Origin of the sequence: Rhizobium centroccidentale (assembly GCF_030182565.1) — a bacterium.
Classification (GTDB): domain Bacteria; phylum Pseudomonadota; class Alphaproteobacteria; order Rhizobiales; family Rhizobiaceae; genus Rhizobium.
Map to the genome: position 1 here is coordinate 344,785 of NZ_JAQJCG010000001.1, position 56,957 is coordinate 401,741.

Here is a 56,957-nt window from a genome sequence, read left to right on the forward strand (position 1 = left end):
CTGACTAGCAGACACCATATGCCCGCGACGGTGAGCGAATTCTGCGACGTTGCCCATGGTGGCGCGCCACCGCTCAGGAAATTGCAAGCATTTGCGGTGGAGGCCGCAAAGGCGACCAACAGGCACGCCGCCTCTGCGATACCGGATGTCGAGCGCGTTCTCGCGTCTTCGATGGCTCTCGCAGCGTCCGTATTCGACATGGTTGCGATCAACGGCACCCGAAACAGCAGGTTGGTGCATTCGTCGATCGTGGAGGCGATCGGCTTTTCCGCCAATGTCAGCAGCACGGGCGCGATCAGGAATTTCGCCCAGGCTCCCCAATCCTGCAGGAACAGGCCCGCAAGATAGGCGCCGCCTGTCGAAAGCAGCATCAGGAGCGGCACGACCGCCGTCAATGTCGCAAGCACGAAGGCTCTCCAGCCGCGCTTGCGCATCCCCATCCGCGAGGCCAGCCGGTAAAAGGGGCCTCCATGCATGATGCGGATCCTGCTATCGTCGTCGTCATGGCTCAAGTGTTGCCCTCCGCCTCCGCCACCGATGCCTTGGCCTTCTGCGCGAGCAACGAAGCGTGGCCGGCAGCACTGCTGCCGCTGTCACCCCCGCCAACGTTCACCGTCGGCTGCGCAAATTCGATCCCGTTCTCTTTGAAGGCTTCCCGGATTTTCAAGTAGGCCTTGCGGCGGATATAGGTCTGCATTCCGGGCACGGTCATCATCCCGAAGCTCAGCACCAGGCCGTAGTCGCTGAACTCCTCGACGCCCTTTAGCTTCAGTGGCTCGATGAACAGGGGTCCCAACTCCGGATCCTGCTTTAGATCCGCGCCGATCTGCTTGGTAAGCTTGCGGGCTTTCTCGACATCCGTATCGAAACCGACGGACACACGGAATTTGTCGATCACCCAGTCGCGGCTCATGTTTTCGACGGCGCCGAGCTCGCCAAACGGGACGGTGAAGACCGGACCTCGATGATGGCGCAACCGTACGGAGCGCAGGCTGAACCCTTCGACCGTGCCCTTGTAGTTTTTTGCCTGGATATATTCGCCGACCCGGAAGGCATCATCGAACATATAGAAGACGCCGCTGATGATATCCTTGACCAGCGTTTGCGAGCCGAAACCGAGGGCGACGCCGAATATTCCGGCACCGGCGATCAAGGGGCCGATCTGCACGCCGAATTCGGAGAGAATGATCAGACCCGCCATCACAATGACGGCCACGGCAAGCGCGTTGCGCAGGATTGGCAGCAGGGTGCGGAAACGCGCCTGGCGGGCCGCATCGGCCGGGGCAAGGGCCGATGTATTCGACGACGCGGCCAGCTTGCGATCGATCCAGTTCTTCGCGAGCTGCCAAACCAGATCGGCAAGGAGGAGGATCAGGACGCTTTTCAGGAGCCCGTAAAAGATCGCGGCGACGGCGGGATTGCCGTGGCCCAGCCCTTCCGGGTTCAATTGCCAGACAATGGCAAGCCAGCCCGCAGCTGCCGCGATGACGAGCGCCCGCGCGCCGCGAACGATAAGTACGCGCCTCACTTCCGAGGCGTCGCTGCGGACCATGCTTTCGACGGTACGGCCAATGGCCGACAAAAGGACAGGCAGCGCTACGATATAGAGGCCAAGCCAGAACAGGGTTTTGAGGCCGAATGCCCACAGGCACCACACCACAGCAAGCAGGAGCGTCAAGGCCGCCTTTGAATTTATCGAGCGCTGCCATGACGTCCAGATGGCCTCGGTCGCTACTGCCAATGCGATGATCGAGAAGCAGATCGAGGTCGCATCGGCAACGGGCTCAGCAACGCCGAGCGGACGTGCCAAAGCAGCACTGGCGACGGCGAACGACAGCACCGCGACAAGAATGCGGCCTCGCAGACGAAGCGAGGATTGAGAGACCGCAATGCCGATCAGAGCCGAGCAGAAGCGAAAGACGACGAAGCCCGTCAGATAGGCAAGAAGGACGAGGCGAGCGAGGGGTGGCCACTCAACGGCGAAAAAGACGATGGCAATGCCCAGCGCGAACACGCAGATAGGGGCAAGCCGCGCCGGAAGCCCTTCGTCTGACGAACGGGCTTTCCTGTACAGCCATTCGGCGGCGAGGCCCAGTGCGACAAGGCCGGCGAAGATCAGGAAAACGGGTGCGAAGCCATGTGCGACCGCATCCTGGCGTACCCGTAGGGAGGCAGAGAGAAGTTCCGACGGTACCGAGGGAATGGCGGAGATGATCTCGTTGATATGGGCGCGGGTGGAGGCCTCCCAACTCGCCAGGCCTCCGGCGTGCGGCACCGCGGTAGATTGAAGAGAGGAGGCCGGTGCCGGCTGTGTCGTCAGCCAGCGGCGAATATCCGGGTCTTGAAGGAGCTTGAGGAGATCATCGATCTTCTGTTGCTGGGCCGGGCCTGCAGCGGCTTCCATATTGGCACCGACATCGAGGAATGCGCGGACCGGCAGCCAGCTCATTGCGATGGCTTTCTAATCGGGAACTGGAAATTCAGGCCCGCGAAAATCTGCCAGCGCGGCGCCCCCGCGCCATCGTTCCAAACGGTATATTGCGGCTCGATGAAAGCGTTCATCGTCGCGCCGTTTTGAAGTGGGATGACCTTGCCGGCGCCGAGGCCGACCGGGATATAGCTGCTGCCGTTCTCCAGATTGAAATTCCAGGTCGCGGAGGAACGCAGATACCAGCCGTCTTTCAGATTGAAGTTCACGATCGGCTGGAAGGTCATGAGATTGACGTCCTCACGATCCTCCTTGCCTGCAAATGAGGCTTGATAGGTCACCAGTCCCGCCAGCAGTCCCCAGTCCTGTGGGGCGACCACGATGCCGGCTGCGCCTGCCTGCCATTTGCCGTTGCCGAGTTGCGTATCGGTTGCCGTCGGCAATACCACGAGTGGGCCGCCGCCAAAGGTTATCTCGCCCTTTTTCGGTAGGACGAAGATATCCATCAAGGTGAGATCGCCAAGGCCAGTGACATAGCCGCTCGGTGTATCGGGAGACGTCGCAACGGGCAGCGTGAACCTGAACAATTGCGGAAGCCCGCCGAGATCCGACGGCACTAGTCCTCGCAGCAGGAATTGGTTTGCTTTCGGATCGCCGGGCGTATCGGCAAAGCTCGGTATATAGTAGTCCTGCAAGTTGATCGTAATCTTCGGTGTCAGAGGATTGTTGGCCTCGTTGACATCGGTATGCTCCTGAGCAGCCGCAGCCCCCGCCGAAAGAACACATATGATTGCAATCCAAGCCTTCATCCGAGCAGCCTCCACATAAGCTGCTGCCATGAAGTCATGTTCGCCGCGGGCGCGCGAGTACGCAACGGTAAATCCCCGTGTAAACGATGCCGGTGCGGCACCCATTGCAAGGTATTTACGGTAACGTACTTACGTTTTCCGGCACGAGATCTCATAGTCGATCGAAAACCTCCTTGGGGAAGGTCGTCGTTACGATGGATAAGCGCGGCAGCGAAGCCGGTCATGCGAGCAAAACGGCACAGCGCGGTCTATGGCGGCTCATGCTCAAGCTGCCGGCGTTAAGGGGACGGCTTCAGATACTCGCGGCACAGAGCCGAAGATTGGACGATCTTTTTGAAGCGTACGAGGAAGCAAGCCTTGCGCTAGAGCGATTTCAGCGGGAGGGAAAGGGCAATCGTCTGGTTGTAGAATACGAGGCTGTCTGCCGCGACATCGAAGCAGACATTATCCAGCACATTCTCCAAAGCGGATCAGACGCTTCAGATTGAAACGTTGCCTCTGGGTGGGTTTAGCCCGCATTGGTTTTGTTCGCAATTTGTATTGCAACCATCCATTATGCAGTTATAGATACAATAGTCCTACATTAGTATATACGTATGTGAGGGCTGGGGATATGGGGACCAAATCGCACGAGATTGGAGAGCGTGAAGCCTCCCTCGACAGCGCGAGACGTGAGCTTGAGCGGTTGCTCGGCGACGACAGGTTTCGCGTGTCTGATCGACAGCGTGATATTCTCCGTTATCTAGCCGAACGCCGGCTCGCGGGATGTGAAGAGGGTGTGGAGGCCTATTCCATTGCCCTTGACGTCTTGGGGCGACCAAGCGGGTTCGATGCTGCAAACGACCCCATCGTTCGAATCGAAATCAGCCGTCTGCGGACCAGTCTGGAAAGCTATTATAGCGTATTTGGCGCGGAGCTGGGCGTATCGATACATATTCCGAAGGGCAGCTATCTAACGCTGTTTCTCAAGACGCCGCTCGTTCGAGAGTATCGGACCCTTGCTATCACAAACGAGTTTGCCCGTCCGACGAAGGCGTCGGGGCTGGGGTTTGCGATCATGCCAGTAAAGCGTCGGCGCTATTGGATCGCGGTCGCGGGAGCAGCACTGACGATACTTGGCCTGCTTGCGGCTGCTGGCCTCCTGCGCCTGGCGCCGGCGATAACGACCAAACCGTCACTGACTGTAACAATGTTGGCCGCCTCGCCCGACATGGTTGGCGAAGCTGGCCTCGCGCGGGACATGCTGCTCACTGCGCTCACGCAGTTTCAGACAATTGTGGTGGCAAAACCAACCTTCGCTGCCGTGCGTAAGGGTGGCACCGAACGCAGCTACGATGTCGAGATCAAATACTATGGCGATAGCGATGATCGCAGCGTTTGGTGGCAAGTTGTCGACCGTAGTTCCGGCGACCTTCTGAAGTCAGGCGTCGAGCGGGTGGAGGCCAATGGTCGAAGTGTTGCCGCGGTCCAGGAGGAGATGGCTGGCATATTGGCAAGACGAATTGCAGCGACCCGAGGCATCGTCAACACCATCGAAATGCAGCACAGTTCAAAGGGTGCGCTCGGTAACGCGTGCGTGCTTCGAGCGGAGTTTGCTTTGGACGAGGGGGGAAGTCTCGATACGACGGCGGCCGCCGACTGCTTGGAACGCACACTAGTGCGGGTGCCTGATGATCCCGATGCGAATGCTCTTCTAGCCCGCGTCCTGTTATCGCCACGCGGGCACCCGATCGATGCTGTTACGCGTGCTCGCGCGCTCGCGCTTGCGAAACGGGCAGCCTCGCTTGCGCCATTGTCCGATCGGGCACAGATGGCCTTAATGACGGTACATTTCCTCGACGGCAGGACTGACGCCGCCATCGAAGCGGGCAATAGGGCGATCTCGCTCAATCCTCATAGTCCCGAGGTCGCGGCATCTATGGGGCTCGTACTATTCTCATCAGGCTATTGGAAGGCTGGCGTGGATCTGGCGCGGACGGCCAGCGACGAGAGTGATGCGCCGCCCCGCGATGCGATGCTGGTGCTTGCGCTCGATGCCTATCGAAACGGTAACTGGTCGGAAGCATCGTTGCTTGCGGAGCAGGTCAACTGCACCGACTTTATGGTTCGTGCCGTCAGAGCGGCGGCTTTGGGCCAGCTCGGCGCACCGGATGCCAATGCTCGTCTCGATGATGCCGTGGGGCGCGATCGCGATTTCGAACGCCTTTTTCATCAGCGAATGGCGACCGCTCGAATGCAGCCCCAGATCGTAGCGGATCTCGAAAACGGACTTTCCAAGGCTGGCGCCAATTTTGCCGCGTTCGCCAGCAGCAGCCGGCCGTAACTTACGCCTGCATTTACGGTTGCGTACTTGTACGGAATGCTGGTGCGCCCCATCCTGCCGTCAATCGTAGGGATTGGTAGATGTGTTCGAGGGGAAACGCATGAAGTCGCATCATATGGCCCGTCTGCTGGCTGCGAGCATTTCCTTATTGCTATCGGGTGCCGCAACCCACGCAGCGGAAAATGGGACTGGCTTCTATCTGCTCGGATCCAAAGGCCCCGCCGCGGGGATCACGCCGCCGCCGGGCGTCTATTTTCAGAATGACATCTACATCTACTCAGGCGATCTGGGCGGGGGCAAATCCCTGCCGGTGGGCGGCAAGGTTGCCGTCGGTGTCAAGGGTAACGCGGTCTTCGAGCTGCCGACCATTTTATGGATACTTCCGGAAGATGTCGCGGGAGGGCGATTTGGTTTGTCGGCTACGCTGGCGGTCGGCTGGATGAAGACATCGGCGGACGTGACCTTGACTGGTCCTCGTGGGCGCACCCTCGACGGCAACGTGACCGACACGGTTTTCACGGTCGGCGATCCCGTGGTCAGCGGCCTGCTGGGTTGGGAAGCCGGCAACTTTCATTGGCAGACTGGTGTTATGGTCAACGTGCCGATCGGCGACTATCAAAATGGCGAAATCTCCAACGTTGCGTTTCACCATTGGGGCGCGGACGTGTCAGGTTCCTTGACCTGGCTCGATCCTTCGATCGGCCTCGACCTATCTGGAACGGTCGGGATGACCTTTAATGCTGAAAATCCCGCGACGAATTATCGGACTGGCAATGAGTTTCATTTTGAATGGGCCGCGGTCCAGCATTTCAACGAGCAATTCGACGCCGGCTTGGTTGGTTACTACTATCAGCAAGTGACCGGCGATAGCGGAGAAGGCGCCACTCTCGGTAGCTTCAAGGGGCGATCGCTGGCAATCGGTGCGACGATCGGCTGGAATTTCAAGGTTGGCGAACTGCCGGTGTCCACGCGCCTAAAATACTTCCACGAGTTTGATACGAAAAACCGCGCCGGGGGTGACGCAGTCTATGTCACCTTCTCCGTACCGCTATCCATTACCAAGCCGGTAGCCGCACAATAGGCGACCTCAAATGCGTGGACGCTGATCCTTGAGCGGCTGAAGCGAAGGATGGTGACGAAATTGGCGCCTGATCAGCATGGCTTGAATTCCCAACTCAAAGGCAGACGGCCCTGGTAAGGTCGCGAAATGGCTTCCTGACACAGCGATAAATGTCGTTGCGTCAAGGAAGCCCATGCGTGCCGCAGGTCGGTGAAATCGGCGATCTTGAAGTCATTGCTCGAAGGTAAAGACCTTCTTCCAGTCCTTCTTCATGTCGACCACAAGCCAATTGCGGCGCTCCGCTTCATCGAGAGCCTTGTCGAGCTTGCCGAAGGCTGATTGCCGGTCATAGGCATATTCCCGGTCAGCATCGGTGTGGTGGATGAGCATGGCAAAACCCGGCCCCTTGGCCGCCGTGACCCAGCGCAGCATTTCATAGTCGCCGTCGGAATTGCCGGCCACGAAGATCGGCTTGCGGCCGATGAACTTGTTGATGCCGGAAGGTTTGCCTCGGCCATCATCCACGAAATCGATCTTGGGCAGACGTTTGAGAACCGGCACATCGCCGACGATCGCATATTCGGTGGCGATGGTGCTGCCGACGACCTGCTCGGGCGGAATGCCGTACAGGCGTTCCGTTACCGGCCGCATGAATTCGACGCCGCCGCCAGACACGATATAGGTCTTGAAACCATTGGCGCGTAAATAGTCAAGAAGTTCGCGCATCGGCAGATAGCTCATGTCCGTATAAGGCTTGCCGGTCTTCGGATGGGTCGCTTTGACAAACCAGTCCGTGACTATCTTGCTGAATTGATCGGTCGTCATGCCGGCATGGGTTGCCGTGGCCAGTTCGACGATCCCCATCTCCCCGCCTTTGGCCAAACCTTTCAGGTCGCCATTCAGAATGCTTTTGAACGGTTCCTTCGTCTTCCATTCCGGATGTTGTGGCGCGAGCGTCTTCACGCGATCGAGCATGAAGCCGAACTGCACATAATAGGGCTGCTCGGTCCAGAGTGTTCCATCATTGTCGAAGACAGCGATCCGATCCTCTGGCGCAACATAGCCTTCACCGCCTTGCGTAACGGTCGCCTTGACGAAATCGATGATGCGCGATTTGGCCGCCGTGTCGTTCCATGACGCCAATGGCTCCTGCGCCAGAGCGGGGAGGCCGCCAATCAGGAGCAAGGCCAGCCCCGCGATCAAGGAGGCGAGAGCCGCCTCGATCTTATCATGAGCTCTGTTCATCGCAGTTCTCCTTATGCTTTAATTCGTCTCACGCATCGAAAGCCCACATGGCTCGTGGAGGTGTCTTCCGGTTCGGCATGCCGGGCTGCGGGGCGGTAGCGGCGGCAATAGTTCGGGGCGCACAAATGCGAGCCGCCCTTCAATACGCGGCGCGCAATTTTGATGTTCGGTTGTCGAGGGTCGTAGCTGGCCTCGACGGCTCCGCCCCTTGGATTGCTCGGAATGCAGCAGGAATGCGCCGCAGGTTCCGGATGGCGGGTGCTCCAATAGTCTGCCGTCCATTCCCAGACATTGCCGATCATGTCGTAGAGACCGTAGCCGTTGGCCGGGAAGGACCGTACTGGCGTGGTGCGTTCCTGACCCTTGGGCTTGGTCGAATGGGTGGGAAAGGTTCCCTGCCAGATATTGGCCATGGACTTGCCCGCCGGCTCCAAATTCTCACCCCAGGCAAATTCCATGTCGGATAATCCGCCGCGCGCAGCCAGCTCCCATTCGGCTTCCGTCGCCAACTCCAGTCCTGCCCAATCGGCATAGGCTTTCGCATCCGTCCAGGCGACATGGACAACAGGGTGATCGAGTTTGCCGCGAAGATCGCTCATACCGCCAAGCGGGCGGCGCCAGTTGGCTCCGAACTTGAATGTCCACCATTGCCGGATATCTGGACCGTTAATCGTCCTTGGTTGCGAAAAAATGAGCGAGCCTGCTCGCAACATCGACGGCAGAGCGCCCGGATAGTCCCTCGGGTCCGGGGCTTTTTCCGCCATCGTCACATAACCGGTTTCCTGGACGAATTGCATGAAGCGCCGATTTGTGACCGGTGTCTCGTCGATCCAGAATCCATCCACCTTGACCAGATGCGCCGGTGCTTCCTCGGGATAATGATCGTTTGATCCCATCCTGTAGGTTTGTCCCGGTATCCATATCATGCCGGCAGGGGCCGTCCCTTCCTGTTCCGCGCAGTCGAACGCCAGTGACATCGTCGCCTCCGGTTGATGAGAGGCCATGTTTGCTCAGCCCAATGTCTGCGCGTAAGTACGCAACAGTAAATCGCGGCAACGTTTACGTAAGCCCGCCGTAGAGGCGCTCCATTATGGCGCTAGCGGGGCTTTGAGATCGGATTGAGTGCGGGAAGGTGCCGGCTTGACGCTCGCACCAAGCGTTGCTTCTCTCCCCTTGCGACCAGCGCTGCAATGCGTTTTCGATCGACATAATCGGGCTTGTCGCCAAAGAGCCTGGCCTCAAGCGCCTGTATATGGCCGGGCAGTTCCGGCTGATGGGCGCTAGCCCATGCATGCAGCGTATGATAGCCCTCCGACCTGCTCCATTGCTGAAGCGCGACATAGACTTTGCAGAGTTCGGCCGACACAATCGTCGCCTTCAATCGCCGGAGCCGATAGCGGCGCGACCGCGATAGGCGCGTGAGCCCATTTCTCGCGGTCTTGGCTATTTTTTCCGGGAGGCTACGTGCGCGCCAAGCAAGACCAATCAATAACAGGGCGCCAAGAATCCGAATGGCGACGGCGCGCCGTTCTTCAAAGCTCTCTTGCGTTTCCCGATTGGGAAGAGCCGGGGCGATTCCAGCAACTGCCGGCGCCTTCGAGACAATGATTGTCCGCGCCGGTAGCGCGGCGACGGCTGGCTCGTGGGCGTCAAGGTCAAACCAGGGATAATCGATCTTTGGGAGCGCGAAGCTCCCGGCCGCTGTTGCGGTATAGGCGATGGTTTCTGTTCGGCGGCTCACCGTACCTCTACCTCGAGCGATATTATCGGTAAGCGCTGGTTGCCTTACATATTGGCGAAGCCCATCAACTAAACCGAAGTCGATAGGCGGCATGAGCAACGACTGGGTATCGGCGGCGGTAATCGAGATTGTCCGCACAAGCGTATCCCCAGTCTTCAACCGACCGAGATCACGGTCGAACGTTTCTGTGATCTCAAGGTCACGGGCCGCAAACTCGGCGGGCGTACTTCCGTCTGCACCATTCACGCCGGCTGCAACGGTGAAGGAGGCCGGCTGCGTTGCTGCTACCGCCTCAACCGGTGCGCCATCTCTGAAATAGCCGAGTTCTATGCGGATGGACGGAACATCGAATGTCCCCGCAGCCTCCGGAACGATCACATAGGTGCGGGCGATCATGGAATATTGCGTCCCGTCGATCGATTGCACCGCCGTGCGCGCTCGCTCCTCCGGAAGGGTGACCATGGCATCCGGCAGGTCGAACAGGGGAAACTGGGGCGGTGAGGTGAAATAATTCGGTGCAAGGACCTCGACCGTCAGATGCACCTGCTGACCCGTTACTATCGCCTTTGCATCTTCAATGCGCGCGCGAGCAAACGGTTCGGCAGCCATGGCGGCGGTCGGCACCGACAGCAATAGGCAAAGCCACCATCTCATCATGGCGCCCCGCGATCCTCGAGGGCAAACTTTCGCGCCATCAGGTCGGCCGGGCTTACGGCGATGTTCCTGATCCACATCTGCGAAGTCTGCTCGGCCATGTTGATCGTACCTGCCTTGCCGCGCTTGCCCTTGTCGTCGAACTGAATGCTATCGGGCTTTTCGTTCGGTTCCTGTGCCTCCTCGTCGTCCTCTTGCTGCTTCTTTTTCAAGAGCTCGGCAATAGCCAGATTTGCCTCAGCCTCCGGCCATGGCTTTCGTTTCTCCAGGGCCTTGTTATAGGCCGCAATTGCCTCATCGAATTCGCCCGTATGAACCAGGCAATTACCCCGATTGTACTGGGCCTCCGCTGTGTCCGACATCGCAAAAGCTTTCGATGCCTGTTGATAGCGGCCGGCCCGATAGAGGGCGACGCCTCTCCAGTTCGGATCCTTGAACCGGCTTGCCGCCCGCTCGAACTGTCCGCGCTCGAAGGCCATACGCCCCTGTTGATCAGAAGTTAGCCACATGTCCGCAAGACCGGCAGCCTGTGCGTCGATCGGTGCGATCAGACGCATAGCTAATACCAGAGCCGCCACTTTCACGACCCAGCCGCGGCGAAACGAGAGCGCAAATGCAAGCACCGCCGACACCACAAGCCACCAGCCGAAATCGCGCCAGCGGTCACCGTTCACAGTATTCTGGCGTATGAAATTAGCTTGTATGTTCAGAGCGATCCAACGCACATCCGCGTCATCATCGGTCATGGTCGCGACCTTTGCGCCTATCCTGCCGGTGATGTCCCGCAGTGCGCCGAGGTCGAGGCCGGAATGCAGCGCTTCTGCGGTATCGGGTGAAGAGGCATCGCTGTCTGCTGGCTTCACGGCGGCTCCGGATGCTGTCCCAAATCCCAGTACCAGCAGATTGCTATCGATCTGATTGGCGGCTGCTTCCGCGGCCTCCTCGATCCCGTCCGTCAATAGCAGGATGGTGCCGGGCGTGCCCTCCGCCTTCATCAAACTGTCGGCTAAATGGAGGGCAGCGGACGTATCTTTGCCGGGCTTGGGCATAATGCGGGTCGCAAGCGCATCCGTATAGGTCTCGATCAATTCATTGTCGTCGGTCAGCGGAACGACAAGATGCGCTGTCCCCGCGTAGGCGACCACACCGGTGCGGGCGCCCTGCCGTGTCGCCAGAATATCGTGGAGTTTTAGTTTTGCCCGCTCGATCCGGCTTGGGCTGATATCAATGGCGTCCATGGTCGGCGAAAGGTCGACGGCGATAACCAATGCCGCAGTATCGGCCAGGAAAGGCGGCGCCTCACGCTGCCAGGTCGGACCGGCCAGCCCAAGGATGGAAAGACCAAGTATAATCGCAAGCAACCAGGCGGGCCTCAGATTGCCGCGTTGATCGGATTCGACCAGCAGGCTGTCGAGGAGATGGGGCGCAATCAGGCCGCTCCAGCGTCGCCTGATATCCAACGTTTGCGCCGATAGCCAAATGACCGCCGGCGGCAGGATCAGCGCCATCAGCCACCACGGCCTTAGAAAATGGAGGTCTGAGATCATGCCGCCACCCTCCGCCTGGCGAAACCAACAAGCCCTGTAAGTAGGTACCATCCTGACAGGAGGGAAAACGCCATGGCGAGCGGCCACTGAAACAGTTCGACACGTGGCCGCCAGGACAGCCGCTTCTGGTTTTGCGGTGTGATAGCATCGAGCACGTTGTAGATCGTGCTAAGCGACGGCTGATCGCTGCCGAAAAAGTAGCGCCCCCCGGTCTTTGCCGCGATCTGTTGCAAGGTCGCAATGTCGAGCTTTTCCTCGCCGGTCGCCTTCGGATCGCCGATGCCGATTGTGTGGACGATAATGCCCTTTGCCTTGGCGATCTCCGCCGCCTTCAACGGTGGCATTTTGCTTGCCGTGTCATTGCCATCCGTCAACAGGATCAGGACTTTCTCAGGCACGCTCGTCTTTTCGAACATGCGAATGGCAAGCCCAAGTGAATCACCAAGAGAGGTCCGCGGGCCTGCGATCCCAGGAAGCAGGCCGGCGACCAGCGTCCGCACGAGGGAATGGTCCATTGTAAAGGGTGCTAGCGGGTAGGGGGCGTCACCGAAGGCGATCAACCCGATCCGGTCACTGCCCCGCTTTTCTATGAAATCGGATACGGTCCGTCTGACAGCATCGACACGTGCTTCGGGCTTGCCGTCGGCGCCCGGAAAATCCCGCGTATCCATCGATTGTGACAGATCAAGAGCAAGAAGGATGTCACGCTGAGGTTCCAGCTTCTCGATGGGCGGTTCGACGAATTGCGGTCTTGCAAGCGCAAGGATGAGCAGACCCCACGCAATCGTTTCGACGATGACCTGAGATCGTGATCGTCTCGGTGCGACCGATCCACGGGCGGGAGTGACGCCGGCAGCTTTCGCCACTTCCTCAAAGAATGGCAGCCTGACGGATGGCGAGGCGGCGTGATGCGGGGGAAAAAGCCAGTGCACGACGAGCGGCAGAGGCAGAAGGAGGAGCAGCCAGGGCAGATCAAGCTGATACATGATGCCGCTCGATCCAGTGTCTAGCGTCCTGTACCAGCAGCGTGAGCTCCGAAGAGGGCAGGCGCTGAAAGGGTGCCTGATCATGATATTCGAGGTCGTCGAACAGCCGCTTGAGGGCAGCACTCTCGCCATTATCCGCGCTTGATGCCAGGAAGGCATTCCAATCGGCGCCTGTCAGGGACGCAACCTGTTCGCGCCTCCAGCCGGCAAGCGCCGTACGCTTGACGAGCTCGGCCAGATCGGCAATGCCCTGCCAGCGCATTGCCGGGGACTGGATAGTCTCTGCAATCACTCTTAGCCGCTCCAGCGCTTCGCGCCGATAGGCATTGCGCTGGTAGCGTCTAAAGGCTCGAAAGCCATAGGCAACGAGAAGGAGAAGGATGCAGACGAGAACGACGGCCCAGCCCCAGGTTTGCGGCACCCAGGAAACCGGCTGCGGCATGGAAATGTCATGCAGCGACCGCAAGGCGACGCTTGCCATCTGGTCCGGATTGACCGTTGCCTCCGCCATCATCATCTCCGTTGCCGCCAATTGGCCTGTTCGAGCAGACGGCGCAGCTGCGGCGCCGTTTCTTCTGCTGCCGAAATGGGTAGCATCGGCAGACCGAGTTCCCGTTGCCAGGCGCGCAGCTCCCTGCCGCGCCGGCGGGCAAACGCATCGATCGCACTGCGCACGGAACTCTGGCCAAGCGCAAGCTGGGCCTGCAGTTCGCCGCCACTGACGACGATCTCGCCGCGTTTCGGCAACTCCAACAGAAACGGATCGTAGACCAGCAGACAGATAATATCGTTGCGGCTGGAAAGCCTGACGAGCAGATCGCGTGTGCGGTCGCCGTGGCCGTCAAAGTCGCTGACGATGATCAGCAGATGATCATGGTGGACGACGCTCGAAAGCCGAGTGAGAACGTCGTCGAGGCTCGATCGCGAGGGCTCGTCCGGCGAGGAGGCGCAAAGCCTGATATTCTGCTCGGCGATCGCGTCCGCAAGCGCAATGACCGCATTGCGGCTGCGATGCGGCTTGACCTCGCTGACTGCGCTGTTGTTGAAGACGAGGCCCCCGACACGGTCACCCGCGCCAAGAACACGCCAGGCACAGAGAATGGCTGCTTCCGCAGCCGTGACTGATTTCATCGATCGACGGCTTCCGAAGAACATGTTGATGCGCTGATCGACCACTATGGTCGTCGGTCGTTCCTTTTCCTCGCCATAGACCCTGACGACGGGACTTCCGGTGCGTGCCGTCACCCGCCAGTCGATCGAGCGAATATCGTCGCCGGGCAGATATTCGCGCAGCTCCTCAAAGATCAGGCCGCGCCCACGAAGACTGGATTGCGTGCGGCCCGAGAGTTGTTGATGGCTCTTGGCACGCTGCACGAACCTCAAATCACGGGCCTGGCTCTCGAGGGCGACGAGACTGGCGGTCGTGACGTGGACCCTGTCGTCGTCAAGGGCTCTTTTAACGGGCCTCATGAGACCGCCACCAGATCCGTGATGCGGTCGATCACCTGATCGGCCCCCGTGCTCGAGGCGTGGGCCTCATAGGAGAGGATCAGGCGATGGCGAAACACGTCGTTGACGATGGCCTTGACATCGTCCGGGGTCACATAATCGCGACCCTGGAGCCAGGCGCGCGACCGCGCGACCTTGTCGAGGCCGATGATGCCACGGGGGCTTACGCCGACCTGCAGCAGCTTTGCCAGGTCCTTGTCGTAGCGGTCCGGATAGCGTGTCGCGAAGACCAGTGCGACCATGTATTTCTCGACCGGATCGGAGACGGTGACCATGCCGATCTCCTTGCGAGCATCGAAGATTGCATTGGGATCGAGGCGTTCCGTCGTGACGGCTGCGTTGTTGCTGTGAGCGGCATTTTCCTCATCGCGGTTGAGGCGCATGATCGCGGCTTCCGAAGCCTCGTCGGGGTAGCCGACCTCGACATGCATCAGAAAGCGGTCCAGCTGCGCCTCCGGGAGCGGGTACGTGCCCTCCTGTTCGATCGGATTTTGCGTGGCCATGACCATGAAGAGATCGGGCAGCCTGTAGCTCTTGCCGCCAACCGTGACCTGACGTTCTTCCATGGCCTCCAGAAGCGCCGACTGAACCTTTGCAGGCGCGCGGTTGATCTCGTCGGCGAGGATCAGATTGGCAAAGATCGGCCCCTGCTGAAACTTGAATTCGCCTTTGCCGCCCTCGGAAAAATAAATCTCCGAACCGGTGATATCGGCGGGCAGCAGGTCCGGGGTGAATTGGACACGCGAAAGCTCCGAATTGAGGTTCTTTGCCAGGCTTTTGATTGCACGGGTCTTAGCAAGACCCGGCAGGCCCTCGACGAGAAGATGACCATCGGCAAGTAGGCCGAGCAATAGGCGTTCCACCATGGCTTCCTGCCCGATGATGGACTGGCCGATGCGCTTGCCGAGCGCGAGAATATCGTCACGTGCCGCCATAAAACTGACTTTTCGTGTTGGAAGGAAAAAAGCGGGGCGCACATTGGCGCGCCCCGCACAATGGGTTTTCACTTTTCGATGCCGCGATCCTTGAAGGATTGATCGATGGCCTTGTCGATCTGAGCGCGGACGCCTTCGAGGTTAAAGCTGGCTCCCCGCTGGCTTGGCGGGTACTTGATGAAGGTTTCCAGGAAAGCGGCGGCCTTCAGCTGAGCTTTTACGAGAAGGAAGTCACTGCGCACGAGCCAATCATTGTACTGGTCGGAGACGACGTCGGCGCGTTCGTAGGGATCCATCCTGAGGTTGAATAGCTTCGGGACGCGCCAGGTCGTGAGAGGCGTCTGCCAAACTGCAACCCGCCGGGAGCGGGCTGTTCATGGAAGACAACCTTCCACTCGTCGAAGCGCGTCGCGACGAGATTGCCGTCGTCATCGAAGTAGAAGAACTCGCTGCGGGCACTCTTGTCGGATTTGCCTGTGAGATAATCGAGCTGATTGTAGCCATCAAGATGGTTCTTGAAGGTCGTACTGCTGCCATCGGGCTTCCAGCCGTTCAACAGCCGGTCCTTGACGTCGGCATCGCCTGCCGCGGCAAGAAGGGTTGGGAACCAATCCAGGCCGGAAAACATCTGGTTCGAAACCTGGTCTGGTTTGATACGACCCGGCCAGCGAACCATGGCAGGCACCCGGAAGGCACCTTCCCAGTTGGTGTCCTTTTCGCTTCGGAAAGGTGTCGTTGCCGCATCCGGCCAGGACCATTGGTTAGGACCGTTGTCGGTCGTATAGACCACGATGGTGTTGTCGGTGATCTTCAGATCATCAAGTGTCTTTAGAAGCTTTCCGACGTCGCCGTCATGTTCAACCATGCCGTCGGCATATTCATTGTAACTCATGCCGCTTTGACCACGCATCGATGCGCGAACATGGGTGAAAGCGTGCATGCGAGTGGTGTTCATCCAGGTAAAGAACGGTTTGCCCTGCTCAACCTGCCTCTTTATGAAATCGATCGCGGCGCCCGTCGTCTCGTCGTCGATCGTTTCCATTCGTTTCTTCGTGAGAGGACCGGTATCTTCGATCTTGCCATCGGCCGAAGCCTTCACGACACCGCGGGGTGAATAGGCTTTCAGGAACTCCTTGTCATCCTTCGGCCATGTCGGCTGTTCCGGTTCTTCCTCGGCATTGAGATGATAGAGGTTGCCATAGAATTCATCGAAGCCATGATTGGTCGGCAGATATTCATCCTTGTCTCCAAGGTGGTTCTTGCCGAATTGGCCGGTGGCGTAGCCAAGCGGCTTCAGTGCCTGGGCGATGGTGATGTCGGAAGCCTGGAGGCCGACCGGCGCACCCGGTGCACCGACCTTGCACAGACCCGTTCTGAGGCATGCCTGTCCGGTTATGAAGGTCGAGCGACCGGCCGTGCACGAGTTCTCGGCATAGTAGTCGGTGAAAAGCATGCCTTCGTGAGCGATGCGATCGATGTTCGGTGTGCGATAGCCCATTAGCCCCATGGAATAGGCGCTGATATTCGTCTGGCCAACGTCGTCGCCGAAGATCACAAGAATGTTCGGTCTGGTGGAGGCGGCCGAATTGGCCGACGCCGTGGTGCCAGCGGGCGCCGTCTGCGCATGGGCCGACGTCAGGAACGTCGTCGACGTCAAGGTCATCGCGACGGCAACCGTCGCGGAAAAGAGCTTTCTGGAAACGGAGGTCATTGTGACCCCCTGGCAATCCGGTCGTTGAACATTACGGTCTCCCTGTCGTCGGGCGGACGGATGCCGCCACATCTGGATCGTCGTCAGTCGACGCAAGGAGAGACTTCGTCTTTATGTACGTGCACGGAAGTACGCAACGGTAAATGGGCACATTGTTCGTAGTAAATGTTGCCGTAAAATACGAAGAACTTATTGCGTCAGCGGCTTTGAGTCCGGGTCTTCAGTCAAGGTTGCGCCGACGTCGGTTTGCGAACGGCTCTTTCTCGGCTGTTCGACAACGGTGAGTGGCGCCGAAATCGTCGTAGCGGCAACCGTTCCGACCGTTCTTGCCGTGCCGCCGATAACGGCAGCAACGCCCTCTCCGAGGGGAACGTTGGAATCCGTCAGTGTCTGGCCCGTCATCAGTCTTTGGCCGATAAGTTGGACGATCTGCGGGCTTTCGGCGAATTTGCCATGATTCATGCTGTCACCGCTTTTCACCTTCGTCAGGTCGATTGCCGTGATCCCGGCCTTTTCCAGATGTGAGCGATAAGGTTCTTCGGTCGGGTTGATGGCACCCAGTCGCTGGACGCGTCCGGTAATCAAGCTGGAAGCGGCAAGGGCGCGGTCGTCCTGAGAGACGAAGATCGTAAATTTGGGCCGGGGACGGCCCATTTCGACGAACTGCTTGGCGAAAACCTGAATGTCGATATCCGGGGAAGCCAAGATCACATCGCGAATTTTGCGGTCGACGTGACCATCGCGAATCCCCATCTGGCGTAGGGATTCCATAGCAAGCCATGTTCCCATCGAATGGGCAAGGATAGTGATGTCCTTGACGCTCGGATCTTGCGCCAGGATGCGTAGCGCCTGTTCAAGTGCCGTGCGAGAATAGTTGGTGCTCTCCTTGTCATATTCGTAGGCAAACAGGCTCGCGCGCGAAGGCCAGGTGAACAGGATCGGCGTCGCCTTCATGCGAGAATCATGAACAATCTGCGCCAATCGGAAGACCGAGTCCTCGTATTTGTTGTTGAAGCCATGGATAAAGACCAGGGCGTGACCATCCTCGACATGCTGCTTGAACCATGCCCTGCCTTCCAAGACCGTGTCGATCTGTTTGACACGCGTGACGGCGAAGTCCGTGCTTGGATTGGGTGGCAGGCGCTTTGGCCATTGGACCGTGCCGGGATCCCGCTTCGCTGGAATCGAGACGGCAATCTCCGTCAAATAGGGCTTTGGGCTGCGTTCGCCATTGAACAATGTTGCCGGGTTGCCCGAGGGTTGCCGGGTCGTTGCCACCAACATGTCGACCTGCGACGTCTTCAAGGTGGCAGGACCAAGCGCGATGGGCGTCATCACGCCAGCGGGATGGCCGCAGCCCGAAAGCAGAAGCGATGCGGCGATGGTGAGGCGCCGACACATCCGTACCATGCGAATGACCTTGTTTGGGGCCAGGTGTCGATACATGGGCGCTCCATTGTTGAATTGCCGGCACCATCAGCAATCACGCGCGCGCGTGTAAGTACGCAACTGTAAACGGCAGTCAATTTACGCGGTCTGGCATACCATTTACCGTTGCGTACTTCCGTGGGCGATTGGCTTGGTTTTCTCTCTCGCGAATAGAAGCTGGGAGAGCATCATCGTGAGACTGTTCATCCTCATATTTTTTCTATTTGTCGCGAATCTGGCCCATGGCGCTGAAGAAGCGGCCCATAGGACGCTTAGCAACGAAATAGAGCGCAAGGCCGTGCAGGCCGCGGTTTGGGGAATACCTGCGGTCAACTACGATCTCATGCGGCAGGAGATGCTGAACAAGACGCCCGGAAAAGTCGGCCAGGTGATCTATTGGGGCAGGCCGCTTGACTGGAAAAACCAGACCCTTACGCCCAATCCCGATGCGCTTTACTTCATGGTGTTCTTCACCACGAAAGACGGCCCGATCGTACTTGATCTTCCACCGGCGGAAGGAAATGCCTCTTTCAACGGCAATGTTGTGACAGCATGGCAACTGCCCCTGGAGGATGCCGGGCTGCTCGGGATCGACAAGGGCAAGGGCGGAAAATTCCTGATCCTGCCCCCGGGGTATAAGGAAAACCCGCCGGAAGGCTACATCCCACTCCGATCGGAAGTCTACGGCGGCTACATGCTGTTCCGATCGAACCTTGCCAGTCATAATGACGCCGATGTCAAGGCATCGATCGACTACGGAAAGAAGCTCAAGGTCTATTCCCTTTCGGATGCCGGCGCCCCGCCCGAGACCGTCTTTACCGATGTGAAGAACGTGCTTTTCGATTCCACCATCAAGTGGGATGCCAGTTTCTACGACAATCTCAACCGAGTCATCCAGGAAGAGCCGTGGCTTGTCCGCGACCGGATCATGATCGATCAGCTCAGGTCGATCGGCATCGAAAAGGGCAAGCCCTTTCATCCGGACGCGACCATGAATTCGCTGTTGACCGCCGGCATTCATGAAGCGCGGGCGCTTCTTGAGGCGAAATACGATGCAGGCCTGCCGCCATTTTTCTCCGACACGAGCCGTTGGACCTTCCCGGCATACCTCGATCTGATCAAAGCCGCGCAAGCCGACTTTGACGAGCCGGACGCATATCCCGTCGATCATCGCGGCGTCGCCTACAGCTATGCCTATATCGGCATCAAGCGGCTTGGGGCTGGTCAATTCTACTCGATTTCGATCCGGGACAAGGACGGTCACCCGTTTGACGGCGGCAAGACCTACAAATTGCATCTGCCCGCGAACGTACCCGTGCAGCAATACTGGTCCGTGACTGCCTATGATCGCGAGACGCACGCGCTAATCAAGCATATGTCTCGCGCAAGCCGTTCTTCCCAAATCCCAGGCCTTGCCAAGAATGTCGACGGGTCGGTGGACCTATTCTTCGGGCCGAGCTCGCCAAAAGGTAAAGAGGCCAACTGGATACCCACTGATCCCGAGCGGAAATTCGAACTGATGTTCCGCGCATATGGTCCCACCAAAGCCTTCTTCGACAAGAGCTGGAAGCCTGACGACGTCGTAAAAATCAAGTGAGGGGGAATGCATAAAGACGAGAGCATGTGCCACAGCTACCTTCATCTGCGTTCTCGCCGGCGCCGCACAGGCTGCGGATTATGAGATGACCACACAAATTCCGGTGCAGATTACGACGCCGGGCAGCGTTGATATCCGGATCGGCAAGCTCGAATTCTACGCCGCGGAGCCATGGTTTGATCAATCCTGGAAGCTGGAAGACTTCGTCGAGGTCAAATTACCCGAACCAACCCTTTCGCAAAGTTCGAACGGAGACCGATCATGAAGCGAAATTTCGCTACCGCCTTCTTGCTTTCGTCGCTGCTTGCCTCCGCTGCGCTCAGCCAGGAGACAGCTGCGACCTATAAATTCGACCAGGGCTATCCGACTGCTGAGACGAGTGCGAGGGCGCAAGACAATGCCGACCTTCAGCGCGCGCTCGTCGCCTATCGCTTCTGGTATCCGACGGTGTCGGTTGAAGGCATCTTTAATGGTAACCGCGCCGTCGGCATTAATGACAATGAAGCCATGGGCGGCGCCGCCGCAGGGCCGCGGCAGATTGGTTTTACGTTGAATTCCGATACGCCTTACGGTTCGGCAACCCTTGATGTCTCCAAGGGGCCTATTGTCGTAGAGTTGCCGCCAGGCGCCTATATCGGTCTGGTCAACGACCACAATCAGGGCTGGGTTCTCGATATGGGATTACCGGGGCCGGATGCGGGCAAGGGCGGAAAACACCTGATCGTCGGTCCCGACTATCGGGGCAAGATCCCGAAGGGATATCTGGTTGGGCGAACACCGACCTACAAAAACCTGCTCGCAGTGCGTGCTCTTCCTGTCGGAGGTGATCAGGATAAGGCATTGAAAGCGCTCGAAGCGATCAAGGTCTATCCTTTGGCGGATCCAAAGCAGAGATTGAAGTTCGTCGATACCACCACGATGGATCTGGATAGCACATCTCTCAAATGGGAAGACAATATCCAGTTCTGGCAGAAGCTGAATGACATCATTCAGCAGGAGCCGGTCGTCGAAAAATTCCTGCCGATGTACGGATTGCTGCAGGCACTCGGCATCGAAAAGGGCAAAGACTTCAAACCCGACGATCGGATGAAAGCGATCCTAGAGAAGGCTGCGAAAGATGGACGCGACCAGCTTCTGGTTTCGGCCTTAGACAGCGGCCGCGCCGACAAGATCGCCTGGTCCGACCGCAAATGGGAATGGGTCGGTCTGGTGCCGGGCAGCGCCCAATTCGAGACGCGGGCGGGCGTCGATCTTGAAGCGCGCGATCGCTGGTTTGCGCAGGCGATCGTCACCTCACCGGCGATGTTCCGACGGACCGCAGGCGCAGGCTCGCTTTATTGGTTGGGAGCGCGCGACGCATCGGGCGCCTGGCTTGATGGTGGCAAGACCTACAAATTGTCGATCCCGCAGCCGGTTCCCGGCAAGCTCTTCTGGTCGGTCACGGCCTATGACGCGCAAACCCGATCGGAGGTTCAGACGGACCAGGGCAAGGCAGCGCTCCGCTCGCTGTTCGAACTCAAGGATGTCAAGGGCAGCGATGCGGTCGATCTTTACTTCGGACCGACAGCCCCTCAGGGCCAGGAGGGCCGATGGATCAAAACCGTTCCCGGACGAGGCTGGTTTGCCTATATTCGTATCTACGGCCCGGACAAGCCCGCCTTCGACGGTACCTGGAAGCCAGCTGACTTCGTCGAGGTGAAATAGGGGCGCCGTGTCGGCTCGTGGATGTGTCAGCGCGCGAAGGCATCGCGTGTCATACGATCGGTCATCCGAAGGGATGAATCGGCCGGAAAGCCAGGGACGCTCTGGCTTTCCGGCGCGAAGTCGCGCCAAGGCTGTAAATCGGCAAGGTCATCGCTCAATGCGGCCTTGCAGATCTACAATCCCGTATGCCGATTGAGAGCGGCACTGCCATGCAAGAACGGGAGCCAAAGCGGAGCAGAAACGATGATCCTGGATTATATCGCACTTGCAATCCTCATCTTGGTCATCTTGGTGTTCGTCTATGGTTTGATTGCGATCCACGATATTCCCTATGAGATCGCAAAGGCGAGAAATCACCCTCATCAGGATGCGATCATGGCAGCTGGATGGGTCAGCCTCTTCACGCTGCATGCAATCTGGCCTTTCCTGTGGATCTGGGCGATGGCCTATCGGCCTGATCTTAGCTGGGGCACTGATCATACGCAATTGCAGGCACGCGTCGCCGAGCTGGAGAAGCAGCTCATGGCACGGAGGCCGCCCGTCGAATGACCACGCTGCTCTGCCTCATCTATATTGCTATCTGCGTCGTGCTGTTTCGGTTTCTGCGCGTTCCCTTGACAAAGTGGACTGTTACGACGGCGGTTGTTGCCGGTTTTTTCCTCGTCGGTGGGATAGTGGTGCTCATGAGCTACAATCATCCCTTCTCGACCAACGGGCGTATCTACTTTTACGCAACGCCGATCAGCCCCACCGTCAACGGGCAGGTCATCGACGTGCCGGTTACGGCCAATACGCCGGTTAAGAAAGGGGACGTGCTCTTTCGCCTCGATCCCCGTCCATTCGAATATGCCGTCAAGCGCAAGAAAGCGGCTTTGGCAGCGGCAGAACAGGCTGTCGCCGAGCAACAGGCGGCTCTAAAGGCGGCAAATGCCGCAGTCGACGCGGCGTCTGCCAGCCGTGATAGGGCCAAGAACGATTATGAACGCCACGCGGCGGCCAATCGAAATCCCACACGATCTCCATTTTCCACCGAGCAGGTCGAGGATTTGCGCAACGCCTACATTGCCGCGGAGGCGTCGCTTGCCACCGCACAGGCCCAGGCCGAACAGGCAGAACTGGTCGCCAACAACAAGGTGGATGGTGTCGACACCAATGTTGCCCAGCTCGAGGCCGAACTTGCCAGAGCAGAATTCGAGCTGGAGCAGAGCGTCTACAAGGCACCGACGGACGGTTACGCCACGCAAGTCTTCCTTCATCCTGGGATGATGGCTGTCTCATTGCCCTTAAAGCCGGTTATGACGTTCATTCATACGGACCGCAGGATATTTGCCGCGTCCTTTGATCAGGTTGCGCTGCAGCGGGTGAATGTTGGCGATGAAGCGGAAATTTCCTTTGCCGGCATCCCCGGCCGCGTCTTCAAAGGGAAGGTCGAAAATGTCTTGCAATATATGGCCGAAGGGCAGCTTGAGCCCTCCGGAACGCTGCTTTCGCCAAGCCCTCCCTTCGGCGAGGGTCGGGTGATGCTGATTGTCGATATTGTCGAGGATGTCTCACGCTTCAATCTGCCCGGCGGGGCCACCGCAGAGGTTGCGGTCTATACCGACCACTGGATCGAGTTTGCAATCATCCGCAGGATCCTATTGAGGATCAAGGCTTGGGAGAACTATCTCGTTTTCGAGCGTTAGGAGGGGCTAGACCGCTTGCAGAAGACTTTTGGAGCGGGTTCCGTCTAGCTGCCGCTTGTCTTTTGCGGAAAAAGGAAGACAAGCCCTGCCTTCAGGCCCCATTGCGGTCCATCTTTCGGTCCCTCGAGCCAGTATTTCGCACCGAACGACACACTCACCGTCTGTTCGCCAAATTTCATGATCTTCGAGAAGGAAAGGGATATGGGCAGCGTATAGTCGTGTGCCACCCAGTCGTACGAAAAGTCGATATTGGTCGAGATCGTCCGTCCCTGCCCAATATGCCAAGCCAGGAAAGGCTGGATCTCCGTCGTATTGACCCGTGTCCTGCCGCCAGCCCCGGCCACCGACCATAGATGGTCCGCCGACAGACCAATGCTCATCGACTTTGTCTGCAGTAGCAGGAGCCCCGAAGGTCCTATGGAAAGCTTTCCCGTCCCGAATCGATCATTCGTTGCCGTCGGCAATGAGAATTCCGGTCCAAACGCCCAGACCAGGGGGCCGTGGTGGGCTGGCGTAAAGGAAAGATTCTGGCTGATATCGCCGATTCCGAGCCGCCCGCCGGCAGAGCCAACGGGATCGCTATAGGCGATGGGGATGTCAGTGTGGGAGATCATGTTCCAATCATCGGTCAGTGCAAACGGAATGACCGGTTCTATGTCGAGCGTGGCGGAATAGGTTTTGCCATCACCCCAGCGACCGATATCGAAATCACTGTGAACCGGAACACTCACCATGAATGAGGCGGGATTGGAGACCTTCCGTGCCAGTTCGTCCACATCGTCTTCGGCGAGCACAGGTGTCGCTGAGACAAGCGCTAGCAGGAAGATGGTGCGGTTCATTTTTTGCTCCCGATGATGTTGCCATACTGGCATTCAAAGCGGGAGAGGGAAGTACGTTACCGTAAATGCTGCCGTAACAGCGGTCCTCAGAACAACCGGCCCGCTGACCGCTATTTCGGCAAGTATTCCATTCATACCCACCCGATCATCGGCGTCGCTTTGAACATAGCCATGCCCGCTAGGAGCGCACAGACGCTGGCCAAGGTAAAGCGTCCACTATAGGCGCGATCACCCAACGCTAGAGCATATGCCACCTTTGCGGTTGTATTGGCAATGACGGCTGCGCCGAGAGCAATTGCAGCAAACTCGGTGCCTATTGTGTCAAGGAGGCCGGCGATCGTAACGGCAATTGCGTCAATATCTGCGAGACCCGAGAGCGTCGAGATGACGAGCAAACCGGATTCTCCGAACCAGGCCGCCGCGGCCCTGGCCAGAAAACCCACGGCTACAAGCAGGAGGGCAGTTTTCAAAACGGAAAGCAGTTCAAACGGATTTCGTGTGCCGGATTGAGCGTGCTCAGCAGTGTTGTTCCTCGCAAACAGCAATGAAAATGCTGCCATCACCAAGGCACCGGCAACCAGGGATGCTCCAAGGCGACCGGCGATGGAGGGGGCAAGGATGGCTATATAAAGAAGGACTTTGAGGTAGGAGGCGGTATTTGCGGCTGTGGCGCCGGCAGCCAGCAGCGCGGCCGAATGCCCTGCCGCGCTGAGGCGGGCATTCGTGACGGCAATCGCGGTTGACGACACCAAGCCGTTGACTGCGCCCGAGACGAGTTCGCCGCGAACTTGCCCAAGCGTTTTGACGGCTACGTAACCCACGAAGGAGATCCCCGCGAGAAGGACTACCAACTGCCAAGTCCGAGAAGGGGAAATTCCGCCGAACGGGCCGAGCGGGGCAGTCGGCAGGATAGGTAGAACAATAACAGTCATGGCAAGAAAAACCACCGCCGATCGCAATTCATTCCAGCTCAGGGCGCGAACAAACCGATGCAATATCTCTCGGCTGGCCAGAATTGCCACCAGCGCCACGCCGCCGGCTGCTGCCAATCGCGTGTCACCCAATACGGCCAGGGCTCCCAGGGCAAACGTTGTCATGGCAGTGACGACAGTCGTAACACTGAAATTTCCCTCAGCGATCGACTCTCGAACCTGATAAAGGGCGAAGATCACACTAAAGATCGCGAACATGGCAACGACGACCAGGCCGTCTCGTGCCGGCGGCTCGGAAAGCGCCTGTTCGATGACTCCTGAAAGGCCGCCGAGCATGCCCGCGATCATGAAGGTGCGGATCCCGGCGGTTCGCTTTCCTGCGCCTTCGTCACGTTCTCGCCAGTGGCGTTCGACACCGACGATCGCCCCAATAGCGAGCGCCAGACCAAGTCGTTCGAAAGGTTCTATGCTCTCCATCCCAATTCCTTTCGGAGCCGTGCCGCATGCTTTGTGGCACTGATGGTGACAACAAAGGATGCTGCAGCCAACCAGCTCCGCTTGACTAAGCTGGCTGTGATTGCAAGCGATGCGAGCATGATCTTGTCAGTCTTTTAGCCAAAATCCGCGAGCCTGCGAAGGGACATTTTAATCCTGTGGCGAGCATTTGCACTCACCGTGACTTAGGGTTGTCGCAAAAAACTTTCAGTTTTGCGCCATTGTTGCGTAAATGGCTGTACGCTTTACAGCAGAGCGAATCGCCTCGCGACCCGAACCCGTTCGGGGCGGCTGGATCTGGGCTCCCAGGTTCATATCGGTTCCCTTCAAGAGCGTTGAACAGCCGAGCGGCGGCGACTTCCCAGTGTGAGACCGTTAAATATCCAATACTTCCATTTCCGCGTCAGCCATCTAACGTGTAGCGGCAGCGTCGTTATTTGTCGCGCCGAGATCAGCTCGGATGATGTCGGCCGTTTTTTCATAATGAAGCTGCAGCAGGCGTTCGGCTTCTGCGGTATCCCGATCGAGCACGGCTTTCAGAATCGCTGCATGTTCGTCACCGACCTTGCGCACGCGAAAGGCTTTACGGATGGAAAGCGCTCGATAGCGGTAGAGCCTATCGGCAAGCTGCTCGCAAAAGCCTATCAAGGGTTTTGACCCACAGCCTCCGATCAGCAGGGCATGGAAAGCGCGATGAAGCATTTCCCATTCCGGATTATCCTCGAACCGCTCCGCATTGAGCGAGCGTGGGGTACGCTCCAATCGGTGATGGGCGACTAAAAGTGCCTCTTCCCAGTCGGGCGTCGCATTCGCCATGGATTCACGCAGCGCCAGCGTCTCCACCCAGCAACGTGTTTTCGTCAGCTCGTGCAATTCGTCCAGGCTGATCGGTTTGACGAAGAAGCCGCGCTGTTCCTTTCCGATGACGAGATCTTCTGTCGTCAATCGGTTCAGCGCCTCGCGCAATGGCGTCTGGCCCGCATCATAGTGCTCAATCAGGAAGCGCAGCTGCAGCTTCCGGCCGGGCTCCAGGCGCGTTGAGAGGATGTCGGCCTTCAGGCGCTCATAGATGCTGGTTGCCAATGTGGCGGGGCTTTCCGCCCCTTTTTTCAGCAGGTTGACGTTCATGGCGTTCTCTGGCGTGCAAATCGCTTTTTATATACACGATGGATCGGCAGAGAGAAATTTATAAATTTTATCTTTACGAGGAAAAGTTTGTACATTATGACGGACGTTGACGAGGGAGGATTCAATGAGCGGAGCGGAAAAAGGGGTGCGCGGCACCTTTATGAGTGGCTGCACCTGCCGTGGTATCGATGTCCATTGTCATGTAGTGCCTGCCCGCTTTCCGGCTCAGGCTAACGGTATAGCGGTTCGCGGCTGGCCATCGATGGTGGCCGCTGATGCCTGTCATTCGACCGTCGTCATCGATGACAAACCCTATCGTACGGTCGGCGATGCCTGCTGGGTCGCCGAACGTCGGCTGGAAGAGATGGATAGGACCGGCATCCGGGTGCAAGCTCTGTCGCCTATGCCGGAACTTTTCGGTTACTGGATCGAAACGAACGCAGCTTGCGATCTTATCCGATATGTCAACGACGCGATTGCCGCGATCGTTGCCGAAGACGAGGGGCGCTTCGTCGGCCTTGGCGGGCTTCCGCTTCAGGATGTTGATCTTGCCAACCTTGAACTGCACCGCATTGTCGGCGAATTCGGTTTTCGCGGCGTCGAGATCGGCAGCAATATCAATGGCGTGCCGATCGGCGATCCTCGTTTTCATTCCTTTTTTGCGGAGGCGGAGAAGCTTGATGCGGCGGTCTTCGTGCATGCGGTGCGCCCGACGGGCATGGAGCGGTTGCTCGGGCCGGCTCCGCTTCAGCAGGTGCTCGGATATCCGACCGATGTCGGTCTGGCAGCCGCATCCGTGATCACTGGCGGGCTACTTCAGAAATTCCCAAAACTGCGGATCGCCTTCAGTCATGGCGGCGGCACATTTGCCTCGCTGCTGCCGCGGCTGGAACGGGGTTATTCAGCCTTCCCGGCGCTCAACGAGATTATGCAAGAGAGCCCCGCAGTGCAGGCGCGACATCTCTATGTGGATTCGCTGGTCTTCGATGCGGACATGCTGCACCGCCTGGTCGCCGTGTTCGGGGAGGAGCGCGTGCTGCTTGGAACCGACTATCCTTTCAATTTTCGGGAGAAAGAGCCCGTCGCTCGCATCGAGGAAGCGTTCGCGGACGCAAAGTTGCGCGAGCGCCTGACATTTGCCAACGCGCGGGCTTTCCTGGGTTTGGACGAGGTTTGATCCATGACTGAATTTCCTGTCATCGCTTTGCGCAGCGTGGAACTGGGGACGCCCGATCTTGCGACGTCTGTCGATTTTTATACCCGCATCTGGGGCCTGGATGTCGTCGCCGAAGCGGAGGACAAAGTTTTCCTGGCGGCAACGGGCGATGATTTTCATGTGCTGGAATTAAAGCAAAGCGACCGCTCGGAGTTGCGCAAGATCAGTTTTCGCGTCGGCACAGCTGAAACGCTAGCGTCGCTTCTTGCAAAGTCCGTTGCCGCAGGCTGCGCTGTGCTGCGTGAAATCGGATCCGCCGATGGTCCGGCTGGCGGCGAACGTTTCGTCATCCGTGAGCCGCAAGGCTCGGTGCTGGAATTTGTGTATGGCGACCGCCGCAAGCAGGGTATCGTCGTTGCCAACCGGCCGCAGCGTCTTGCCCACGTGAATATCAACAGCGCCGAGATCGAGGCGCTTTCGGACTTCTATCGCGATGTCCTCGGTTTCCGTCTGACGGACCGATCGAAACTCATGGCCTTCCTGCGCTGCAATGACGACCATCATGCGGTCGTGCTGGCCGAGGCGCCGGTCAATGGGCTGAACCATGTCGCCTTCCTGATGCCCGATCTCGAATCTGTCATGAGAGGCTCCGGTCGCGTCGTCGATCACGGCTATCCGATCGGTTGGGGTGTCGGCCGGCATGGACCGGGCGACAACGTCTTTGCCTATTTCGTCGATCCGCAAGGCGTGGTGATCGAATACACCACTGAAGTCCTGCAGGTAGACGACAGCTATCGCTTCAGAGGGCCGGAGGAATGGGTCTGGCCGCCCGGCCGGACGGATCATTGGGGCATTGCGCCTCCAAAAAGCGACGCCTGCAAGAAGGCGCAGATTTCCATCGGATTTTCTCGCGCCTGACGCGCCCAGTAGACATTTGCAGAGGCATGCCTGTGACGAACGAAAGTGATATTTTGAACCGCTATGACGTGCTGGTGGTCGGCTTCGGTCCGGCAGGGGCAGTCGCCGCCGGCATGCTCGGGGCGCGAGGCCATTCCACCCTCGTTGTCGATCGGTTGACCGGTATCTACGACAAGCCGCGCGCTATCGCGCTCGACCACGAAATCCTGCGCCATTTCGACAATATGGGCATTGCCGACGAGGTGCTTCCCCATATCGCACCGTTCACGGCCTCCCAGCACTTCGGCGCAGAGGGGCAGCTCATCCGTCGTATCGACATGGTGCCTGAGCCTTATCCTCTCGGCTATACCCCGAGCATGGTGTTCACCCAGCCTCCGGTCGAGGCCGTGCTGAGGCGGCATGCCGAGAGCTTCGATTGCGTGACCATAGAACTTGGCACGGAAATGGTCGATCTCGATCCACGGGCGGATGAAGTGGTCGCGACACTTCGGGATTCGTCCGGCAAGAGCCAGAGGATCGCAGCAAAATATGTGATCGGCTGTGACGGTGCCTCAAGCCGTGTGCGTGAACTGTCGGGAATGAAGCTCGAGGATCTCGTCTTCGACGAGCCGTGGCTCGTAGTCGATGTGCAGGTGCACGAAACCGTGCTTGGCAAGCTGCCGCAGACTTCGGCCCAGTTCTGCAACCCGGCGCGTCCCACAAGCTACATCACGGGGCCTAAGAATCACCGCCGCTGGGAAATCATGCTTCTGTCGGGCGAGGACCCACGCGAGATGGAAAAGCCCGACAATGTCTGGCGGCTGCTGTCGCCCTGGCTGCTACCCGAAGACGGTGAGCTGTGGCGTGCCGCCGCCTACCGTTTTCATGCACTCGTTGCCGACGTATGGCGGCGGGGCAGGGTGCTGATCGCCGGCGATGCCGCGCATCAGCAGCCGCCCTTTATCGGACAGGGCATGTGCCAGGGCCTGCGCGACGTTTCCAATCTCGTCTGGCGCCTCGACCGCATCCTGAAGGGGCGGTCGTCCGAGGCGCTGCTGGACACCTACACGGTGGAACGCAAGCGGCATGTGCAGACGCTGACCGGCAAGATCAAGGCGATTGGCCAGACGATTTGCGAACGCGATCCGGAAGCCGCCGCGGCGCGTGATGCCCGCATACTTGCCGAGGGCGGCGGTCGGCCTCTTACCATCACCCGGCAGGAAATCGTCCCGCCCATCGAGGATGGGCTGATCGCCGAAGAAGGCACGCCGGCGCGGGGATTGTTGTTCCCGCAGCCGACAATCGTCGAAGACCCCGTTCCGCGCTTGATGGATGCCTTTACGGGACCGGAATGGCGGCTTGTGCTCGACGGCCGCCGGATCGGGATGGCCGAGGGAGAAGCGCTTGCCGAAGAGATCGACGGGATCGTGGTGAAAGCCGTTGTGCCCGGAGATGCAGACGCAATCGATCTGTCGGCACTCCGAGAGAAGGATGGCGTGCTCTCGGCCTGGTTCGAGCGGCATGGCGCGGTCGCCGCGCTCGTGCGTCCTGACCACTATGTCTTTGGCGCTGCCCGCAGCATTGAGGCGCTTCGCCAGCAGATCGCCGATCTACGGACGCGTCTCGCTTGAGGCAGCGTCGGCAATTGCAGTTTTCATTGAGGTTCTGGGAGGAACACATGTCTGATTCAACCGCCGATACAACCAATAAATGGCAACCTTTTGCCGTCCTTATCCTGCTTTTCCTGTTCCAGACGCTGAACTTCTTCGACAAGCTGGTCTTCGGCCTCTCTGCTGTGTCGATCATGAAGGACCTCGGCATTTCGCCACAGCAGTTCGGGTTGATCGGCAGCAGCTTCTTTCTGCTGTTCTCCATTTCTGGCGTTCTCGTCGGCCTTTTCGTGATCGGTCGCGTCCCTGTCAAATGGATCCTCGTCATACTCGCCGCAATCTGGTCGATCGCGCAGATTCCGATCTATTTCACCAGTTCGGTCACCGTTCTGGTCGCCTGCCGCATCCTGCTCGGCCTCGGCGAGGGACCCGGACTGCCGACGGCATTGCATGCCTGCCATAACTGGTTCAGCCCGCAAAAGCGCAGCGTCCCGAGCGCCGTCGTGTTGCAGGGCATCAGTGTCGGCCTGCTCGCCGGCGGGCCGATCCTCACCTATGTCATCGTCCACTACGGCTGGCGCTCGGGCTTCCTTTTCTGCGGGCTGATCGGCATCGCCTGGATCATCGCCTGGCTACTGATCGGCGGCGAGGGGCCGCATGCGGTTGCAGAAAATGAAAAGGCCCGTGCCGTGGTGGGAGAGACCCCGATTCCAGCCCGCAAGCTTTGGCTCGACCCGACCGTGATCGGCGTTATCATCATGTCGACCATGTCTTACTGGATCGTCGGCATGTCGGCCACATGGCTGCCGCCCTTCCTGCAGCAGGGTCTCGGCTATTCACAGAGCGAGACCGGCTCAATCATTTCGGCCGTCTATATCTTCCAGTCGCCGCTGTTGCTGGTCGGCTCGTGGATTGCGCAGCGCATGCTTCAGAAGGGCGTCAGCAAACGCGCCGCGCTCGGCAGCGCTTCGGGCTATGCGCTTCTCGTCAGTGGATTGGCGCTGATCGCCTCGGTTCATGTTAGCGGCCCGCTGCAACTGGCGCTGATCGCGATCGCCTTTGCCGCTCCGAGTCTTACGACGATCTATGGCCCGATCACGCTCGGCAGCGTCGCGCCCGCCGTCCAGCGCGGCCGGCTGATCGTCGTGATCTATTCGGCAAATGCGGTGTCCGCACTCGCATCCAACGCCGTCACCGGCATGATCGTGCAGGCAGCCGGACCCGATCATGTCGCCGCCGGCTATGCAAACGCCATGCTGTTCACGGCCGCAATCCTCATCATCGGTGCAATTTCCGCCTTCGCGCTGATCTTTCCGGATCGCACCATCGAGCGCTTCGGCAAGATGACGCGCTTCCCCGATCAAATGCAGCGGGTGTGAAAGCGCCCGCCACCCAGTCTGACCCCCACAGGAGCAAGAACCATGAGACTGTCCACCGTCAAGATCGCCGGCCGTCCGACCTGGGGCGTTGTCGAGGACGATCGCTTCCTCGATGCCGGCGCGGCTCTCGCAGCGCGCTATGCCGATCTCAAATCGGCTGTGGCAGCCGGTCTTGCCGGCGTTGCCGAAGCAGCCGCCTCCGCTGCCGCCGCGCCGCTCGGTGAAATCGAATGGTTGCCGGTAATCCCCAATCCCGACAAGATCCTCTGTGTCGGCCTGAACTACGAAATGCATCGCAAGGAGACGGGGCGTGCGGAGGTGGAAAATCCGACGATCTTTGCCCGCTATACCAATAGCCAGACCGGCCATCTCGCCCCGATCGTGCGCCCGAAAGTGTCGGTGGAACTCGATTTCGAAGGCGAGTTGGCGGTCATCATCGGCAAATCAGGCCGTTACATCACCCGCGACGAGGCCATGGGATACGTTGCCGGCTATGCCTGCTACAATGACGGCAGCGTGCGTGATTTCCAGCGTCATACGCATCAGTTCACGCCGGGCAAGAACTTTCCTGACACCGGCGCCTTCGGGCCTTGGATGATGACGCCGGAGGAGCTCGGTCCTCTGCCCGATCTTCGCATTCAGACGCGTCTCAATGGGGCAGTCGTGCAGGACGCCACCTTCGGCCAGATGATCTTCGATATCGCCCGGCAGATCGAATATTGCTCCAGCTTCACGCGGTTGGAGCCGGGCGACGTTATTGTCAGCGGCACACCAGGCGGGGTTGGCGCCAAGCGGCAGCCGCCGCTGTGGATGAAGCCGGGCGATGTCGTGGAGGTGGAAATCGATGGGCTCGGTATTCTCAGCAACCCGATCGTCGATGAATTAGGTTAGGTTATGCTTACAATTCGCATCTGCGAATTGATGGGGATCGGCGAGCCGACAGGGTCCGCCAAGCACACGAGGCGGCGCAAGTCTGCGCCCTTCACTTTGCCGGGATCGACTGAAATTCTTTCGGAAGGGATGCCATGAAACAGTTCATTGCCCTATGTGCGGTCGTATCGCTGGTCGCTTCGACAGCTTTGTCGCAGGAGCAGCCATTGCTTTCGGCTCGCGTCGCCAGGACGCTGACCGTTGACGGACTTTCCTTCAAGGATCTCAATCGCAACGGCAAACTCGATGCCTACGAGGACTGGCGCCTGCCGGCTGCCGAGCGGGCCGCCGATCTTGTCAAGCAGATGACACTGGAGGAAAAGGCCGGGCTCATGATGCATGGCACGGCGCCATCCGTAGGCCCCGGCTCCGGCATGGGGGTTGGGACCGAATATGATCTTGGCCGTGCCACGGACATGATCGAGAAGCGCAAGGTCGTCACTTTCATCACAAGGCTGGCCGGCGATCCTGCTGCCCTAGCTGAAGAAAACAACAAGCTCCAAGAGATCGCGGAGGCTGGGCGGCTCGGTATTCCGGCGACGATCAGCACCGATCCGCGCAATCACTTTCAGTTCGTTCTGGGTGCGAGCGTTGCGGCTGGGGGTTTCTCGAAGTGGCCTGAAACCCTCGGGTTCGCGGCGATCGGCGACGCCGCGCTCATGCGGCGGTTTGGCGACGTTGCCCGCCAGGAATATCGCGCCGTCGGCATTCAGGAGGCATTGTCTCCCCAGGTCGATCTTGCCAGCGATCCTCGCTGGCCACGCATCAACGGCACGTTCGGGGAGGATGCGCAACTTTCCAAATCCATGGCGGAAGCCTATGTCGCCGGGTTCCAGAACGGCGAGAACGGCATCAACAAAGACAGCGTGATCGCGGTCGCCAAGCATTGGGTCGGTTATGGCGCGGCAAAGGACGGTTACGACAGCCACAACGCCTATGGTCGCCACGCGACCTTTCCCGACAACAATTTTGCCGAGCACCTCATTCCTTTTGAGGGAGCCTTCAAAGCAAAGGTCGGGGGCGTGATGCCGACATACTCGATCCTGGACGGCGTGATCCTTGACGGCAAGCCGCTGGAAGCGGTCGGGGCCGGATACAGCAAGCAGCTTCTAACCGACCTCCTGCGCGGAAAATATGGCTTCAACGGTGTCATCCTCAGTGATTGGCTCATCACCAACGACTGCAAGGGGGCGTGTCTGGATGGAGAAAAGCCAGGTGTGAAGCCCACCCTCAACGAGGAAACCTTTGGCATGCCTTGGGGCGTGGAGGATATGAGCCGCGTCGACCGGTTCGCAAAAGCCGTCAATGCCGGTATCGATCAGTTCGGCGGAGTGACGTCCTCGGACCTTCTGGTTGAAGCGGTGAAGGAGGGAAAGATCAGCAAAGAGCGCATCGATCAATCCGCAACCCGGATATTGATCCAGAAGTTCGAGCAGGGCCTGTTCGAGAACCCCTATGTCGATCCCGAAAAGGCGCGCGCGATCGTCGGCAATCCAGCATTTGCGGCAGAGGCGAACGCCGCGCAGGCCAGGGCAATGGTACTGCTCGACAATAAAGCTAAGCTTTTGCCGGTCCAGAGTGGCAAGAAAGTGTTCCTTTACGGCGTCGATCCGAAAGTAGCGGTTGCCCGCGGCTTTACGGTGGTTGCCACAGCCCGTGAAGCTGATTTCGCGCTGGTGCGACTGAATGCACCCTATCAGCAGCCGCACATGAATTATTTCTTCGGTTCTCGTCACCAGGAGGGCGATCTCGATTTCAAGGACGGCAATGCCGACTTCGAGGCCTTCAAGAGTGCCGCCAAGGAGGTCCCGACCATCGTCACGGTCTATCTGGCGCGGCCGGCGATCCTGACCGGTCTCCTCGACCGGGCCGGCGCCATCCTCGCCAATTTCGGCGCAAGCGACGCGGCGTTATTTGATGCGATCCAAGGCAGGCAAAAAGCCGAAGGCAAGCTGCCTTTGGAACTTCCTTCATCGATGGACGACGTACGCGCGCAGAAATCGGATGTGCCGCACGACACCCGTAAACCTCTCTTTCCGATCGGCTACCATTTGCGATACTGATGCGCTCAAATTACTCGCCAGCGCCGCTTGAATGGTCCGATGCCATGAACGCGAGGGCAGCTTCCATACGCCGTCCTTTCTGCCCGAGCGAGGTTGAGCCAGCTATGTGGTTGGCGTGACCATCACATGAAACCTGCAGCGGTGTGGTCGAAGTGCGCGCTGCAGGATTACTGTCTCACTGCTCCAATAGAAAAGCTGCTACTGCACCTTGATCACGACCTTGCCTTTCGAACGGCCCGTTTCGACATAGGCAAGTGCCTCGGGCGTCTGGCTGAAGGGAAATACCTTGTCCACAACGGGGCGAATCGCGCCGCTATCAACCAACGTGGCGATCTGCTCCAATTGCCGACCGTCAGCGCGCATGAATAGGAAGGAATAGTGAACGCCGAGGCTCTTTGCCTTCTTGCGCACGCTCCGACTCAGCATCCGCACGACGAGCTTCAGAAGGGCGCTCATCCCGAGAGTGGCAGCAAACGCCGGGTCTGGCGGGCCTGAAATCGAGACGAGATGGCCGCCCGGCTTCAGGACATTCAGGGATTTCAGAAGAGTCTTCGGATCCTGGCTGTTCAGGACGACGTCGTAGCCCGAGAGAACCTTCTCGAAGTCCTGAGTCTTGTAATCGATCACAACGTCTGCACCGAGACTTTTAACCAGAGCGGCATTCTTCGCACTCGACGTCGTAGCGACCGTCGCGCCCAGATGCTTGGCAAGTTGGATCGCGATTGTGCCGACGCCGCCCGAGCCCGCCTGGATGAAGACCTTCTGGCCCGGTTTCACCTTTGCGACATCAACCAGGGCCTGCCACGCCGTCAGCGCGACGAGTGGCATGGACGATGCGTCTTCCATCGTTAGCGTCCGGGGCTTGAGCGCGGCATCGTCCTCATGGATGGCGATGAACTCCGCAAACGTGCCGACACGGAGGTCCCTCGGGCGGGCATAGATCTCGTCGCCGACCTTGAAGCGGCTTACGGCCGGGCCGACCTTGACGACGGTCCCAGCGACGTCGTGACCAAGGACGAAGGGTGGACGGTACGGCAGGAAAATCTTGAACTCGCCATCCCTGACCTTGGAATCGAGCGGATTGACGGATGTGGCATGGACGCGCACGAGGATGTCGGCGTTCTGAACCCCCGGATCTTGCCACTCGGCGAGGCGTAGCGCGCCCTTCTTCTTGTATTTATCGACGACATAGGCTTTCACTGGTGATCTCCGATCTATTTTCCTTGCCTGGCAAGGATTGCTTTTCCGTGCGATCTGCACAGACTTAGGTGTCGCCGAGGCAAGGGCGCCGCGTGTAACGTCACTCGAACGTGCACCAAGCGCGCTGCTGTTCATTCAGGCTATGAAAGCCGGTGAGTGTGCAGGTTTGCCAAGGCGCGTATCGAATTCCTGGCACTCTGCAGGATGCGATCCGACGTCTCTTTGTCGACTGCGCGCGCCAATTGGAGCGTCCCGATCAGGGTCGCAAAGATCGCGCAGGCCACATCTTCCTTCGCTTCGATATCTGTCGGAAGTGCATCTGCAAGCTGCAGCACAAGGGTGTGGGACTGTTTGGCATACATGCCGCGGGTCTCTTCCGGCTGCCGCGCGAGCTCCGGCAGCAGCGCCGCCGAGGCGCAGCCCTGTCCAGGATTGTCACGGTGTTCGGGCGAAAGATAGATGTCGATCAGGCGTTCGATCCCTCCTTCGTCCAGCACCTCCCGCAGCCATTCGGACTGCCTAGCTAGCGCGTCCGAAATAGTCTCCCGAACAAGATCGGTTTTCGAGGGAAAATGCGGATAGAAGGCCCCGTTCGTCAGGCCCGCATCTTTCATGATCGCCGCAAGACCCGAGCCCGCAATTCCATCCGTGCGGAAGTGCTCGATAGCAACATCCATGATTCTGCGGCGCGAGGTGTCTTTCCGGCCTTTTTCATATCGCATGAAGCTTGTTCCGAATTCCTATTGCATTACGACCATAATATCAATAAATGGTCGTAATGCAAATGGTCTCTGACGTGTAGTCCGAGACTTCCACCGGAAGGAAAACGTATGGCCATAAGAACTGCGATCGTGACCGGGGCATCCTCCGGTATCGGCTATGCCACCGCCGAAGGACTTGCCAGCGCCGGTTTCAAGGTCTTTGGAACGAGCCGGAAAATCCCCAATGACGGTCCCAAGGGGGTCACGATGCTGGCGTGCGACGTGACCGACGAGGCGTCTGTCTCGGCATTGGTCGCCGACGTCGTGTCGCGGGCGGGCAAGATCGACCTCCTCGTCAACAATGCCGGTGTAGGCATGTTCGGCGGCGCAGAGGAATCCTCAATCGCGCAGTCGCAGGCCCTTTTCGATGTCAATTTTTTCGGCGTCATGAGGATGACGAACGCCGTTCTGCCCGTGATGCGGCGCCAGGGCGGCGGCCGAATTCTCAATATAGGCTCCATCCTCGGCGTTATCCCTGCGCCGTATTCGGCACATTACTCCGCTGCCAAGCATGCGGTCGAGGGCTACTCGGAATCGCTCGATCACGAGGTTCGCGCCTTCAATATCCGCGTTTCCATCATCGAACCGGCATATGTCCGGACCGTTTTCGATCAGAACGGTATGAAGCCCGACCAGCGGAAACCCGAATACGATCAAGCGCGCGAGGCTGTCTCGGCACTGCTGCGGGATGTGATGCCCAAGGCCGACCTGCCGGAAGTGATCGTCAAAGTCATCCTCAAGGCAGCCAACGATGACGCCCCGCGCCGGCGATATACTGCGGGCAATGCGGCGCGTATGGTGAGCATGCTGCGGCGGTTCGCAAGCGCTGGGCTGTTCGACAAGATCTTGCGTAAACAGTTCCGCATCGCTTGATCTGCCCTGGTTTCCCACCCCGCTCATCTTGACCTAACGGTTCGCTATCGTCGGCGGCCTTTAAGGGGCGTTGACCATTGCTCCTCGTGCCAAAGAAAGGGCGGTCTCGAGCAGCACCTTTGCGCCTGTCTCGATATTTTCCGAGGTGACGAATTCGGCCTCGTTATGACTGATGCCGTCTCGGCACGGAACAAAGATCATCGCTGTCGGTGCAACGCGGCTGACGAAAAGTGCATCGTGAAAAGCGCCTGAAACCAATTTCATGTTGGAAACGCCAAGCCTTTCGCAAGCATTGTCGATCACATCGATGATCGTTGTGTCGAATTTTCCAGGTGCCAAGTCGAAGCGTTTTTTGATGAGCACATCGACCATATGACGTTTGGCCGACGCGCGGCATTCTGCATCGATCTGGGCTTCTATGGAGGAAAGCACGTCTTCCCGCGGATGGCGGATGTCGATGGTGAATGTGACCCTGCTTGGAATCACGTTGACGGAACTGGGTTCGACGTTCATTCGACCAACGGTCAGCCGCGCCATCGGGTCGGCCGGCATGACGACGAGCTGCAGCTGCGCAATCGCCGCCACAGCGGCCGCCATGGGATCTTTGCGGAATTCCAGCGGAGTCGTGCCAGCATGGGCTGCCTCGCCGCTGAAGGAAACCTCAAGCCACCTGGTTCCCTGTACGCCGGTGACGAGGCCGATCGGAATGCCCGCGTGCTCGAGCACGGGTCCCTGCTCGATATGCAACTCAATGAAGGCAGATACGGCATGGCCGACCGGCTGCATCTTGGCTTCCGGCAGCGCCTTCAATGTCGCCGCCAATTCATCGCCAAGCCTTGCTCCGTCGTTGCCACGCGTATCCTGCCACCCGGCCATGTCGCCCGCATCGACAAAGGCCATCGATCCCATGCAGCCGGGGGAGAAGCGGCTACCTTCCTCATTGGTCCACGACACGACCTCGATGGATCGCTCCGTGACGACGTCTGCATCCTCCAGGGCTTCCAGTACCTCGAAGGCAGACAGCGTCCCGAGAGCGCCATCGAACCTGCCTCCCGTGGGCTGACTGTCAAGATGGCTACCGATCAGGACTGGCGCAGCCGAGGGATTGCATCCTTCACGTCGGATGAAAAGGTTGGCTATCGCATCCTGGTGTACGCTGAATCCGCGGGCAGTGGCCAGGTCCGCAAGCAGGCGCCGGGCTGTCCTATCCTCGATGCTCAACGCCTGCCGGTTCACCCCTCCCGCTGGCGTCGCGCCGATCGTTGCAAAGTCGGCAATGCGCCGCAGCAGACGCTGCGCATTGATTTTTGGGTATGGCTTCATCGATGGATGCCTGTCACGAAGTCTTTTACCCGTTGCGGATCGACTGCGTTCCACCAGACGCCGTCATACTTCAGTGAGCTTGCAATGATCACGCCATCGGCTACCGACAGAATGTCGTTACCATTCTCCGGCGTCACGCCGCTGCCGACGAGCGTCGGCAGACCGGCTGCCTGCTTGATCATTCTGATGTAGTCGAGATCGGCTGCATGGCCCGTCCTTTGGCCGGTGGCGATAACGGCATCCGCATCGAAGAAGACGAGATCCTTGACCTGTTCTTCGACCGGTCGGTCCGCAACGATGGCATGCGCTCCATGTTTGACATGGGCATCGGCGAAGATGCGGATGCCATGGGCATTGAGCCGAGCGCGATAACGCATTGCGCGCGCCGCTTTGCCCTCGATGAAGCCTTCATTGGCAACATAGGCATTTGCCCATTGATTGACGCGTACGAAGCCCGCACCTGCCGCACTGGCGATCGCAAGCGCCGGAATGGCGGCATTCGCAAGAACATTGATGCCGATCGGGCCGCCGAGTTCGCGGCGGATGCGATCGGAGATGACGGCCATATAGGCCGAGGTTTCGGGGCCGATATCATCGGGCTTGGAAAAAGGAATATCGCCGTGATTTTCGATGATCACGGCATCGCAGCCGCCTGCAAGGTAGGCGCGGGCATCGTCAAGCCCACGCTGGTAGACGGTCTCGATCTTGTCGCCCGAATAGCGCGGCGCACCGGGAAGCGGAGCCAGGTGAACGACCCCTACGATCACCTTTTCGCGCCCGAAAAGATCGATGAGCGCGTTGCCAGCTACCTGCCCAATGGGCTTCATTGTCCCACTCATGTGTTTTCCAGTTCTGATATCTTGATGATTTCCGAAATTTCCGCCCGTGAGGGGTAGGAGGCGAGCGTCCCAAGGCGACCGACTGACATGCCGGCGGCCTTGGTTGCCACTTTTGCAGCTGCGGTCAGGGATTTTCCTTGTGCGAGCAGGCCAACGAGGACGCCCGCAAAGCAGTCACCCGCACCGCTGGTGTCAACCACCGCACTCTTGGGCGCTGCGAGGATAACAGGCGCATGATCCGCTCGATCCCATATGAGGCTGCCTTGGCTTCCAAGCGTCACGACGACGCTTCTCGCTCCGTTGCCGAAAAGCGCGTTTGCGGCGGCGGCTAGGCTTTCCATGCCCGTCAGCGCCGCGGCTTCGCCTTGATTGACGATGACAAGATCCACATTGGCGATATCCTCGACCGTCACGTCCGACAACGGGCTGGCATTGAGCACCGTCGTCAGACCCGACCTTCCGGCAAGTTCCAGACAGGTGGCGGTGATCTCCCTGGACAGGTTGCCCTGCATCAGAAGGATGTCGCCCTTGCTCCAGGTTCGCGTCAGGGCCGATTGCCGGATCGGATCGAAGGCTCGCGCGCAGGCGACGGCGCTGACGATGGCGTTTTCGCCGCCTTCTTCCAACAGTATCGTCGAACGGTCGGTGGAAAGAGGCAGACGGATCAGTCGATCGACCTCAAGGTCGCTCTTCAGCATCTCCGTCACGCCACCGGCCATGTCGTCGTCGCCAAGTGCGCTCCAGAAGCACACGACTGCGCCGCTTCGCGCCGCCGCGACGGCTTGATTGGCACCCTTGCCTCCTATGCCTTCAACGATCGAAGTCGCGTTGAGCGTTTCCCCCGGACGCGGCAGGCGCGGCAGGCGGAAGCTCGTATCGACGCAGACATTGCCGACGACATGGAGGCGCATGGGCATCAGTCCTTGAGCGTTGCCCAGGCCAGCATCTGCTCGAAGAGCGTCTTGTAGCCGTTCCAGGCGATGAACTCCGGCGGCAGCCAGTGCGGGCCGACATCCGAAGTCCAGACGAGTGTCCTGCCGGCGCCATAGGTGCCGGTTACCAAAAGCGGCTGCGAACCATATTCGCCTGAAACCGTCGCAAGCACGTCAGCTCCTTGCTTCACCTTCACCTCATTGAAACCGAGAAGGTAGGGCCAATCCTTTCCGACACCCTTGAGAACGGGGTGGGCATCATTGCCCGTTACGACGGGCGAAAATCCCTCAGGAACTTCAACGCGATCATCGATGGCAAGGCAGGTTACCGGCAGCACGTCCTCCACCGGCGTCTTATGATAGCGCGCGCCGCCATTGATGCCCTGGAAGCTGTAATAGCCGCCGAACATCAGCAACGCGCCGCCATTTGCAACGTAATCGCGCAGCAGCTTCAGCCGGTTCGGGGTCCTTTTGGAATGAATCCAGGTATCGGGATGCAACAGCAGCGTGTTTGCGCCGATATCGGATAGAACGATCGCGTCATATTCCGCCAGTGCTTCGGCCGTCAGCGGAAAATCGCGCTGCGCCTCATGGGCCGGCATGAAGGTGACGTCAAAGGCACTGTCCTTCAATGCCTTCAGCAATTCGTCGGCACCGGTGTGATAGGTCACCGTCGGAAACTGATCGAAACCCTTGATATGGGTGGCGGTCGAAACCCATGATTCACCCGCCAGAAGAACCTTTTTCTTGCTCATGTCTGCTCCTTGGATGCACCCGACCTTCAGGCCGAGGCGGAAAATACCGATTGGGGATTGGTGATCAGCATTTGGTCGATCGCCTGCTGATCGACACCGTGACGCTTCAGTCGCGGCAGGAAATGCTTGAGAATATAGCCATAGCCGAAGCCGCCATAGCGGGTCAGCATGATCTTGAGAAAGACGTCCTGAGACAGAAGCAGCCGATCGGCAAAGCCCAGGTCTATGATCGCCCTGATCGCCCTGGCGTTCTCCTCGTCCGATGGCGATTGAGCATCCTGATCGGCGTAATAATAATCCATACCGATCATGTCATATTCCAGGAAGGCACCGCGTTCCGCGAGGCTCTTTTGATATTGAAGATCATTATGGCTGGGATTCATGTGGCAGAGCACAGTGTGACGCAGGTCCGCGCCTTCTTCCTCGACCACGTCCAGGACGCGATGGGCAAGGCGCTCCCATCCCGGCAAATGGATGGATAAAGGCAGGCCTGTCAGCCTCGAGGCTCGCGCCGATGCCCTGAGGGACTTCTGTTCCTCGGATGTAAAGTCCTTGCTGACGCCGACCTCGCCGATGATGCCGGCGATGACGTCAGGCTGGGTCTCGCCGCCGCCGACGTCGTTGACGATGAAGGCGGTGACCTCCTCCAGATCCATGCCCTTCAGCCACTCCGGATGCGTATGCTCCAGATAGAAGCCGGTCCCCATGATGATCTTCAGACCGGACATGCGGGCGATGCGGGCCAATTGTTCGGCATCGCGCCCTATGCCGAAGTTGGTGGTTTCCACAACGGTATGGCCGCCAAGCTTCTGGAAGCGGGAAAGTTCGGCGAGCGCCAAATCCCGATCATCCAGCGAGACGTTGTCGCGGTTCATATAGGGGTTCATCCGCAGCTCGCCGATGATCTCTATTCCAACCGGCCGTTCAGCGATCGCCTTTTCGTCTGGATGGCAAGGGCACTTCCATGAGGTCGCTCCATCAAGGAAGATGTGCTCATGCATGAGCGTCACGCCCATTTCCGTGACCGGGATGGGACCAAGTACGGTCATTGCGCATCCGGTGTGAACGCCAATGGCATGACGCGTTCTGGCCCCCTCGGCAAAGAGATGATCCATCATGCTCAGCGGCCCCTTGCTGCGCCTTTGAAAAGGCGGAAGTTCAACCAGATTGCCACGAGGATGATGACCCCGGTTACGATCGGCGTGAAGAAGGGCGACATGTGCGAAAGGATCAGGCCGTTCGCGATAACCGCAACCGTCAGTGCTCCGAGCACCGTTCCGACCACTGAACCGCGCCCGCCGAACAGGCTCGTACCGCCCAGGACAACTGCGGCAATGACATCGAGTTCGAAGCCTTGCCCGGCATTTGAGGAGCCGGACCCCAGGCGCGCGGCAAGAATGATGCCGGCGACGGAGGCTGCTACCCCCGATATCACATAGACGAACAAGGTGACGCGCCGCGTGTTGACGCCGGCGCGGCGCACCGCCTCGGCATTGGCACCGATGCCGGTGACATATCGCCCGAACGGCGTTTCGTTGAAGGCGATATAGGCCGCGACGAGGGCGACGATCGCGAGCATCGCAGGGGCAGGGATGCCAAAGAACCAGGCCTGGCCAATCGCGGTGAACGGGCTTTGCGGATCGACGGGGATCGAGTAGCCGCCGGTGATGAGAAGTGCGAGGCCCCTGATGACCGATAGTCCGGCCAGCGTGACGATGAAGGCGGGGATCCGCTCATAGGCGATGAAATATCCTTGGATTAATCCGGTCGCCGCGCCAAGAAGCATCATCAGAACGACAACCAGCGGCCATGGGATACCGGCCTGAAGGCAGGCAGCCGAAAGCGTTGCGACAAGGGCCAATACGGATCCAACCGAAAGATCGATACCGCCTGTCGTGATGACGAAGGTCATGGCCGCCGCCACGATCAACAGGGGTGCCGACTGTCGGACGACGTTCAAGAGATTAGGCGCGGTCAGAAAGACGTTTGTAAAGAGGGAGAAAAAAATACAGACCGCGATGAAAAACAGGGCGATCGAAACAATGCCGCCATTGGCTATGGCCTTGTCATAGAGGTGTGCCTTGCGCAAACGGGATGAGGGGGCGGTTTGGGCGTGAGAGGATGTCATGGTCATACGGAAGCGCCTCGCTCGGTATGTTGGCCGGCCGAGCGCGCGGAGAACTTGCGACCGACGATCAGGTTGACGACTTCTTCGATATTCGTTTCGGCGATGAGGCGCTCGGCGACGTTCTGCCCCTCATACATCACCTGGATACGATCGCAGACGAGGAAGAGATCCTGCAGGCGATGCGTAATCAGAATAACGCTGACACCGCGGGCGCTGACCGTGCGGATGAGCTCCAGCACCGCCTCGACTTCAGCAACTGCAAGGGCAGCCGTCGGCTCGTCCATGATGAGGACTGACGGATTGAACGAAGCCGCACGTCCGATCGCAATCGACTGACGTTGGCCGCCTGAGAGATTCTCGACTTTCAAATGCGTGTCCGGAATAACGATGCCGAGCCCTTCCAGCATATGGCGCGCCCGTTCATGCATCGTCTTCTTGTCGAGGATCGGAATGCCCGCGAGCTTCCATTTCGGCTCGCGCCCAAGGAAGAGGTTTCCCGCCACATCGACCGTGTCGCAAAGGGACAGATCCTGATAGACCATCTCGACATGCGCGGCGCGTGCGTCAGCGGGCGAAGTAAAGGAAACCGCTTTGCCGTCGATCTCGATCGTTCCCGAATCCGGGATCACCGCGCCCGAAAGCACTTTGCTCAAGGTCGATTTGCCGGCGCCGTTGTCACCGACAAGGCCGAGGACCTCGCCCGGCTTCAAGGTCAACGATACATTGTCCAACGACTGCATCGTGCCATAGCGTTTGGAAATGCCGGTCATCCTGACGCGGTAGGTATCAGCGTTTGTCATATCAATGCTGCCTTGCGGAAATGGCCTCAGCCATGATGCCACAACGTCATGGCCGAGGCGATCGGCCATGACGTGACGAAGTGCTCGAGCTACTTGAACATGCCCCGGAACTTGTCGACATTTTCCTTGGTGACGATGGTGACAGGCACATTGATGATCGGATCGATCTTGTCGCCCTTTTTCACCTTGACGAGCGCTTCGACGGCCGCCTTGCCTTCGCCGGCCGGATCCTGCTGGATAACGGCTGTCACCCAACCCTGATTGATGCCCTCGATCGCCTGCTTGGTCAAATCCCAGCCGAAGACCTTGACGCTACCTGTTTTGCCCTGGCTTGTGACGGCTGCAACGGCTCCAAGGAGTGCCGGCTCGCCGGTCGCATAGAGCGTCGTCATGTCGGGATTGGCGGTAATGAGATTTTCAGCCGCACTGAGCGCAACATCCTGCACGTTCTGGCCGTCCACGGTATCGAGGAAGTCGACCTTCTGGCCGCCAGCCTTCACCGCCGCCTTGAATCCATCAAGACGCTGGTTCTGGATGAAGGAATTGAGTGCGCCGACCACGCCGACTTTGGCGCTGCCGCCCAGCTTGTCCTTGACGTAGTCGGAATAGAATTTGCCGATCTCCTCGCCCGCCTTGGTATTGTCGACACCCACGAAGGCGATGTTGTCGCCGTTCGGAATCTGGGCATCGATGGCGATGACCGGGATGCCGGCCTTCTTGGCGGCGGTGATTGCCGGCTTCACGCCGTTTACGTCGATGGCAACCAAAATGATGCCGTCGACCTTCTGGGTGATGTAGTTCTCGATGGCATCGTTCTGTGCGCTCGGCACGTTGTTGGCGTTGAATATGACAAGATCGGCGCCGGCCTTCTTTGCCGCCTCCTTAGCGCCGTCATTGATCTGGTTGAAAAACAGAGCCTGCTGGTTGATCGTCACGAGAGCCAGCGTATTCGCCATCGCGGCGCCGGCACTGCCAGCAAGTGCGATTGTTGCGCCGACCGCGCAACCGAACAGATATTTTTTAAGACGCATGATAGTTCCCCATGTTTTTGGATTGCAAGGGGAGTATTCAAGTAACTTGAATTATTGTCAAGTCACTTGAATTGATGATTTTGAAGATGATCGTAAGTTCGCTCCAGGACAGCCGTTGGCGCTAAAAAGTCGCCGGCGTATTCACCCAGAAGATGCTTGCGCGCTCCGATCCGACATTGCGATACCAATGGGGCAGTTCGGAGTTGAAGACGAAGCTGTCGCCGACGGAAAGCCGGAAAGTGCGTTCACCAACCATCAGTTCGATTTCGCCGGCAAGAACGTATCCAACCTCCTCGCCCACATGCTGGATCGGCCCGGCACTCTGACCTCCGGCCTCGATGTGGTGGATGTTGCATTGCAGCAGATGACCTTGCGAATAGGGGATAATCCGTTCGAGAGAGATGCCTTCCCCTCTGCGCAATGGGTCGAGTCCAATCAAAGGCCTTGTTCCCGAACGGAAGACAATGCCCTCTTCACCGTCGGCCTCCTCGAACATCCAGCCAATATTCGTACCCAGAACACCGACAAGTCTATGCAGCATCGGTAACGAGGGCGAAGCCTTGCCGTTTTCAATTTTCGACAGCAGGCTTTCGGAGCAATCCGCAGCCAGAGCGAGAGCCTTGAGAGTCAAGCCCCGGGTTTGCCTGGCGAGCCTCAGACGGCCTCCAAGCCGCGCCGGATTGGTCAGTATCTTTTCCTCGTTGTCTTCTCCCGATTTCCCGGGGGATCCAATCATGTTCATGGTTCTGGTATCGCCGTTACAAAGCCGAAGCTTAACGCCAGGCGTCCGCATCTGTCTAGGTATCACGAATACCAGTGACATGCGTGTCGAGTTGCCGCTTTGCCAGGACGACCTCCCCATCAGCGCTTGTTCCATCGAGAACGTTAATTGTCGTCCTGGATTCCATTGTTCGGTCTCCGGTCAACCTGCGGCGATGCTGCCAGAGATTATTCGCGGACTTCGTGTTGATTGGCCCGCAACGCTCAGCGTTTGCCGATCGACGGGCTGAACACCGTGAGGCTCAATATCTCGAAGAGCACTTGAGCTCCTGCATGTGCGGTGTTGGTGGTCGCATCATATTGGGGAGCAACCTCGACGACATCACCACCCACCAGATTTATGCCTTTCAGCCCGCGTATCAGTTCAAGAACTTCGCGCGTCGTCAATCCGCCGATCTCGGGCGTGCCCGTACCGGGGGCAAAACTCGGATCGAGGCTGTCGATGTCGAAGGAGAGATAGGTCGGGCCGTCACCGACGATGGATTTGGCCTTGGCAATGACGGCTTCCATCCCCATTGCACTGATGTCTTCTGCGTGGATCACGCTCATTCCCGACTTATAGGAGAATTCCCATAGATATTCCGCCGAACCGCGGATGCCGATCTGGATCGTCCTCGTCGGATCGAGCACGCCATCCAGCACGGCGTTGCGAAACGGTCCGCCATGATGAAACTTCGTCTGATCGAAGGCGCCGCTGGTGTCGCAGTGCGCGTCGATATGAATGAGGCCCACCGGCTCCTTCCGGCCGACCGCCTTCAAAATGGGATGGGTAATGGAGTGGTCACCCCCGACCGAGAGCGGCACGACGCCGGCATCGACGATCTGGCCGATCCGCTTTTCGATGTCGTCGTGACTGAGCTCAAGCCGATATCGGCTCTGAAACGGTACGTCGCCAATGTCGGCGACGCGAAGATCGAAGACCGGCGCCGTTCCCAGAACGTGATTGTAAGGACCGATCCTCTCGATGGCGCGAAGTGCGCGTGGTCCGAAGCGGGAGCCGGGACGGTTGGTGACGCCGAGATCCATCGGTATCCCCGTGATCGCGACCTGGAGATTGCCGAAGTCAGGCTCGTCGGCTGCGACCTGCATGTAGGGCGCGCTGAGGAAAGTCGGCACACCGGCATATGGTGCCAGTCTCGTGCCGCTCTTGGAGATGATCTTCTCTGCGACTTTGCGAAACTTCTCGTCGAATATCTCGGCGCCTTTGCTGTCTGCGAATTCCGCGCGCAGCTGTTCGAGCCGCATCTTGTCCCACACCATGCGCATGCGTCTCCACTTGAGATCCGTATCACCTCAACAAAGAAGTTGAGAAAGCAATTGGTATCGTTGTAGCAATCGGTATCAAAGAGAAATCGATATGACCGCTGTAAAATCCAATTCGCTCGTTGCCCGCCTCTCGCCTCCACCCATCCCTTCCGTCGTTGCCTGGGGCCGCGAATACAAGGGATTGAAGGGTCCACTCATCGATCTGTCGCAGGCCGTGCCCGGTTATCCTGCCCATCCTGAAATGCTGCGCCTTCTCGGCGAGACGGCTGGGCAGCAGGCGATGACCGGATACGGGCCGATCGAGGGCGAGCCTTTGCTGCGGCAGGCCTATGCCGCACATGTCGCAGAAGTTTACGGTGCGGACATATCTGCCGGCAATATCCATATCACGGCCGGCTGCAATCAGGCGTTCATGTGCACGGCGATTGCGCTTGCTGGCGCTGGCGATACGGTCGCGCTCACCAATCCCTTCTATTTCAATCATGACACGACGCTATCGATGCTGGGAATCGAGCGGATGCTGGTCGACTGCGATTCAGCCGCCGGCTTTCTTCCAGATCTCGGTTCAGCAGAGGCCGCACTTTCCGCCGGCGCGAAGATGCTCGCCGTCGTTACACCCAACAATCCTACCGGAGCAGTCTATCCGCCTGAGCTGCTTCACGCGCTTTTCAGGCTCTGCCGAAAATATGGCGCCTGGCTGGTCGTCGACGAAACCTATCGCGATTTTCTCGCCGAAGGTTACGGCCGGCCGCACGCCCTGCTGTCGGAGCCGGGTTGGGAGGATACGCTCGTTCTTCTCTACAGCTTTTCGAAATCCTTCTGCATCCCCGGTCATCGCCTTGGCGCCGTCACGGCAGGCCCCGGGCTCGTCGCGGAGATCGCCAAGGTCATGGACAATATGCAGATCTGCGCACCGCGTTCGGCTCAGATCGCCGTTGCCTCGGCTTTGCCAGCGCTTGCCGATTGGCGGGCCGGCAACCGGCTGGAAATCGCTCGCCGTGCCGATGCTTTGAGACGAGCGTTTTCCGAGTTGGTGGGCTGGGAGATTGCGGCGATCGGCGCCTATTTCGCCTTTGTTTGCCATCCTTTCGAGGGCCGATCGTCGTCTGAGGTGGCCGAAGAACTTGCGAGGGAACGCGGCATGGTCTGCATTCCCGGGGCATATTTCGGCGAGGGGCAGGCGCGCTACCTTAGATTTGCCTTTGCCAATGTCGATGTTGCCTCGATCAGGTTATTGCCGGATCGTCTACGCTAGATAACGCTCATCAACCGCCGCCGGAAGGTCATGATAACCGCCTCGCCAATAGAGTAGCGGTCCAATGTCCTGCCGGATTTCCATCGCACAGATATGCCCGATCAGAATGGCATGGGAATGGTGATGGAATGCGGTTTCGAGCTTGCAGTCGAGGACCGTCAGGGCGTTTTCAAGTGCGGCGGCACCTGTCTTGAGCCGATACCATCCGGCACCCTCGTAGCGGTCGGCGCCCTTGCGTCCGTCGATCCCGGCAAAGGATTGCGCGACGTGCTGCTGGTCGGCCGCAAGCACATTGACGCAGAAACAGCCATACCGCTGCAGCGCCGGCCAGGAGGAAGAGGTTCTGTTGATGCTGACGATGACGGAAGGCCGATCCGCCGAAAATGAGGAAACCGATGTTGCGGTGAAGCCCGTGCGGTCTTGACCATCTCCAACCGTTATCACGCTGACCGCGCCCGCCAGGTGCCGCATCGATAGTCTGAATTCCTCATCGCTGATCAGAGCCTCGTCACCCATCGGACCGGCCCTCAGCTCTTGGCAAAGCGGTTTGCCGGCATTGAAATGCCGAGGTTTTCGCGCAATGTCTTGCCTTCATATTCCTCGCGGAACAGGCCGCGGCGGCGAAGCTCCGGCAGGACGAGCCGCACAAAGTCGTCGAGGCTGGACGGCAAGGTCGGAAACATCAGGATAAAGCCGTCGGCGGCACGCGTCTCGAACCACTCTTCCATGTAGTCGGCGATCTGGGACGGCGTGCCCGTTATACCATTTCCGGTGTGCTTCTCGGCATAGTGCCGAATCAGTTCGCCGACCGTGTGGCCGCTCTTGACGAAATCGACCAGTTCGTCGAACAGGGCACGCGATCCTTTTGGCGCCGCCGGCAGCCGCTCCATCGGGAAGGGTTCATCGAGAGCCACGCCACGCAGGTCCGCCTCCAGGAATTCGGAGAGCATCAGTCGCCCGACATCGGGATGCATCTTGTCGATCAGATAGTCTACCTTGGCCTTTGCCTCGGCCTCGGTTTCACCGACATTGATGACGATGCCCGGCATGATTTTCAGATCGTCTCTCTCGCGGCCATAGGCCGCCATCCGGCTTTTGACATTGTCGTAGAAGGACCGGTTCCGCTCGATATTCGATGCGAGGCTGAAGACGATCTCGGCCGTGCGTGCCGCCATGTCCATTCCGGGTTCGGAACCGCCCGCCTGGGCGATGACGGGACGGCCCTGCGGTGTTCGGGCTATATTGAGGGGGCCGCGAACCTGGAAGTGCTTGCCCTTGTGGTTGAGCGTGTGGTGCTTGTCCTTGTCATAGTAGACGCCGGATTCGCGATCGAGAAGGAGTGCGCCTTCCTCAAAGCTGTCCCAAAGGCCGAAGACGACGTCGACGAATTCGTTGCCACGCTCGTAGCGCAGCGCGTGCGGATCCAGCCCCTCGCGATTGAAGTTGTAGCCCGTTTCGTCATGGTCTGACGTGACGACATTCCAGCAGGCGCGGCCCTTGCTCAGATGGTCGATCGAGGCAAACAGACGGGCTACATTGTAGGGTTCATAGTAGCTTGTCGAGACCGTTGCCACGAGACCGAGATCGTTGGTCGTAACCGCCAGTGCCGAGAGCAGCGAGAGAGGCTCGAAGCGGTTCATCTTTGTGGGAATGCGGGCGAGTGCGTTCGGATCGCCGACGGCTGCTGCCGGAGAATCCGCCATGAACATGAAATCGAATTTCGCCGCCTCGGATCGTTTGGCGACATCGAGCAGATGTGCGAAGTCGTTGGCGCCGTTGACATCGCTTGCCGGATGCAGCCAGGAGGCCGGATGAAAGCCGAACGTATAGACGAAAGTTCCAAGCTTCATCTTGTCGGTCCGCGCCATCGAATTCTTCCTTTATGTCGGCCACGCCCTTCCTTTTGGAGGCGAATGCGTAAATTATCGCCAAGAGCAAAATTTCATCAATATCGTGTAGCTGAGTTCCGTTTTAGTTTTTCTAAAATGTTGATCCGGGCGCCGATATCAGGCCCTGCTGGCGGGAAATGGCGACGAGCCAATCGCGGAATTGGCGTCCATGCGGTTTTTCCAGGGCGGCCCTGTCCCAGGCGAGGAAGTAGCTTTCGCGCAAGGCAATGCGTATGTCGACGGGAATGACGAGCGTCTGCGCCTCCAGCTCATCTGCAATCATCGACATCTGCGCGAGAACGACGCCGCGCTTGTTGACGGCGGCGTCGATTGCGCTGCTCGAAAGGGTGAAGGAAAGGCCGGCGGCTGTTTCCTTGAGTGTCGCGCCCGTCTTCACGGCGAATTCAAGCCAGCTTGGATAGGGCGTGAAGTGCCGCTCCCATTCGACATGCAGGAGCGGATATTGAAGAAGGTGTGCTGCGGAAGGCGCCTTGCCCTTAATCAAGGCCGGCGAGCAGGCGGGAACCACCCAATCGCGGAACAGCTCCGTATAATGTTCATGCTGCAGCACGTCCGATCCGTAGCTGATGCGGAAGTCGATGTCGTCGAAGCCCATGCGCGGTTCCTTGTCGCGACCGACGATCCTGACATGCGCGTTGGGATGCAGGGCCTGCCAGTCGAAGATCCGGCGCCCGATCCATTTGTTGACGACGGAAGACAGGGCACTGAGCACAAGGGCATTCTCGTTGCGTGCCCGTTCCAGGACCTGTTCAGCAACCGCGAATTGCTCGAATCCCTTCGATATTTCCTGATGATAGAGCCGTCCCCATTGGGTGAGCTCCACTGTGCGACCATTGCGCTCGAGCAAGGTGACACCGAGAAAGCTCTCGATCTTGCGGATCTGCTGACTGATCGCTCCGGGCGAAACATTCAGCTCTAACGCTGCGGCGTTCACGCCGCCGCAACGGCCGACGGCTTCGAAGGCCTGCAAGCCCTTGAGCGGAACCGCCCTGCTGATCCGTTTCTCGTTCAAGAGGCGATTCCTTGCGGCAGTTGATCGATGGTCCTGCTTTCATTGGGATGGAAGTCACCGGCAAACTGGAACCGGTCGCCGGGATGGATGAACTCGACATAGGTGACCGTACGGCTGCTCTGCCATGTCTGACGGATGAGCGTCAGGCAGGCTTCACCGCGCTCGGTTTCAAGCAGGCGCGCCGTCGTGGCATCAGCCGAAACGGCACGAATGACGTGCCGGGCCTTTGACCAGGGCACCATGTCCAGCAACCATTTGCCTGGTGGGACCGATGCGAAACTCTCGGTTCTTGCCGATGGCACCAGGTCCAGCATGATGATGCGCCGCTCCAGCGCATTCGCCTTGCCGTCGACCGCATGCAGGCAGTGAAGCCGCAAGATTTCTGCCCCCATGGTTTCGCCAAGCCGCATCGCGGTGGCAGCATCGAGCCTCTCGACTTTTCGCATCAGCATCGTGTGACTATGTTGATGCCCTGCCAACTCCGCTTCCGTGGAAATGTCCTGGATGTCCATGACCGTGCGGTCGATCTGCCGCGAGACGAAGGAACCGAGCTTGCGGCGACGTATGATCATGCCACGTTCAGCCAGGGTTGAGAGCGCCTTGTTCACGGTCATCCGAGAGCATTGATACTCTTTCAGCAGCTCGTGTTCGACGGGTATTCGGTGCCCCGGCGGCCAGATGCCGCTCACGATTTTGCTTTCGATATCCTTCAGAATTCTCTGATGAATTGGGACCAACGCTCGCCTTGCTCCGGCAATGAACTCAGTGTCCGTGAAGCCGCTTCTGTCAGATCGATTGGACATCATACGGCATAATTCTTGCGTTCGTTATGTTTTGTGTTTGACAGTGTAGGCGAGGCTGTATCTATTTGTATAGACAAAAAGGTCACAGAAATCGACCTGGCGGGACAATGCTTTGGGGAACCTGAACCTTCCAGAGGAAGGGCAAAAAACTGGAGAGAAAGACATGAGGAAGAATTCGCTTCTGAGGGGGCTGGTTGGCGCAGCACTTTTGTTTGGCGCAACGATCTCGGCCCATGCGGCTGACACGCTCGCCGCCGTCAAGGCCGCCGGCACCCTGAAGGTCGGCACCGAGACGGCCTTCGCTCCGTTCGATTTCATCGATGCAGGCAAGCATGTCGGCTTGAACGTCGATCTGTTCGACGAGATCGGCAAGGAGCTGGGCGTGAAGATCGAATGGGTCACCCTGCCATGGGACGGCGTTTTCCCGGCGCTTGAAGCCGGCAAGTTCGACGTCGTTGCCGGCCCGGCGACCATCACCAAGAAGCGCATGGAGCGCTATCGCTTTACCCCGCCCCTGGCCGAAGCAACCATCGCGATCCTGAAAAAGGCGGGTGACAAGACGATCAACAAGCCGGAAGACATTGCCGGCAAGAAGATTGGCGTCGGCAAGGCGACCGCGCAGCTCGATCAGCTCAAGGAGTTTTCCGACACCCTGCCGACCAAGGCCGATATTCGCGAATATCCGGCCTTTACCGAATCCTACGCCGATCTCGCGGCCGGCCGCATCGCCGGCGTTGCCAACTCGCTGCCGAATATCGCATTCGTCGCCAAACAGCGTGAAGGCACGTTCGAAGTCGTGCTGCCGCCCTTCGGCAAGAAGTCCTATTTCGGTTTCATCGGCCTGAAGGACGCCGATCACGCACCGCTGATGGACGCTATCGACGCAGCCATGCTGAAGATCAAGGCCGACGGCCGCATGGCGACGCTGCAGAAGAAATGGTTCGGCGCAAGCTTCGATACGCCTGACGCCGTCAAGGACCCGGCATTCTGATCAGCCCCCGGAAATAGGCCGTGCCCGCTTTGTTGTCGGGCACGGCTGACTGCCGAGATCTCAGCTTCCTGGTCACCACGCGGGCGAACACTCAACAATGTCCATCGAGCTCTTTGGATTGCTTGTGCAGGCATCCATCTACACGGTGACGATCAGCTTTGTGTCGATCTTTATCGGTTTTGCAATTGCGATCCTGATTTCGGGAATGTTGCTGACGGGGCGTAGCCTTTTCGTGCGACCTGCCCAGTTTTTCATCAGCTTTTTTCGCGGCGTGCCGCTACTGGTGCAGTTGCTGCTGATTTACAATTTGCTTCCGGCCGTCGGTCTCAACGTGCCGAGCATCGTCGCCGCCATCACCGGCCTGTCGCTTTGCACGGCTGCCTACCAGGCAGAGAACCTGCGCGGCGGCTTTGCCAGCGTGCCGCTGGGCCTTGTGGAGTCGGCGGAGATGGTTGGCCTGACGCCACGCCAGATCTTTCGCCGCATCAAGGTTCCGATCGCGCTGCGCCTTACCTTTCCAGCTCTTGTCAATGAGGCGATCCTTATTCTGAAGGCATCGTCGCTGGTTTCCGTTGTCGGCATCGTCGAACTGACCCGGATGGCCCAGGATCTTGCCGGCAGCACCTTCCTGCCACTGCAGATCTTCGCCTCGGCTGGCCTCATCTATCTCGTGATCAACTGGGTGGTGGCGCTTGCCGGCGGCTTGATCGAAAGCAGATTGCCCGGAGTGCCGCGATGACCTTCGATATCAACGTTCTGATCGGGCAGTGGCCCGCCATCCTCAGCGGTGCCGGCGTAACGATCATGATCTGGATCCTGGGCACCATTGCTGCGGCCGTCATAGGCTTCCTGATGGCGGTCGCCCGGCAGTATGGCGGCACGGTGGTCGACAAGATACTGGGTGCCGTCGTGGCCGTATTGCGTGGCACGCCGTTTCTCATCCAGATCTTCCTCGTCTATTATGGCGGTCCTTTCGTCGGCCTCGAGCTCGATCCGGTGCCTGCTGGACTGATCGGCATTTCAATCTACGGCGCGGCCTATTTCAGCGAAATCTTTCGTTCCGGATTTCGGGCCGTGCCGAAAGGACATATCGAAGCTGGCGAATGCGTCGGCTTGACGCGCGGGCAGATCATCAGACGCATCCTGTTGCCCGAGATGACGATGCTGGTGCTACCGCCCTGCGTGAACATGGTCGTCATCCTGATGAAGGAGACGGCGGTCCTCTCCATCATCACCGTGCCGGAATTGACGGCGACGCTGAGCGCGATCGGGTCGCAGCAATATGCTTTCGTCGAGGCGCTTTCGGCTCTGGCGCTCTTTTACTGGGTGCTCGTCGAAGTCACCGGCTGGCTTGGCAACCTTGCCGAAACGAAACTTTCCAGATTCAGGTTTTTCAACGCATGAGCGTCTCCGCTATAGAAGTCAGGAATCTCGTCAAGACGTTCGGAGAGACGACGGTCCTTCACGGCATCGATCTTGCTATCGAGCCGGGGCAGGTCTCCTGTCTCATCGGTCCATCCGGCTCGGGCAAAAGCACGCTTTTGCGATGCATGGCTTTTCTTGAAGAGGCAACACGGGGGACGATCTCCATCAACGGCGAGGTTCTTGGCTTCGCCGAGGATTCTCAAGGGCGCCGTGAACGCATTTCCGCGGCGACCAATCGTTCGATCCGCGCGCAGATCGGCATGGTGTTCCAGCAATTCAATCTCTGGCCGCATATGACGGCGCTGGGCAATGTCAGCGAGGCATTGAAGACGGTTCACAAGATGAGCCGAAAGCAGGCCGAGGATGCGGCCATGGTGCAACTCGTCAAGGTCGGCCTTGAGGCGAGAGCGGGGCATTATCCCTCGCAGCTTTCCGGCGGACAGCAGCAACGCGTGGCGATCGCCCGCGCCCTCGCTTTGAAGCCGAAGATCATGCTGTTCGATGAGCCGACCTCTTCGCTCGATCCGGAACTGACCGGCGAGGTCTTGAACGTCATGCGCGACCTGGCGGCCGAGGGCATGACGATGGTCGTCGTTTCGCACGAAATAGGTTTCGCCGCGACCGTCGGCCAGCAGATCATCTTTCTCGATCACGGCAAGGTGCTGTTCAGCGGACCGCCGCAAGAGGTCTTCAAGAAACCGAGAAATCCTCGTCTAGAGCAATTCCTCGATACCTATCTCGATCGTGGTGCGTCGATGTTGCTCTGACATTGCGTCAAACACGTCTGCTGGAGCCAATGCGAGGCAATCGCGCCAGTGGACGTGTTTGATTTTCCTTCCCCGTTGGCCTCACTCCGAGCAGGCAAAGGCGAATGACCGAGCTCATCAAGCCTTGTTTGTCGACGACCTGGGAAGGAAAATTTCGGTTCAGGTCTTAATGGAGCTTGAACTCGCCTTCCACGCGACGCCATTCATTTGGACCGATCAGACGCCGATGGCTATAGCGGACGGAATGCAGCGGCCCGTCGAGATTGGTTTGCCAGAAATCGAGGAACCTGTGCATTTCGGGAAAATCGGGCGCTAGATCGTAATCCTGCCAGACGTAGGTCTGCAGGACGGATTCGAAATCGGGAATGTGATAGAGGATATGCGCTGTGGTCAGCCCATAGCCGTTCAGTTGACCTTCCAGTTCCGATGAAAATCGCATGCTTCATCTCCGTTTCGTGACAGTCGGATGGTGGCGCAAATTTTTGCGGCCATCAACGGATTTTCAACGCAGAATGCCATTTTCTTGTTCCTTTCCAGTGTGTTAGCAGCCACTCAAAATGAGTGCTAATTTTTTCTTCTATCCCTCTTGAAATCGAAAAATCCGAAAACCAGATCATTTCGCGCAAAAAGCTCGAACGAGGTTTTGCACCCGCCCGGACTGGTCATCCGGCCCGGTGAGGGGATCAACGTCATCTTTTTTGCTCAACGGAGGAAAACATGTCGTTCCGACCGCTTCATGATCGCATTCTCGTCCGCCGCGTCGATTCCGAGGAAAAGACCAAAGGCGGCATCATCATTCCCGACACCGCCAAGGAAAAGCCGCAGGAAGGCGAGGTTATCGCCGTCGGTCCCGGCGCGCGCAACGACGCCGGCCAGGTGCAGACCCTCGACGTCAAGGCTGGCGATCGCATCCTGTTCGGAAAATGGTCCGGCACCGAGATCAAGATCAACGGCGAAGATCTGCTCATCATGAAGGAAAGCGATGTCATGTGCATCATCGAAGCCCAGGCCGAGCAGAAACAGGCTGCCTGAGCCTCCACGCCATGAACCATCAGTCTGATAGCTGCCTATTGAGGAGTTAAAGAAATGGCTGCGAAAGAAGTCAAGTTTCACACCGATGCCCGTGAACGCATGCTGCGAGGGGTCGATGTGCTCGCCAATGCCGTGAAGGTCACGCTCGGCCCGAAGGGGCGTAACGTCGTCATCGACAAGTCCTTCGGCGCTCCGCGCATCACCAAGGACGGCGTTTCCGTTGCCAAGGAAATCGAACTGGAGGACAAGTTCGAGAACATGGGCGCCCAAATGCTGCGCGAAG

General features: G+C 58.8%; 54 protein-coding genes and 1 pseudogene (2 of these 55 only partly in view). 22 read left to right on the forward strand and 33 right to left on the reverse strand.

Annotated elements, in window-relative coordinates:
* The 3 genes in view from PH562_RS01505 to PH562_RS01515 are tightly spaced (each overlapping or abutting the next) and all read right to left on the reverse strand, a layout consistent with a single transcriptional unit that may run on beyond the window.
* Positions 1–512 carry the 5' end (the start) of a hypothetical protein gene (locus PH562_RS01505; protein ID WP_285171112.1) on the reverse strand. 628 nt of this gene lie to the left of the window's left edge, so only the first 512 of its 1,140 coding nucleotides appear in the window; the start codon lies at positions 510–512; its stop codon lies off the left edge, out of view.
* The gene (locus PH562_RS01510) at positions 509–2,449 is read right to left on the reverse strand and encodes a mechanosensitive ion channel family protein (protein WP_483315303.1); all 1,941 of its coding nucleotides are present in this window, start codon (positions 2,447–2,449) and stop codon (positions 509–511) included. The genes PH562_RS01505 and PH562_RS01510 overlap by 4 nt, the downstream gene beginning before the upstream one ends.
* The gene (locus PH562_RS01515) at positions 2,446–3,237 is read right to left on the reverse strand and encodes a hypothetical protein (RefSeq protein WP_285171113.1); all 792 of its coding nucleotides are present in this window, start codon (positions 3,235–3,237) and stop codon (positions 2,446–2,448) included. Before PH562_RS01515 ends, PH562_RS01510 begins: the two co-directional genes overlap by 4 nt.
* A 194-nt stretch (positions 3,238–3,431) precedes the next feature.
* Between PH562_RS01515 and PH562_RS01520 the strand changes: the two genes are divergently transcribed.
* From PH562_RS01520 to PH562_RS01530, 3 genes are all read left to right on the forward strand, one after another.
* The gene (locus tag PH562_RS01520) at positions 3,432–3,725 is read left to right on the forward strand and encodes a hypothetical protein (RefSeq protein WP_113233137.1); all 294 of its coding nucleotides are present in this window, start codon (positions 3,432–3,434) and stop codon (positions 3,723–3,725) included.
* Positions 3,722–5,560, forward strand: a complete 1,839-nt coding sequence (locus tag PH562_RS01525; RefSeq protein WP_285171114.1) for a tetratricopeptide repeat protein — start codon at positions 3,722–3,724, stop codon at positions 5,558–5,560. Before PH562_RS01520 ends, PH562_RS01525 begins: the two co-directional genes overlap by 4 nt.
* Before the next feature lie 100 nt (positions 5,561–5,660).
* Positions 5,661–6,641: a SphA family protein gene (locus tag PH562_RS01530; protein WP_483315304.1), complete on the forward strand. Its 981-nt coding sequence runs from the start codon at positions 5,661–5,663 to the stop codon at positions 6,639–6,641.
* Positions 6,642–6,851: 210 nt separating this feature from the next.
* Here PH562_RS01530 and PH562_RS01535 read toward each other — a convergent pair whose 3' ends face one another.
* The 10 genes and pseudogenes from PH562_RS01535 to PH562_RS01580 form a co-directional block, all read right to left on the reverse strand.
* Entirely contained in the window at positions 6,852–7,865 is a 1,014-nt protein-coding gene (locus tag PH562_RS01535; RefSeq protein WP_285171115.1) for an HAD family hydrolase, read from the reverse strand.
* 11 nt (positions 7,866–7,876) lie between these two features.
* Positions 7,877–8,842 carry a formylglycine-generating enzyme family protein gene (locus tag PH562_RS01540; RefSeq protein ID WP_285171116.1) on the reverse strand — a complete coding sequence of 322 codons (966 nt, stop codon included), beginning with the start codon at positions 8,840–8,842 and terminating at the stop codon, positions 7,877–7,879.
* Positions 8,843–8,961: 119 nt separating this feature from the next.
* Positions 8,962–10,263: a BatD family protein gene (locus tag PH562_RS01545; protein ID WP_285171117.1), complete on the reverse strand. Its 1,302-nt coding sequence runs from the start codon at positions 10,261–10,263 to the stop codon at positions 8,962–8,964.
* Positions 10,260–11,807, reverse strand: coding sequence for a vWA domain-containing protein (locus tag PH562_RS01550; RefSeq protein ID WP_285171118.1), 1,548 nt, complete (start codon positions 11,805–11,807; stop codon positions 10,260–10,262). Before PH562_RS01550 ends, PH562_RS01545 begins: the two co-directional genes overlap by 4 nt.
* Positions 11,804–12,793, reverse strand: a complete 990-nt coding sequence (locus PH562_RS01555; protein WP_285171119.1) for a vWA domain-containing protein — start codon at positions 12,791–12,793, stop codon at positions 11,804–11,806. The genes PH562_RS01550 and PH562_RS01555 overlap by 4 nt, the downstream gene beginning before the upstream one ends.
* Positions 12,780–13,304 (reverse strand): DUF4381 domain-containing protein, encoded by a 525-nt coding sequence (locus tag PH562_RS01560; RefSeq protein ID WP_285171121.1) that lies wholly within the window; start codon positions 13,302–13,304, stop codon positions 12,780–12,782. Before PH562_RS01560 ends, PH562_RS01555 begins: the two co-directional genes overlap by 14 nt.
* Positions 13,305–13,306: 2 nt before the next feature.
* Positions 13,307–14,263, reverse strand: a complete 957-nt coding sequence (locus PH562_RS01565) for a DUF58 domain-containing protein (RefSeq protein ID WP_285171122.1) — start codon at positions 14,261–14,263, stop codon at positions 13,307–13,309.
* Positions 14,260–15,237 carry an AAA family ATPase gene (locus tag PH562_RS01570; RefSeq protein WP_285171123.1) on the reverse strand — a complete coding sequence of 326 codons (978 nt, stop codon included), beginning with the start codon at positions 15,235–15,237 and terminating at the stop codon, positions 14,260–14,262. Before PH562_RS01570 ends, PH562_RS01565 begins: the two co-directional genes overlap by 4 nt.
* Before the next feature lie 68 nt (positions 15,238–15,305).
* Positions 15,306–16,948 (reverse strand): annotated as a pseudogene (locus PH562_RS01575) (arylsulfatase).
* Between the two features lie 189 nt (positions 16,949–17,137).
* Entirely contained in the window at positions 17,138–18,349 is a 1,212-nt protein-coding gene (locus PH562_RS01580) for an alpha/beta hydrolase (RefSeq protein WP_285171177.1), read from the reverse strand.
* A 262-nt stretch (positions 18,350–18,611) separates the two neighbouring features.
* Here PH562_RS01580 and PH562_RS01585 point away from each other — a divergent pair, with 262 nt between their 5' ends.
* The 5 genes from PH562_RS01585 to PH562_RS01605 all read left to right on the forward strand — a co-directional run bounded on the left by PH562_RS01585 (position 18,612) and on the right by PH562_RS01605 (position 23,362).
* Positions 18,612–19,973: a DUF1254 domain-containing protein gene (locus PH562_RS01585; protein ID WP_285171178.1), complete on the forward strand. Its 1,362-nt coding sequence runs from the start codon at positions 18,612–18,614 to the stop codon at positions 19,971–19,973.
* 85 nt (positions 19,974–20,058) lie between these two features.
* Complete coding sequence (locus PH562_RS01590; RefSeq protein WP_285171124.1) at positions 20,059–20,238, forward strand: hypothetical protein; 180 nt, start codon at positions 20,059–20,061, stop codon at positions 20,236–20,238.
* Positions 20,235–21,677: a DUF1254 domain-containing protein gene (locus PH562_RS01595; protein WP_285171125.1), complete on the forward strand. Its 1,443-nt coding sequence runs from the start codon at positions 20,235–20,237 to the stop codon at positions 21,675–21,677. The genes PH562_RS01590 and PH562_RS01595 overlap by 4 nt, the downstream gene beginning before the upstream one ends.
* Before the next feature lie 243 nt (positions 21,678–21,920).
* Positions 21,921–22,226, forward strand: coding sequence for a DUF3302 domain-containing protein (locus tag PH562_RS01600; protein WP_285171126.1), 306 nt, complete (start codon positions 21,921–21,923; stop codon positions 22,224–22,226).
* The gene (locus tag PH562_RS01605) at positions 22,223–23,362 is read left to right on the forward strand and encodes an HlyD family secretion protein (protein WP_285171127.1); all 1,140 of its coding nucleotides are present in this window, start codon (positions 22,223–22,225) and stop codon (positions 23,360–23,362) included. The genes PH562_RS01600 and PH562_RS01605 overlap by 4 nt, the downstream gene beginning before the upstream one ends.
* A 44-nt stretch (positions 23,363–23,406) precedes the next feature.
* Here the strand turns inward: PH562_RS01605 and PH562_RS01610 are convergent, their stop codons facing one another.
* From PH562_RS01610 to PH562_RS01620, 3 genes are all read right to left on the reverse strand, one after another.
* Positions 23,407–24,201 (reverse strand): transporter, encoded by a 795-nt coding sequence (locus PH562_RS01610; RefSeq protein WP_285171128.1) that lies wholly within the window; start codon positions 24,199–24,201, stop codon positions 23,407–23,409.
* Positions 24,202–24,332: 131 nt separating this feature from the next.
* Positions 24,333–25,610, reverse strand: a complete 1,278-nt coding sequence (locus PH562_RS01615) for an MgtC/SapB family protein (RefSeq protein ID WP_285171129.1) — start codon at positions 25,608–25,610, stop codon at positions 24,333–24,335.
* A 429-nt stretch (positions 25,611–26,039) separates the two neighbouring features.
* Complete coding sequence (locus PH562_RS01620) at positions 26,040–26,756, reverse strand: GntR family transcriptional regulator (protein WP_113233082.1); 717 nt, start codon at positions 26,754–26,756, stop codon at positions 26,040–26,042.
* A 124-nt stretch (positions 26,757–26,880) separates the two neighbouring features.
* On the opposite strand from PH562_RS01620, the gene PH562_RS01625 reads away from it, so the two are divergent.
* The 6 genes from PH562_RS01625 (at position 26,881) to PH562_RS01650 (ending at position 34,791) form a co-directional block, all read left to right on the forward strand.
* Complete coding sequence (locus tag PH562_RS01625; protein ID WP_285171130.1) at positions 26,881–27,933, forward strand: amidohydrolase family protein; 1,053 nt, start codon at positions 26,881–26,883, stop codon at positions 27,931–27,933.
* A 3-nt stretch (positions 27,934–27,936) separates the two neighbouring features.
* Complete coding sequence (locus tag PH562_RS01630) at positions 27,937–28,830, forward strand: VOC family protein (protein WP_285171131.1); 894 nt, start codon at positions 27,937–27,939, stop codon at positions 28,828–28,830.
* A gap of 26 nt (positions 28,831–28,856) precedes the next feature.
* A complete protein-coding gene (locus PH562_RS01635) occupies positions 28,857–30,440 on the forward strand; it encodes a bifunctional 3-(3-hydroxy-phenyl)propionate/3-hydroxycinnamic acid hydroxylase (protein ID WP_285171132.1) in 1,584 nt (527 codons plus the stop codon).
* Between the two features lie 47 nt (positions 30,441–30,487).
* Positions 30,488–31,798, forward strand: coding sequence for an MFS transporter (locus PH562_RS01640; RefSeq protein WP_285171133.1), 1,311 nt, complete (start codon positions 30,488–30,490; stop codon positions 31,796–31,798).
* 42 nt (positions 31,799–31,840) lie between these two features.
* Positions 31,841–32,689 (forward strand): fumarylacetoacetate hydrolase family protein, encoded by an 849-nt coding sequence (locus PH562_RS01645; protein ID WP_285171134.1) that lies wholly within the window; start codon positions 31,841–31,843, stop codon positions 32,687–32,689.
* A gap of 134 nt (positions 32,690–32,823) precedes the next feature.
* Positions 32,824–34,791 (forward strand): glycoside hydrolase family 3 protein, encoded by a 1,968-nt coding sequence (locus PH562_RS01650; protein WP_285171135.1) that lies wholly within the window; start codon positions 32,824–32,826, stop codon positions 34,789–34,791.
* 198 nt (positions 34,792–34,989) lie between these two features.
* On the opposite strand, the gene PH562_RS01655 is transcribed toward PH562_RS01650, so the two are convergent.
* Entirely contained in the window at positions 34,990–35,991 is a 1,002-nt protein-coding gene (locus tag PH562_RS01655; protein ID WP_285171136.1) for an NADP-dependent oxidoreductase, read from the reverse strand.
* 140 nt (positions 35,992–36,131) lie between these two features.
* Positions 36,132–36,713: a TetR/AcrR family transcriptional regulator gene (locus tag PH562_RS01660; RefSeq protein WP_285171137.1), complete on the reverse strand. Its 582-nt coding sequence runs from the start codon at positions 36,711–36,713 to the stop codon at positions 36,132–36,134.
* A gap of 108 nt (positions 36,714–36,821) precedes the next feature.
* Here PH562_RS01660 and PH562_RS01665 point away from each other — a divergent pair, with 108 nt between their 5' ends.
* A complete protein-coding gene (locus PH562_RS01665; RefSeq protein ID WP_285171138.1) occupies positions 36,822–37,625 on the forward strand; it encodes an oxidoreductase in 804 nt (267 codons plus the stop codon).
* A 60-nt stretch (positions 37,626–37,685) separates the two neighbouring features.
* Here the strand turns inward: PH562_RS01665 and PH562_RS01670 are convergent, their stop codons facing one another.
* From PH562_RS01670 to speB, 10 genes are all read right to left on the reverse strand, one after another.
* The gene (locus tag PH562_RS01670) at positions 37,686–38,948 is read right to left on the reverse strand and encodes a Zn-dependent hydrolase (RefSeq protein WP_285171139.1); all 1,263 of its coding nucleotides are present in this window, start codon (positions 38,946–38,948) and stop codon (positions 37,686–37,688) included.
* Positions 38,945–39,787 carry a BtpA/SgcQ family protein gene (locus PH562_RS01675; protein WP_285171140.1) on the reverse strand — a complete coding sequence of 281 codons (843 nt, stop codon included), beginning with the start codon at positions 39,785–39,787 and terminating at the stop codon, positions 38,945–38,947. The genes PH562_RS01670 and PH562_RS01675 overlap by 4 nt, the downstream gene beginning before the upstream one ends.
* Positions 39,784–40,698 (reverse strand): ribokinase, encoded by a 915-nt coding sequence (locus PH562_RS01680; RefSeq protein WP_285171141.1) that lies wholly within the window; start codon positions 40,696–40,698, stop codon positions 39,784–39,786. The genes PH562_RS01675 and PH562_RS01680 overlap by 4 nt, the downstream gene beginning before the upstream one ends.
* Positions 40,699–40,703: 5 nt before the next feature.
* Positions 40,704–41,474 (reverse strand): glutamine amidotransferase, encoded by a 771-nt coding sequence (locus tag PH562_RS01685; RefSeq protein WP_285171142.1) that lies wholly within the window; start codon positions 41,472–41,474, stop codon positions 40,704–40,706.
* Positions 41,475–41,500: 26 nt separating this feature from the next.
* Positions 41,501–42,589 carry a phosphotriesterase family protein gene (locus PH562_RS01690; RefSeq protein WP_285171179.1) on the reverse strand — a complete coding sequence of 363 codons (1,089 nt, stop codon included), beginning with the start codon at positions 42,587–42,589 and terminating at the stop codon, positions 41,501–41,503.
* A gap of 5 nt (positions 42,590–42,594) precedes the next feature.
* Complete coding sequence (locus PH562_RS01695) at positions 42,595–43,602, reverse strand: ABC transporter permease (protein ID WP_285171180.1); 1,008 nt, start codon at positions 43,600–43,602, stop codon at positions 42,595–42,597.
* A 2-nt stretch (positions 43,603–43,604) separates the two neighbouring features.
* Positions 43,605–44,402, reverse strand: a complete 798-nt coding sequence (locus tag PH562_RS01700) for an ATP-binding cassette domain-containing protein (RefSeq protein WP_285171143.1) — start codon at positions 44,400–44,402, stop codon at positions 43,605–43,607.
* Between the two features lie 89 nt (positions 44,403–44,491).
* On the reverse strand, positions 44,492–45,433 hold the full coding sequence (locus tag PH562_RS01705; protein WP_285171144.1) for an ABC transporter substrate-binding protein: 942 nt from the start codon (positions 45,431–45,433) through the stop codon (positions 44,492–44,494).
* A gap of 121 nt (positions 45,434–45,554) precedes the next feature.
* Positions 45,555–46,169 (reverse strand): cupin domain-containing protein, encoded by a 615-nt coding sequence (locus PH562_RS01710; protein WP_113233132.1) that lies wholly within the window; start codon positions 46,167–46,169, stop codon positions 45,555–45,557.
* A 248-nt stretch (positions 46,170–46,417) separates the two neighbouring features.
* On the reverse strand, positions 46,418–47,473 hold the full coding sequence (speB, locus tag PH562_RS01715; protein ID WP_285171146.1) for an agmatinase: 1,056 nt from the start codon (positions 47,471–47,473) through the stop codon (positions 46,418–46,420).
* Positions 47,474–47,570: 97 nt separating this feature from the next.
* On the opposite strand from speB, the gene PH562_RS01720 reads away from it, so the two are divergent.
* Positions 47,571–48,734, forward strand: a complete 1,164-nt coding sequence (locus PH562_RS01720; RefSeq protein WP_285171147.1) for an aminotransferase — start codon at positions 47,571–47,573, stop codon at positions 48,732–48,734.
* Here the strand turns inward: PH562_RS01720 and PH562_RS01725 are convergent.
* The 4 genes from PH562_RS01725 to PH562_RS01740 form a co-directional block, all read right to left on the reverse strand.
* Entirely contained in the window at positions 48,726–49,250 is a 525-nt protein-coding gene (locus PH562_RS01725; RefSeq protein ID WP_095438824.1) for a flavin reductase family protein, read from the reverse strand. The genes PH562_RS01720 and PH562_RS01725 overlap by 9 nt on opposite strands.
* Before the next feature lie 11 nt (positions 49,251–49,261).
* Positions 49,262–50,602, reverse strand: a complete 1,341-nt coding sequence (locus PH562_RS01730; RefSeq protein WP_285171148.1) for an LLM class flavin-dependent oxidoreductase — start codon at positions 50,600–50,602, stop codon at positions 49,262–49,264.
* A 112-nt stretch (positions 50,603–50,714) separates the two neighbouring features.
* A complete protein-coding gene (locus PH562_RS01735) occupies positions 50,715–51,656 on the reverse strand; it encodes a LysR family transcriptional regulator (protein ID WP_285171149.1) in 942 nt (313 codons plus the stop codon).
* A complete protein-coding gene (locus tag PH562_RS01740) occupies positions 51,653–52,393 on the reverse strand; it encodes a histidine utilization transcriptional repressor HutC (protein WP_285171150.1) in 741 nt (246 codons plus the stop codon). Before PH562_RS01740 ends, PH562_RS01735 begins: the two co-directional genes overlap by 4 nt.
* A 229-nt stretch (positions 52,394–52,622) precedes the next feature.
* Here PH562_RS01740 and PH562_RS01745 point away from each other — a divergent pair, with 229 nt between their 5' ends.
* The 4 genes from PH562_RS01745 to PH562_RS01760 all read left to right on the forward strand — a co-directional run bounded on the left by PH562_RS01745 (position 52,623) and on the right by PH562_RS01760 (position 55,642).
* The gene (locus PH562_RS01745; RefSeq protein WP_047636928.1) at positions 52,623–53,450 is read left to right on the forward strand and encodes a transporter substrate-binding domain-containing protein; all 828 of its coding nucleotides are present in this window, start codon (positions 52,623–52,625) and stop codon (positions 53,448–53,450) included.
* A 97-nt stretch (positions 53,451–53,547) separates the two neighbouring features.
* Complete coding sequence (locus PH562_RS01750; protein ID WP_285171151.1) at positions 53,548–54,189, forward strand: amino acid ABC transporter permease; 642 nt, start codon at positions 53,548–53,550, stop codon at positions 54,187–54,189.
* Positions 54,186–54,854: an amino acid ABC transporter permease gene (locus tag PH562_RS01755; protein WP_285171152.1), complete on the forward strand. Its 669-nt coding sequence runs from the start codon at positions 54,186–54,188 to the stop codon at positions 54,852–54,854. The genes PH562_RS01750 and PH562_RS01755 overlap by 4 nt, the downstream gene beginning before the upstream one ends.
* Entirely contained in the window at positions 54,851–55,642 is a 792-nt protein-coding gene (locus tag PH562_RS01760; RefSeq protein WP_113233059.1) for an amino acid ABC transporter ATP-binding protein, read from the forward strand. Before PH562_RS01755 ends, PH562_RS01760 begins: the two co-directional genes overlap by 4 nt.
* Before the next feature lie 166 nt (positions 55,643–55,808).
* Here the strand turns inward: PH562_RS01760 and PH562_RS01765 are convergent, their stop codons facing one another.
* Positions 55,809–56,081: an usg protein gene (locus PH562_RS01765; protein ID WP_069614226.1), complete on the reverse strand. Its 273-nt coding sequence runs from the start codon at positions 56,079–56,081 to the stop codon at positions 55,809–55,811.
* A 278-nt stretch (positions 56,082–56,359) separates the two neighbouring features.
* Between PH562_RS01765 and groES the strand changes: the two genes are divergently transcribed.
* Together groES and groL are read left to right on the forward strand one after the other, a co-directional pair.
* Complete coding sequence (gene groES / locus PH562_RS01770; RefSeq protein ID WP_285171153.1) at positions 56,360–56,674, forward strand: co-chaperone GroES; 315 nt, start codon at positions 56,360–56,362, stop codon at positions 56,672–56,674.
* 54 nt (positions 56,675–56,728) lie between these two features.
* A protein-coding gene (gene groL, locus PH562_RS01775) for a chaperonin GroEL (RefSeq protein ID WP_285171154.1) crosses the window boundary here: on the forward strand, positions 56,729–56,957 show its beginning. 1,400 nt of this gene lie beyond the right edge of the window; the window shows 229 of its 1,629 coding nt (coding positions 1–229); the start codon lies at positions 56,729–56,731; the stop codon falls past the right edge of the window.

Excerpts from the sequence above, each read along its gene's own strand:
- PH562_RS01510 (WP_483315303.1), bottom strand. The coding sequence starts at position 2,449 with ATGAGCTGGCTGCCGGTCCGCGCATTCCTCGATGTCGGTGCCAATATG.
- PH562_RS01515 (WP_285171113.1), bottom strand. The coding sequence starts at position 3,237 with ATGAAGGCTTGGATTGCAATCATATGTGTTCTTTCGGCGGGGGCTGCG.
- PH562_RS01520 (WP_113233137.1), top strand. The coding sequence starts at position 3,432 with ATGGATAAGCGCGGCAGCGAAGCCGGTCATGCGAGCAAAACGGCACAG.
- PH562_RS01530 (WP_483315304.1), top strand. The coding sequence starts at position 5,661 with ATGAAGTCGCATCATATGGCCCGTCTGCTGGCTGCGAGCATTTCCTTA.
- PH562_RS01535 (WP_285171115.1), bottom strand. The coding sequence starts at position 7,865 with ATGAACAGAGCTCATGATAAGATCGAGGCGGCTCTCGCCTCCTTGATC.
- PH562_RS01540 (WP_285171116.1), bottom strand. The coding sequence starts at position 8,842 with ATGTCACTGGCGTTCGACTGCGCGGAACAGGAAGGGACGGCCCCTGCC.
- PH562_RS01545 (WP_285171117.1), bottom strand. The coding sequence starts at position 10,263 with ATGATGAGATGGTGGCTTTGCCTATTGCTGTCGGTGCCGACCGCCGCC.
- PH562_RS01550 (WP_285171118.1), bottom strand. The coding sequence starts at position 11,807 with ATGATCTCAGACCTCCATTTTCTAAGGCCGTGGTGGCTGATGGCGCTG.
- PH562_RS01555 (WP_285171119.1), bottom strand. The coding sequence starts at position 12,793 with ATGTATCAGCTTGATCTGCCCTGGCTGCTCCTCCTTCTGCCTCTGCCG.
- PH562_RS01560 (WP_285171121.1), bottom strand. The coding sequence starts at position 13,304 with ATGGCGGAGGCAACGGTCAATCCGGACCAGATGGCAAGCGTCGCCTTG.
- PH562_RS01565 (WP_285171122.1), bottom strand. The coding sequence starts at position 14,263 with ATGAGGCCCGTTAAAAGAGCCCTTGACGACGACAGGGTCCACGTCACG.
- PH562_RS01570 (WP_285171123.1), bottom strand. The coding sequence starts at position 15,237 with ATGGCGGCACGTGACGATATTCTCGCGCTCGGCAAGCGCATCGGCCAG.
- PH562_RS01580 (WP_285171177.1), bottom strand. The coding sequence starts at position 18,349 with ATGTGTCGGCGCCTCACCATCGCCGCATCGCTTCTGCTTTCGGGCTGC.
- PH562_RS01590 (WP_285171124.1), top strand. The coding sequence starts at position 20,059 with ATGACCACACAAATTCCGGTGCAGATTACGACGCCGGGCAGCGTTGAT.
- PH562_RS01595 (WP_285171125.1), top strand. The coding sequence starts at position 20,235 with ATGAAGCGAAATTTCGCTACCGCCTTCTTGCTTTCGTCGCTGCTTGCC.
- PH562_RS01600 (WP_285171126.1), top strand. The coding sequence starts at position 21,921 with ATGATCCTGGATTATATCGCACTTGCAATCCTCATCTTGGTCATCTTG.
- PH562_RS01605 (WP_285171127.1), top strand. The coding sequence starts at position 22,223 with ATGACCACGCTGCTCTGCCTCATCTATATTGCTATCTGCGTCGTGCTG.
- PH562_RS01610 (WP_285171128.1), bottom strand. The coding sequence starts at position 24,201 with ATGAACCGCACCATCTTCCTGCTAGCGCTTGTCTCAGCGACACCTGTG.
- PH562_RS01615 (WP_285171129.1), bottom strand. The coding sequence starts at position 25,610 with ATGGAGAGCATAGAACCTTTCGAACGACTTGGTCTGGCGCTCGCTATT.
- PH562_RS01620 (WP_113233082.1), bottom strand. The coding sequence starts at position 26,756 with ATGAACGTCAACCTGCTGAAAAAAGGGGCGGAAAGCCCCGCCACATTG.
- PH562_RS01625 (WP_285171130.1), top strand. The coding sequence starts at position 26,881 with ATGAGCGGAGCGGAAAAAGGGGTGCGCGGCACCTTTATGAGTGGCTGC.
- PH562_RS01630 (WP_285171131.1), top strand. The coding sequence starts at position 27,937 with ATGACTGAATTTCCTGTCATCGCTTTGCGCAGCGTGGAACTGGGGACG.
- PH562_RS01635 (WP_285171132.1), top strand. The coding sequence starts at position 28,857 with ATGCCTGTGACGAACGAAAGTGATATTTTGAACCGCTATGACGTGCTG.
- PH562_RS01640 (WP_285171133.1), top strand. The coding sequence starts at position 30,488 with ATGTCTGATTCAACCGCCGATACAACCAATAAATGGCAACCTTTTGCC.
- PH562_RS01645 (WP_285171134.1), top strand. The coding sequence starts at position 31,841 with ATGAGACTGTCCACCGTCAAGATCGCCGGCCGTCCGACCTGGGGCGTT.
- PH562_RS01650 (WP_285171135.1), top strand. The coding sequence starts at position 32,824 with ATGAAACAGTTCATTGCCCTATGTGCGGTCGTATCGCTGGTCGCTTCG.
- PH562_RS01660 (WP_285171137.1), bottom strand. The coding sequence starts at position 36,713 with ATGCGATATGAAAAAGGCCGGAAAGACACCTCGCGCCGCAGAATCATG.
- PH562_RS01665 (WP_285171138.1), top strand. The coding sequence starts at position 36,822 with ATGGCCATAAGAACTGCGATCGTGACCGGGGCATCCTCCGGTATCGGC.
- PH562_RS01670 (WP_285171139.1), bottom strand. The coding sequence starts at position 38,948 with ATGAAGCCATACCCAAAAATCAATGCGCAGCGTCTGCTGCGGCGCATT.
- PH562_RS01675 (WP_285171140.1), bottom strand. The coding sequence starts at position 39,787 with ATGAGTGGGACAATGAAGCCCATTGGGCAGGTAGCTGGCAACGCGCTC.
- PH562_RS01680 (WP_285171141.1), bottom strand. The coding sequence starts at position 40,698 with ATGCGCCTCCATGTCGTCGGCAATGTCTGCGTCGATACGAGCTTCCGC.
- PH562_RS01685 (WP_285171142.1), bottom strand. The coding sequence starts at position 41,474 with ATGAGCAAGAAAAAGGTTCTTCTGGCGGGTGAATCATGGGTTTCGACC.
- PH562_RS01690 (WP_285171179.1), bottom strand. The coding sequence starts at position 42,589 with ATGGATCATCTCTTTGCCGAGGGGGCCAGAACGCGTCATGCCATTGGC.
- PH562_RS01695 (WP_285171180.1), bottom strand. The coding sequence starts at position 43,602 with ATGACATCCTCTCACGCCCAAACCGCCCCCTCATCCCGTTTGCGCAAG.
- PH562_RS01700 (WP_285171143.1), bottom strand. The coding sequence starts at position 44,402 with ATGACAAACGCTGATACCTACCGCGTCAGGATGACCGGCATTTCCAAA.
- PH562_RS01705 (WP_285171144.1), bottom strand. The coding sequence starts at position 45,433 with ATGCGTCTTAAAAAATATCTGTTCGGTTGCGCGGTCGGCGCAACAATC.
- PH562_RS01710 (WP_113233132.1), bottom strand. The coding sequence starts at position 46,169 with ATGATTGGATCCCCCGGGAAATCGGGAGAAGACAACGAGGAAAAGATA.
- speB (WP_285171146.1), bottom strand. The coding sequence starts at position 47,473 with ATGGTGTGGGACAAGATGCGGCTCGAACAGCTGCGCGCGGAATTCGCA.
- PH562_RS01720 (WP_285171147.1), top strand. The coding sequence starts at position 47,571 with ATGACCGCTGTAAAATCCAATTCGCTCGTTGCCCGCCTCTCGCCTCCA.
- PH562_RS01725 (WP_095438824.1), bottom strand. The coding sequence starts at position 49,250 with ATGGGTGACGAGGCTCTGATCAGCGATGAGGAATTCAGACTATCGATG.
- PH562_RS01730 (WP_285171148.1), bottom strand. The coding sequence starts at position 50,602 with ATGGCGCGGACCGACAAGATGAAGCTTGGAACTTTCGTCTATACGTTC.
- PH562_RS01745 (WP_047636928.1), top strand. The coding sequence starts at position 52,623 with ATGAGGAAGAATTCGCTTCTGAGGGGGCTGGTTGGCGCAGCACTTTTG.
- PH562_RS01750 (WP_285171151.1), top strand. The coding sequence starts at position 53,548 with ATGTCCATCGAGCTCTTTGGATTGCTTGTGCAGGCATCCATCTACACG.
- PH562_RS01755 (WP_285171152.1), top strand. The coding sequence starts at position 54,186 with ATGACCTTCGATATCAACGTTCTGATCGGGCAGTGGCCCGCCATCCTC.
- PH562_RS01760 (WP_113233059.1), top strand. The coding sequence starts at position 54,851 with ATGAGCGTCTCCGCTATAGAAGTCAGGAATCTCGTCAAGACGTTCGGA.
- PH562_RS01765 (WP_069614226.1), bottom strand. The coding sequence starts at position 56,081 with ATGCGATTTTCATCGGAACTGGAAGGTCAACTGAACGGCTATGGGCTG.
- groES (WP_285171153.1), top strand. The coding sequence starts at position 56,360 with ATGTCGTTCCGACCGCTTCATGATCGCATTCTCGTCCGCCGCGTCGAT.